Source organism: Phyllobacterium sp. 01N428, assembly GCF_056399405.1.
The window spans coordinates 340,835-398,505 of the sequence record NZ_JBFTRH010000002.1 but is presented as its reverse complement, the minus strand read 5'-3'; the positions used below and the strand labels follow the sequence as shown (position 1 = coordinate 398,505).

The 57,671-nt window shown below is 56.3% G+C and carries 55 protein-coding genes and 1 pseudogene (2 of these 56 running past the window's edge); 19 read left to right on the top strand and 37 right to left on the bottom strand.

The features are described 5' to 3' along the window. The 5 genes from AC1DNI_RS09955 to AC1DNI_RS09935 form a co-directional block, all read right to left on the bottom strand. Positions 1-1,069: the beginning of a Z1 domain-containing protein gene (locus AC1DNI_RS09955; protein ID WP_477691767.1), read on the bottom strand. Its footprint begins 1,607 nt before the window's first position; 1,069 of the gene's 2,676 nt are visible here — the first part of the coding sequence; its start codon is at positions 1,067-1,069; its stop codon lies beyond the left edge, outside the window. After that, entirely contained in the window at positions 1,066-2,541 is a 1,476-nt protein-coding gene (locus AC1DNI_RS09950) for an ATP-binding protein (RefSeq protein WP_477691766.1), read from the bottom strand. Before AC1DNI_RS09950 ends, AC1DNI_RS09955 begins: the two co-directional genes overlap by 4 nt. Beyond that, positions 2,541-2,960, bottom strand: coding sequence for a very short patch repair endonuclease (locus tag AC1DNI_RS09945; protein WP_477691765.1), 420 nt, complete (start codon positions 2,958-2,960; stop codon positions 2,541-2,543). The genes AC1DNI_RS09950 and AC1DNI_RS09945 overlap by 1 nt, the downstream gene beginning before the upstream one ends. Beyond that, positions 2,960-4,438 (bottom strand): DNA cytosine methyltransferase, encoded by a 1,479-nt coding sequence (locus AC1DNI_RS09940; protein ID WP_477691764.1) that lies wholly within the window; start codon positions 4,436-4,438, stop codon positions 2,960-2,962. Before AC1DNI_RS09940 ends, AC1DNI_RS09945 begins: the two co-directional genes overlap by 1 nt. Before the next feature lie 242 nt (positions 4,439-4,680). Then, complete coding sequence (locus tag AC1DNI_RS09935) at positions 4,681-4,809, bottom strand: type II toxin-antitoxin system prevent-host-death family antitoxin (RefSeq protein WP_477691763.1); 129 nt, start codon at positions 4,807-4,809, stop codon at positions 4,681-4,683. A gap of 469 nt (positions 4,810-5,278) precedes the next feature. Here AC1DNI_RS09935 and AC1DNI_RS09930 point away from each other — a divergent pair, with 469 nt between their 5' ends. Beyond that, positions 5,279-5,626, top strand: a complete 348-nt coding sequence (locus AC1DNI_RS09930) for a hypothetical protein (RefSeq protein ID WP_477691762.1) — start codon at positions 5,279-5,281, stop codon at positions 5,624-5,626. Continuing rightward, a complete protein-coding gene (locus tag AC1DNI_RS09925) occupies positions 5,623-5,922 on the top strand; it encodes a DUF6804 family protein (protein ID WP_477691761.1) in 300 nt (99 codons plus the stop codon). Before AC1DNI_RS09930 ends, AC1DNI_RS09925 begins: the two co-directional genes overlap by 4 nt. A 423-nt stretch (positions 5,923-6,345) precedes the next feature. Here the strand turns inward: AC1DNI_RS09925 and AC1DNI_RS09920 are convergent, their stop codons facing one another. After that, complete coding sequence (locus tag AC1DNI_RS09920) at positions 6,346-6,840, bottom strand: hypothetical protein (protein WP_477691760.1); 495 nt, start codon at positions 6,838-6,840, stop codon at positions 6,346-6,348. Positions 6,841-7,068: 228 nt separating this feature from the next. On the opposite strand from AC1DNI_RS09920, the gene AC1DNI_RS09915 reads away from it, so the two are divergent. Then, complete coding sequence (locus AC1DNI_RS09915; protein ID WP_477691759.1) at positions 7,069-7,488, top strand: hypothetical protein; 420 nt, start codon at positions 7,069-7,071, stop codon at positions 7,486-7,488. Positions 7,489-8,194: 706 nt separating this feature from the next. Here the strand turns inward: AC1DNI_RS09915 and AC1DNI_RS09910 are convergent. Both AC1DNI_RS09910 and AC1DNI_RS09905 read right to left on the bottom strand, forming a co-directional pair. Continuing rightward, entirely contained in the window at positions 8,195-8,899 is a 705-nt protein-coding gene (locus AC1DNI_RS09910) for a hypothetical protein (protein WP_477691758.1), read from the bottom strand. Between the two features lie 115 nt (positions 8,900-9,014). Continuing rightward, positions 9,015-9,827: a hypothetical protein gene (locus AC1DNI_RS09905; protein ID WP_477691757.1), complete on the bottom strand. Its 813-nt coding sequence runs from the start codon at positions 9,825-9,827 to the stop codon at positions 9,015-9,017. Positions 9,828-10,652: 825 nt separating this feature from the next. On the opposite strand from AC1DNI_RS09905, the gene AC1DNI_RS09900 reads away from it, so the two are divergent. Then, positions 10,653-11,228, top strand: a complete 576-nt coding sequence (locus AC1DNI_RS09900) for a recombinase family protein (RefSeq protein WP_477691756.1) — start codon at positions 10,653-10,655, stop codon at positions 11,226-11,228. 114 nt (positions 11,229-11,342) lie between these two features. Here the strand turns inward: AC1DNI_RS09900 and AC1DNI_RS09895 are convergent, their stop codons facing one another. Further along, positions 11,343-12,308 carry a COG3904 family protein gene (locus tag AC1DNI_RS09895; RefSeq protein ID WP_477691755.1) on the bottom strand — a complete coding sequence of 322 codons (966 nt, stop codon included), beginning with the start codon at positions 12,306-12,308 and terminating at the stop codon, positions 11,343-11,345. A 297-nt stretch (positions 12,309-12,605) separates the two neighbouring features. On the opposite strand from AC1DNI_RS09895, the gene AC1DNI_RS09890 reads away from it, so the two are divergent. The 4 genes from AC1DNI_RS09890 (at position 12,606) to AC1DNI_RS09875 (ending at position 19,853) form a co-directional block, all read left to right on the top strand. After that, positions 12,606-14,093, top strand: a complete 1,488-nt coding sequence (locus AC1DNI_RS09890; RefSeq protein ID WP_477691754.1) for a DUF1254 domain-containing protein — start codon at positions 12,606-12,608, stop codon at positions 14,091-14,093. Between the two features lie 94 nt (positions 14,094-14,187). Then, a complete protein-coding gene (locus tag AC1DNI_RS09885) occupies positions 14,188-14,982 on the top strand; it encodes an acid phosphatase (RefSeq protein WP_477691753.1) in 795 nt (264 codons plus the stop codon). A gap of 205 nt (positions 14,983-15,187) precedes the next feature. Next, positions 15,188-19,237: an autotransporter outer membrane beta-barrel domain-containing protein gene (locus AC1DNI_RS09880; protein ID WP_477691752.1), complete on the top strand. Its 4,050-nt coding sequence runs from the start codon at positions 15,188-15,190 to the stop codon at positions 19,235-19,237. A 1-nt stretch (position 19,238) separates the two neighbouring features. Beyond that, entirely contained in the window at positions 19,239-19,853 is a 615-nt protein-coding gene (locus AC1DNI_RS09875; protein WP_477691751.1) for a L,D-transpeptidase, read from the top strand. A 174-nt stretch (positions 19,854-20,027) separates the two neighbouring features. Here AC1DNI_RS09875 and AC1DNI_RS09870 read toward each other — a convergent pair whose 3' ends face one another. The 4 genes from AC1DNI_RS09870 to AC1DNI_RS09855 form a co-directional block, all read right to left on the bottom strand. Next, positions 20,028-20,489: a YbjQ family protein gene (locus tag AC1DNI_RS09870; RefSeq protein WP_477691750.1), complete on the bottom strand. Its 462-nt coding sequence runs from the start codon at positions 20,487-20,489 to the stop codon at positions 20,028-20,030. Positions 20,490-20,652: 163 nt separating this feature from the next. Then, a complete protein-coding gene (locus AC1DNI_RS09865; RefSeq protein WP_477691749.1) occupies positions 20,653-21,138 on the bottom strand; it encodes a hypothetical protein in 486 nt (161 codons plus the stop codon). Between the two features lie 356 nt (positions 21,139-21,494). Then, entirely contained in the window at positions 21,495-22,547 is a 1,053-nt protein-coding gene (locus tag AC1DNI_RS09860) for an AraC family transcriptional regulator (RefSeq protein ID WP_477691748.1), read from the bottom strand. A gap of 223 nt (positions 22,548-22,770) precedes the next feature. Continuing rightward, positions 22,771-23,427, bottom strand: coding sequence for a thermonuclease family protein (locus AC1DNI_RS09855; protein WP_477691747.1), 657 nt, complete (start codon positions 23,425-23,427; stop codon positions 22,771-22,773). 536 nt (positions 23,428-23,963) lie between these two features. On the opposite strand from AC1DNI_RS09855, the gene AC1DNI_RS09850 reads away from it, so the two are divergent. The 3 genes from AC1DNI_RS09850 to AC1DNI_RS09840 all read left to right on the top strand — a co-directional run bounded on the left by AC1DNI_RS09850 (position 23,964) and on the right by AC1DNI_RS09840 (position 25,656). Continuing rightward, positions 23,964-24,599 carry an MIP/aquaporin family protein gene (locus AC1DNI_RS09850; protein WP_477691746.1) on the top strand — a complete coding sequence of 212 codons (636 nt, stop codon included), beginning with the start codon at positions 23,964-23,966 and terminating at the stop codon, positions 24,597-24,599. Positions 24,600-24,902: 303 nt separating this feature from the next. Further along, positions 24,903-25,103 carry a hypothetical protein gene (locus tag AC1DNI_RS09845; RefSeq protein ID WP_477691745.1) on the top strand — a complete coding sequence of 67 codons (201 nt, stop codon included), beginning with the start codon at positions 24,903-24,905 and terminating at the stop codon, positions 25,101-25,103. A gap of 412 nt (positions 25,104-25,515) precedes the next feature. Then, positions 25,516-25,656 (top strand): hypothetical protein, encoded by a 141-nt coding sequence (locus AC1DNI_RS09840; RefSeq protein ID WP_477691744.1) that lies wholly within the window; start codon positions 25,516-25,518, stop codon positions 25,654-25,656. Positions 25,657-26,163: 507 nt separating this feature from the next. Here AC1DNI_RS09840 and AC1DNI_RS09835 read toward each other — a convergent pair. From AC1DNI_RS09835 to AC1DNI_RS09815, 5 genes and pseudogenes are all read right to left on the bottom strand, one after another. Further along, a complete protein-coding gene (locus AC1DNI_RS09835; RefSeq protein ID WP_477691743.1) occupies positions 26,164-26,433 on the bottom strand; it encodes a GIY-YIG nuclease family protein in 270 nt (89 codons plus the stop codon). A gap of 329 nt (positions 26,434-26,762) precedes the next feature. After that, positions 26,763-26,909, bottom strand: a pseudogene (locus AC1DNI_RS09830) (hypothetical protein); the annotation flags it as partial. 130 nt (positions 26,910-27,039) lie between these two features. Further along, the gene (locus tag AC1DNI_RS09825) at positions 27,040-27,279 is read right to left on the bottom strand and encodes a hypothetical protein (RefSeq protein WP_477691742.1); all 240 of its coding nucleotides are present in this window, start codon (positions 27,277-27,279) and stop codon (positions 27,040-27,042) included. A 502-nt stretch (positions 27,280-27,781) separates the two neighbouring features. Next, the gene (locus tag AC1DNI_RS09820) at positions 27,782-27,913 is read right to left on the bottom strand and encodes a hypothetical protein (protein ID WP_477691741.1); all 132 of its coding nucleotides are present in this window, start codon (positions 27,911-27,913) and stop codon (positions 27,782-27,784) included. Positions 27,914-27,972: 59 nt separating this feature from the next. Then, complete coding sequence (locus AC1DNI_RS09815; protein WP_477691740.1) at positions 27,973-29,589, bottom strand: arylsulfatase; 1,617 nt, start codon at positions 29,587-29,589, stop codon at positions 27,973-27,975. A gap of 115 nt (positions 29,590-29,704) precedes the next feature. On the opposite strand from AC1DNI_RS09815, the gene AC1DNI_RS09810 reads away from it, so the two are divergent. Further along, positions 29,705-30,100, top strand: coding sequence for a hypothetical protein (locus AC1DNI_RS09810; protein WP_477691739.1), 396 nt, complete (start codon positions 29,705-29,707; stop codon positions 30,098-30,100). Between the two features lie 39 nt (positions 30,101-30,139). Here AC1DNI_RS09810 and AC1DNI_RS09805 read toward each other — a convergent pair whose 3' ends face one another. Further along, positions 30,140-30,505, bottom strand: coding sequence for a DUF982 domain-containing protein (locus AC1DNI_RS09805; RefSeq protein ID WP_477691738.1), 366 nt, complete (start codon positions 30,503-30,505; stop codon positions 30,140-30,142). Positions 30,506-30,616: 111 nt separating this feature from the next. On the opposite strand from AC1DNI_RS09805, the gene AC1DNI_RS09800 reads away from it, so the two are divergent. Further along, positions 30,617-31,522, top strand: coding sequence for a porin family protein (locus tag AC1DNI_RS09800; protein WP_477691737.1), 906 nt, complete (start codon positions 30,617-30,619; stop codon positions 31,520-31,522). 562 nt (positions 31,523-32,084) lie between these two features. Here AC1DNI_RS09800 and AC1DNI_RS09795 read toward each other — a convergent pair. The 3 genes from AC1DNI_RS09795 to AC1DNI_RS09785 form a co-directional block, all read right to left on the bottom strand. Beyond that, positions 32,085-32,903, bottom strand: a complete 819-nt coding sequence (locus tag AC1DNI_RS09795; protein WP_477691736.1) for a hypothetical protein — start codon at positions 32,901-32,903, stop codon at positions 32,085-32,087. 74 nt (positions 32,904-32,977) lie between these two features. Then, positions 32,978-33,994: an HAD family hydrolase gene (locus AC1DNI_RS09790; RefSeq protein WP_477691735.1), complete on the bottom strand. Its 1,017-nt coding sequence runs from the start codon at positions 33,992-33,994 to the stop codon at positions 32,978-32,980. 65 nt (positions 33,995-34,059) lie between these two features. After that, positions 34,060-35,784 (bottom strand): arylsulfatase, encoded by a 1,725-nt coding sequence (locus AC1DNI_RS09785; protein WP_477691734.1) that lies wholly within the window; start codon positions 35,782-35,784, stop codon positions 34,060-34,062. Positions 35,785-36,332: 548 nt separating this feature from the next. Between AC1DNI_RS09785 and AC1DNI_RS09780 the strand changes: the two genes are divergently transcribed. Together AC1DNI_RS09780 and AC1DNI_RS09775 are read left to right on the top strand one after the other, a co-directional pair. After that, positions 36,333-37,367: a hypothetical protein gene (locus AC1DNI_RS09780; RefSeq protein WP_477691733.1), complete on the top strand. Its 1,035-nt coding sequence runs from the start codon at positions 36,333-36,335 to the stop codon at positions 37,365-37,367. A 583-nt stretch (positions 37,368-37,950) separates the two neighbouring features. After that, on the top strand, positions 37,951-38,208 hold the full coding sequence (locus tag AC1DNI_RS09775; protein WP_477691732.1) for a hypothetical protein: 258 nt from the start codon (positions 37,951-37,953) through the stop codon (positions 38,206-38,208). A 350-nt stretch (positions 38,209-38,558) separates the two neighbouring features. Here AC1DNI_RS09775 and AC1DNI_RS09770 read toward each other — a convergent pair whose 3' ends face one another. The 4 genes from AC1DNI_RS09770 to AC1DNI_RS09755 form a co-directional block, all read right to left on the bottom strand. After that, positions 38,559-39,410: a universal stress protein gene (locus AC1DNI_RS09770; protein WP_477691731.1), complete on the bottom strand. Its 852-nt coding sequence runs from the start codon at positions 39,408-39,410 to the stop codon at positions 38,559-38,561. Between the two features lie 233 nt (positions 39,411-39,643). Further along, positions 39,644-40,132: a hypothetical protein gene (locus AC1DNI_RS09765; RefSeq protein WP_477691730.1), complete on the bottom strand. Its 489-nt coding sequence runs from the start codon at positions 40,130-40,132 to the stop codon at positions 39,644-39,646. 60 nt (positions 40,133-40,192) lie between these two features. Then, positions 40,193-40,489, bottom strand: coding sequence for a helix-turn-helix domain-containing protein (locus AC1DNI_RS09760; protein ID WP_477691729.1), 297 nt, complete (start codon positions 40,487-40,489; stop codon positions 40,193-40,195). A 38-nt stretch (positions 40,490-40,527) separates the two neighbouring features. After that, positions 40,528-40,872, bottom strand: a complete 345-nt coding sequence (locus AC1DNI_RS09755) for a hypothetical protein (RefSeq protein ID WP_477691728.1) — start codon at positions 40,870-40,872, stop codon at positions 40,528-40,530. A 1,546-nt stretch (positions 40,873-42,418) separates the two neighbouring features. On the opposite strand from AC1DNI_RS09755, the gene AC1DNI_RS09750 reads away from it, so the two are divergent. Further along, positions 42,419-44,179 carry a retron Ec67 family RNA-directed DNA polymerase/endonuclease gene (locus AC1DNI_RS09750; RefSeq protein ID WP_477691727.1) on the top strand — a complete coding sequence of 587 codons (1,761 nt, stop codon included), beginning with the start codon at positions 42,419-42,421 and terminating at the stop codon, positions 44,177-44,179. A gap of 376 nt (positions 44,180-44,555) precedes the next feature. Here the strand turns inward: AC1DNI_RS09750 and AC1DNI_RS09745 are convergent, their stop codons facing one another. After that, complete coding sequence (locus AC1DNI_RS09745; protein WP_027231989.1) at positions 44,556-44,903, bottom strand: DUF1344 domain-containing protein; 348 nt, start codon at positions 44,901-44,903, stop codon at positions 44,556-44,558. Between the two features lie 402 nt (positions 44,904-45,305). Between AC1DNI_RS09745 and AC1DNI_RS09740 the strand changes: the two genes are divergently transcribed. The 3 genes from AC1DNI_RS09740 (at position 45,306) to AC1DNI_RS09730 (ending at position 49,445) form a co-directional block, all read left to right on the top strand. Beyond that, positions 45,306-46,757: a DUF1254 domain-containing protein gene (locus AC1DNI_RS09740; protein WP_477691726.1), complete on the top strand. Its 1,452-nt coding sequence runs from the start codon at positions 45,306-45,308 to the stop codon at positions 46,755-46,757. A 118-nt stretch (positions 46,758-46,875) separates the two neighbouring features. Continuing rightward, positions 46,876-48,333: a DUF1254 domain-containing protein gene (locus AC1DNI_RS09735; RefSeq protein WP_477691794.1), complete on the top strand. Its 1,458-nt coding sequence runs from the start codon at positions 46,876-46,878 to the stop codon at positions 48,331-48,333. A 149-nt stretch (positions 48,334-48,482) separates the two neighbouring features. After that, a complete protein-coding gene (locus AC1DNI_RS09730) occupies positions 48,483-49,445 on the top strand; it encodes a S1C family serine protease (RefSeq protein ID WP_477691725.1) in 963 nt (320 codons plus the stop codon). Between the two features lie 4 nt (positions 49,446-49,449). On the opposite strand, the gene AC1DNI_RS09725 is transcribed toward AC1DNI_RS09730, so the two are convergent. From AC1DNI_RS09725 to AC1DNI_RS09680, 10 genes are all read right to left on the bottom strand, one after another. Continuing rightward, positions 49,450-49,857 (bottom strand): DUF2147 domain-containing protein, encoded by a 408-nt coding sequence (locus AC1DNI_RS09725; protein ID WP_246272641.1) that lies wholly within the window; start codon positions 49,855-49,857, stop codon positions 49,450-49,452. A 184-nt stretch (positions 49,858-50,041) separates the two neighbouring features. Then, positions 50,042-50,899, bottom strand: coding sequence for an SDR family NAD(P)-dependent oxidoreductase (locus AC1DNI_RS09720; protein ID WP_477691724.1), 858 nt, complete (start codon positions 50,897-50,899; stop codon positions 50,042-50,044). Positions 50,900-50,990: 91 nt separating this feature from the next. Next, positions 50,991-51,773: a lipoamide acyltransferase component of branched-chain alpha-keto acid dehydrogenase complex gene (locus AC1DNI_RS09715; protein ID WP_113282379.1), complete on the bottom strand. Its 783-nt coding sequence runs from the start codon at positions 51,771-51,773 to the stop codon at positions 50,991-50,993. A gap of 10 nt (positions 51,774-51,783) precedes the next feature. Then, positions 51,784-52,371: a protein-S-isoprenylcysteine O-methyltransferase gene (locus AC1DNI_RS09710; RefSeq protein ID WP_477691723.1), complete on the bottom strand. Its 588-nt coding sequence runs from the start codon at positions 52,369-52,371 to the stop codon at positions 51,784-51,786. 119 nt (positions 52,372-52,490) lie between these two features. Beyond that, entirely contained in the window at positions 52,491-53,141 is a 651-nt protein-coding gene (locus AC1DNI_RS09705) for a hypothetical protein (RefSeq protein ID WP_091944875.1), read from the bottom strand. A 159-nt stretch (positions 53,142-53,300) separates the two neighbouring features. Continuing rightward, positions 53,301-53,423: an ABC transporter gene (locus AC1DNI_RS09700; RefSeq protein ID WP_113282376.1), complete on the bottom strand. Its 123-nt coding sequence runs from the start codon at positions 53,421-53,423 to the stop codon at positions 53,301-53,303. Positions 53,424-53,640: 217 nt separating this feature from the next. Next, positions 53,641-54,225, bottom strand: a complete 585-nt coding sequence (locus AC1DNI_RS09695) for a L,D-transpeptidase (RefSeq protein ID WP_091924000.1) — start codon at positions 54,223-54,225, stop codon at positions 53,641-53,643. A gap of 124 nt (positions 54,226-54,349) precedes the next feature. Further along, positions 54,350-55,699 carry a sensor histidine kinase gene (locus AC1DNI_RS09690; RefSeq protein WP_477691722.1) on the bottom strand — a complete coding sequence of 450 codons (1,350 nt, stop codon included), beginning with the start codon at positions 55,697-55,699 and terminating at the stop codon, positions 54,350-54,352. After that, complete coding sequence (locus AC1DNI_RS09685) at positions 55,696-56,358, bottom strand: response regulator (RefSeq protein WP_477691793.1); 663 nt, start codon at positions 56,356-56,358, stop codon at positions 55,696-55,698. Before AC1DNI_RS09685 ends, AC1DNI_RS09690 begins: the two co-directional genes overlap by 4 nt. A gap of 91 nt (positions 56,359-56,449) precedes the next feature. Then, positions 56,450-57,671: the 3' portion of a phosphoethanolamine transferase gene (locus tag AC1DNI_RS09680; RefSeq protein ID WP_477691721.1), read on the bottom strand. 419 nt of this gene lie beyond the right edge of the window; 1,222 of the gene's 1,641 nt are visible here — the last part of the coding sequence; its start codon lies off the right edge, out of view; the stop codon is at positions 56,450-56,452.

Here is a 57,671-nt window from a genome sequence, read left to right as displayed (position 1 = left end):
CAAAATAGGTATTGGGTGCATCGAGCGAATAGATGAAATCTCTGGGGAACAGCTCATCCCGAGCCTTATCATCGTACGCATCGGGGTTGATGAAGATGTTCGCAAATGGTGTGGCCGTGTAGCCCACGTAGCAGGATTTCGCGAACAGGCTCAAAATCTGTCTTATCCATGCGTTGGTCTGTGTTGGATTAAGGTCCGGCTTGTTCGTGTTGATTGAGGCGTTGTCTGCCTCGTCGTCAATCATCAGCATCGGGACATCTGCGATCAGGCCGTTCTGAGAATTTAGGTCGCTGAGCCACTTATGCAGCTCTTTCAGCGTGGAAACGTTCTTCTTGATCACGAGTATGATGGGCTTGCTGAAATCGTTCAGCTTCCAGCCGCTCCTGGCGGCTGTGATCTTGTTGAAGTCCTCGTTGACGTTTGTAAGAGTTGCAGGGTGTGGGTATTGCTGCGTGAAGGTCCCAACGCCTATGCTGACGCGGTTATCCGGGTCGCTGGAACGTCCGATGAAGCCCTCGTCAATGCGCTCCTGGGTCTGCTTTCGCAGATTGTTGTGAATGCCTGCGATGACGATGATGAATTTGTAGCCGGCGTCAGCGGCCTTTGCAACGACGCCCATGTAGTTCGCGGTCTTGCCTGATTGGACATGCCCAATCACTAGGCCGCGCCGGTCCCAGGAACCCTCGCTCAAGGGGTCCTGCAGGTGTCCGAGTATTCGGCCGCCGGTATCACTGAGAGACTGTACGACAGGAGCCGCCCATCCCTCCTGCTTGAGGAAAGCTTCGTATGCGTCGGTATAGGTCCACTTGATCTCCCGCCGGTACAGCCACTGATCGTCGTGCGGCGCTTCGTGGTTTACGATCGATACTCCGCGACCCATGCGGGTATCGATTGCGATGGAGGTCTGCAGAATGGCATTGCCCAGGTCACCGGTGAACGGGATCATGGGCGCAAGGGTCTTCGCCGTGAGCTCAACTTCTGCCTTGGTAGGCGGCGGATCGCGACTGGCCAGAACCGATATGAGCGCGCTGACAAGTCGCTTTTCGCTGTCAGGCCCTGCGTCCGTCATGCAAATTCCTCCCCGATGAACTGTTGCACCAGCTCTAATTTGTCTTCGAACATTCGCGTAGAGCGAATGATATTCATAAATTCCCCGGGCTGGGGAATACTTTCTCCGAACAGTATTAATCTAAGCTCACGAAGGCGGGCGATGACCTCCTCATTTCCGACCGGCGCATTGCGAACGTCCTTGGGCTGGGTCGAATAATCGGAGTAGATCATTTCCACCGGCAGAGCGTGCCCGATGGAATCCACCATAAGTCTCAGCGCTCTGGAACCAGCCTCATCAAGCCGGCCGGATACTGCGCGCACGAGAGCGTGGTTGAGATTGATGCTGTAACGGATGCCTGACTGATCAGCGTAACGCTCCCACACGGGGGCCCGGACATCCTCAAACAGTTTCTGGCCGCGCCCTCTGTGAACCGTAGTGCTGCGCCCGGTTATGCGCGGGATGATCTGGCGCAGACGCTCGCGGACCGCGCGGGGCGGTCGAGCGCGGGACTTCTTGATATCGATGGTCCACATCTCATCCAGCTTGCTTGGAAAATCAATCTGCACCCGCGCCAGCTTCGTTGCCTCCCCTTTGGGGATAAGGCGGAACCAGTCCCCCCAGGTCATAAGTCGTCCGTTGCGGTAAATGTAAGCGCCCTGGTTTGAGATAAAATCGCTGCGGCTCTGATAGTAGTCGTAGTCCTTGGCTGACAGGCGGCTGTGATGCGGCAGAATGAATGGTTGCATATGCACCGAATCGGACCCGATCCGGACAATTTCCTCCGGCAGTATTTCAGCTCCACTCTTGCGGCAGAACGGATCGAAAGGTTCGACCGGATGGCCATTGACGCCGATCGCGATCTTCTTGCGACCTTTCAGTTCTCCCGAAAGGAAGCGATGGAATACAAGCGACAGATGCTTTTCAAGGATATCGAGCTTTTCGTTGACGATCTCATCGCGTTTCTGGCTCGTCTCGTCTTCAAACAGCCGGTCGAGCTGGCGCCATATGACGATAGTCCCGTTTGAGCCCAGCTGTTCGATGAATGGTAGAACCTCAATATCCTCGTCATCTAGGATCGACAGAATCCAATCGTCCTCCTTGTCGATGAGGTCGAGGTCCCACTCCGCTCCGCACCTTTTTCCATTCTGCGAGCTGACAACGGTCAGGCGTCGGCACTGTGAAAACGAGGCGGTTTTCAAACCAAGACCAAAACGTCCGAGATCGCGCGGGGATCGCGCAAGCTGCGGGTTCGCAGCGCCGTGCCGCATGGCCGTGATGATGGTTTCGCTGTCCATGCCACGGCCGTTATCAATGATGACCAGCGTTGGTGCCCGGAGGCTCAAATTGCAGAAAACAGCAATCTCGGTAGCTTCTGCCGAGATGCTATTGTCGACGATATCTGCTACCGCTGTTTCAAGAGAATAGCCCAGGTCGCGCATGGAAGCGGAGAGCGATGACGCGCTCGGGGGAAGCGGATGCGGTCTTGCCATCACCGCGTTCCTTTCAACTGTTCGATAACATGATCAAGGGTGCCCTGGGGGTCTTTCGAAAGTTCGCATTCCCAGACAGTGATAACCCGCCAGCCGGCAGCTGCCAGTTCGTCCGCCTTGCGGGCATCGCGTGCAACCGTTGCTGCAAACTTGCCATTCCAGAAATCCGGGCGGGTAGAGGGCGTGGTCGCATAGCGGCAACCGGCATGGCGATGCCAGAAGCATCCATGGACGAAAACCACCGCCCGATAGCGGGGAAGAACAATATCCGGTCGTCCGGGAAGATGCCGTTCATAAAGGCGGAAGCGAAATCCTGCTCTGTGGAGCAGTGAGCGCAGCTGACGTTCCGGTGCGGTGTCGACCCCCTTAATACGCGACATATTCCAGCTTCGTCTTTCAGCCGTGATTGTATCCGCCATCACGACTCTCCCTTCATCGAGTCCAGCACTTCCGCCACAAGTTGAGCGATCTGGCGCGCGAGATAGGGCGGAACCGCATTGCCCACCTGGTGATACTGCGCGGTGCGCGGTCCCTCGAAACTGTAGTTGTCCGGAAAGGTCTGCAGGCGAGCCGCTTCTCTGACTGTCAGGCTCCGGCATTGAGCAGGGTCATAGTGAATGAAGTAATGACCATCCTTAGAGATATGAGACGTGATGGTGGTCGATACGTCATCCGCTAACTGAACGCGGAAGCGATCAGAGAACATCTTGCCGGTACGCCCCAGCTCGACGTTCTGATGTGCGGGCAGAAGTGAGCGCGGAAAATCTGAAAGCTTCGGGCTTCGCCCCGTCACGTGGGCGAAAACTGCCGCGTACATATATCGGCGAAGATCGGATGCCATGTGGCCGCGTGACTCATGGCCTGTCAGCACCTTAAGACGGGGGTCATGAAGGCCGCCCAGTGAACGGTGCGTGCCAGCGATCCGTCCGGGATATGCCTTTGATGAGCGTTCTTCCGGCGGATTGTCGCCTGACCCGAGGCGAAGTTTGATGTTGCCCGTAATCGCACGGCTGTAGGACGCACCATTCAGCTGCCCGGCGATATCAATAGCAGAAAGACTTTCAACCTCTTTGTACCAGCGCGCGGCCGAGTCCTCGCCTTTTGAAAGTCCACTGCGTATGGCCGGCAGGTTGCCGATCGTTTCTCTGACCGTCGGACCCATATGCGTCCGCAGAAGTCCTGGTCGGACTTTCAGGTCGCTCCTGATGCCGACTATAAACATCCGGTGACGGGCCTGAGGCACTCCGAAATCCTCGGCTCTAACGAGGAACAGCCGAGGGTCCACCCCGGCACCGGGCACCTCCGGTTCGGATAAAGAGTACAGCCTGTAGTGTAAACCATTGCCGCCCCCTTGGAGCACCGCGCGCGGATGCGCGAGGTCTGTCAGAATCCGGTCGATGACGGGTACACCATTCACGGTTGCCGACAGCAGACCTTTGACATTCTCCATTACGAAGACTGGCGGTTCATGGTCGGCGATTATCTTCAGGTATTCCTTATAGAGAAAATGCCGCTCGTCCTGCTCGAAACCAGGCTGGCCCATCATTCGGGAACGCCCTACAAGAGAGTAAGCCTGGCAGGGCGGTCCGCCGACAAGCACCCACCTTTTCCTGTCGGAGAGCCGCTTGTTGATTATCCGGCGCACCCCTTTATGGGAGTCTGGGCCAAGGGATATACGGAGCGCGCTTCTTCCTGCCTCCGCGAACTCGGATTTGTGTGCGCGATAGAGATCGTCGATCGCGAGATCACCCTTCAGATAACTGTAGTACTCGTCAGGGAACTCTCCATCCGGGAAGCATCTTAGGAAGTGGCGCAGAAAGAGCGTCCGATGCGAGAACTCATCGCGCTCTATCGCCACAGTACCGTTGAAAACGGCCTCATCGCGCTCCCCCAGCAATGATGCGAATCCCTCCCCGAGACCACCAGGGCCGGCGAAAACATCGACAACGGGATATGGTTGACGGCGACGCGGCAATTCAGACCCCTGCCGACCGGGCAACGGTGAGGCGGCCAGCTGACAGTGACCATCGCTCGCTTAATATCGCCGGTCCGTCCTCAGTCTCATGAATCATGGTTCCCCTGCCTGGCCATTTATGCCACCGCCAATCTTGCCGCCGGATGTCCGCAGGCCACGCCACTTCATCCGTTCAATTCCTCAACGCTCAGGACGACAACAACCGGCCGACCGTGCTTTTCGACTTTCACGGGTTCAGCGCGAGCCGTATCTAGGAGGAGACCGAAGGCGTTTTTCGCATCTCTCGCTGACATGGTTTTCACAGGCATCATCCCCGCTCATACTGTGTCCATAATGTCCACTTTGGTGATTCTAGGCAACGCCAACTTCAGCTGCCATCTACCCTTTTAAATCAATTGCTTGGAAGCAAGCTCGTTGCCCAACCTAATTGGCTCACCGGCTGTCTTGACCGGCAAGACAACAAAACTGGTACATAGTTCTGGTACACAAAATCAAACTTATGGCTAATAAGATCATTGATTTTATTGGTATTTTAGATTGCAGATTAGTCCCCGCTTGGCTCCACCAAATTTACATAATGACTTCAATGTGTTAGTGAAAATGATAGTTTGTTCATGGGGCACCCCCGGGGCACTCCGAGGCTCTATCTTAGGCTTTGTGACGTTGTGGAGGCAGCGAAAAAATCTTTGCGAATAAGACCGAGCACCCCTTGATAACGTCCTGAACTTACGCGAGCTTCTTACGGGGCTTAGGGGGACAATCATGAAAAATCTCGTCACTTCCATTTTGGGCGTTGTTGGGGTGCTCGGCGTAATTGTCATCGCTATCGCCGCGTTGGGGTTTTACGCAGCCGCCTTTAAGGTGGGTGCCTATGAGTGGTTTGGGTGGCGGGGCTGGTGGGTATCGGCACTGTTTTTTGCTGCTGCGCTAGTCTTTCGATCCGGCTTTTTAATTTCTGCAGGCATGATCGTCGGCGGCTATGGTGCTTATTATGCTTGGGATTGGCCACTCTGGGCCGTGGTTCCGGTGTTCTTCCCGTTATTGGCGTTCATAATCGCAGGACTGCTGGTTACGGCTGCGAGTGCAACAATCGAGAAGGTGCGAGGATGATGCGTATCGTAGCCACATGCGCCGCTGTGGGACTTGCTGCAGCTGTCCTGCCCTGGCCATATGCATATTACCAAGCTTTGCGTCTGGGGGTATTTGCAGCAGGCGTGTATTGTGGGGTCCAGTCAAAGGCGCGATGCGATGAAAAGTTGACCTACGGTCTATTTTTTATCGCACTAGTCTTCAACCCATTCCTGCCGGTTTACCTGTCGCGAGAGATTTGGTTTCCATTAGATTTGGTGGCATCCGCGCTCTTTGCTTATCGCGCCTACGCCCGAACAAGCATTTCGACGCATTAGGGCATGGCATCCAGCCATCTTCCTTGCTGCCTGCCTCCCCCGTTCTCGACCTACCCCTAGGAATTCAATCAATTCCGCTTTTGATTGTCTGCTTTTCCGACTTTTGCCACTGCACGATAGAGATGGCGATTTCTCCAGCGCTCCCAGAGCCGTTCAAACAATCCAAGCTTTCGTTGGTCTTCCTCGTCTATTCGAGGCAGATTGTCGGCTATAAACAGCAATTTGCCGTCTTTTGGATCACGGATTGTGGTCAAATTTATCTCTCGCTTTCAGTCTCACCGGCCCAATGCCTGTAAGCAGGCCGTAAAATTATCGACGGCTTCGTTTGATCTCTGACGCTCGCCGGTGTCGGACATGCTTTTAACATTCACTCAATTGGAATTTGAATGTCAGTGTCACCACCAGCGCGATTGAAGGCAATAGTCAATTTGCCCTTCGCACGTGCATCACAACCATTTCCATCGTTGGCCAAAGGTGGAAAATAGAGAACAGGGCTCCTGGAGTATCGGAAGGTGCTCTGGAAACCATACTGGCGAGTTTGGTCTGATATTCATCATCGACAGTATATGCACTGCTAGGAGGAGACGGACTAGTAGATAAGTTTGTTGGATCGATATCCAGTACCACCACCTTAAGATTGCTGCCAAACGCGTCTTTGATCTTTACGATGACGACATTCCCGGCAATTCGCATGAATGTGCCTTGCCCATAGGTAAAGTCTTGCGCGATTGCGTTATACACCAGTTGGCATCCGCTCAATTTACCCCCGCTCATAAGAGGCTCCATATGAACGTCGAGGGTGCCGACCAATGCACCGAGAGCTTGCTCGACGCTGCCTTGGGTTTGAGAATAGGCCGTTGAAGTCATGAGTGTAACAACAGCGCTCAAAAAGGTTATTGATTTTAGATTGATCTTCAACGCTACCCCCAATGCAACACCTTCCAAAAAATGGTAGCACCATTTCGACCCTGTGAGAGGGTTACCCGCCTCATCAGTTGGGACAAGGTGACCCGCTTGAATAGATCAAGCGGGCGTGCCACCTGCGGGACGGCGGCTAAGTAGCTGGTGATTAGCCGAATTGCTGAATTTCATACGAGTGCTAGTCGTGCGATGAATGCTTTCGGGAGTTTAGTTTCGGGGGCAAGAATGCATAACAATAACGTTATTGAATCAAAAGACCGGACGGCTTTCGCGATACCGTTTGCGATTGTGATGGTATTGGTAGGGACAATTCCCGCAGGGATCGTTGTTGTTATTTATAAGTACTTCTTAGCATCCTACACCGGAGGTTCCTGGGTCCCGTTTTTCGATAGTTTTGTGAACCTTTGGTTCCCGGAATTGTTGCGTGGAATTGTGTGCGGAGCCGTCGCGATTGCAGCAACACAGTATCTTTTTAAGACGTGCAAGCTTGATACCGTGCGCTACGCAACTCTCACATTCTGGTGCGGCATTTTGCTGGCCATCGGCCTTTTCTCGATCGCAATTCGCGGCCTTACGTTTGACCTCATCGGCTTGGCGGCTGTTGCAATGGGATTGGGAACGTCTCTTTTGAGTACGGATTTATAGGTTTACGTCCTCGTCTCACTCGGGCGTCTGCTGCGTCAAGACCCCGTCGAAAAACGCCCTAAGCCGGATCAACACCCTATGTATTTTTTCACATACCGCTTGGTATGAGGGCTCAAGCACAGGCCAGCAACGACACGGTCTAGCACAGCAGCGCTCACATCCTCTTTGGGGATGAACTCGCCAATTTTTACACCGTTGTCGAGATCAGCTGCCTCTTCGATATGCGCCTTTCGGTACATGACCCAAGATTGAAGCTTTACGAATGGGGGATCAAGAACGTCTAGGATGCAAGTCGCTTCGCAAAGATTATTGGTCTATGTAGTTATCGAAACTACCACCTGTTTACCCTGATCGCACGGATCAGTGCACACAACGTGAAGGTGTTTTTGCCCCGCATTCGGCCTGATAAAATGACAAGTGTACCGGCTTTGGCCACCAATTAGTGCACGCCGCGTGCACGTTCAAAAGACTTGTCGATAGCGCGCGCTGCCTTCGCCATCTCATCGAAATATTCCTCGTTTTACAGCCGCGTCATAGGCAGACGTGACGTTGACAAGCTGGCCTGGCTTGCGACCGAATACCTGGACGTTCTTGAATGGGTGATAATCCTCATACATGGCCGCAATGTAAGGGAGCTGTCTCTAAATTTCGAAGCAATCAAATTCGTTACTGTAAGTGTCCGACTTGTTGAGGCGGCGGGCGCGGTTTATTTCGATTTTTTGGGGGCCTTCATACGTGCTTCAATCTGTTTAACGACATCGTCCGCGTTACAATTTTGCAGCATCACTTTGAAAGAGTCCCACGGTTTATCGTAGCCCTTTTGCGCCAACGCCGCCTTGGCGTTCTCTGTGGTGATCCTACAACTATCGAGGCGCAACTGCTCCGCCTGCTTGTCCGCTTCCAACTTCTCAACATTGAGGCGTTCGATGCGTGCATCAACTTTGGTAAGGGCGTCCGGGCCGAGAATGTCAACGCAGGCGGCGACACGTGGGCGGATGTCGTGAATGACGACTACATTGGCGACTGCGGCGTCGTTTTCTGCCATGCGGCATGCTCTCAACCGGTCTGCGCGGGCTTCGTCGGCTTTCTTCTTTTCCTCGTTCGCTACTTGGTTGTCCGCCTTTGCGGTGATAAATCCCCGCAGTTCTTCCGCGCCACCTGCCTTCAATTTCGCTTCTACACGGCCGACAAAGGCGATGGCTGGCGCACAAGCGGCATAGTCACCAGAAACTTGCGCGGTCGCCCTTGTTATCGCCGCCGTAACAGCGGCAATTGGATCGTCCTTCGAAGCAGGGTCTAGTTTTGCCTGCATTCCCGCAGCCCAACCCACGTCTGTCGGCTTCAACGGCTTATCTTGAAAGCAATATTCATTGATTGCCGTCATGTACGCGAACGCCTTGATATAAGGCATTTCGGCGATCTCTTCGGGAGTCGCAAGCCTAGCCGGCTCTTGAGCAAGAACAGCAGTGCTTGCAGCTACACTCGCAAGGACGGCACAGGCTCTCGTAGCGTATTTCATGACAGCCTCATTTGGAGGACGCCTTATTCTTAGCTGGTGGGGTGCAGTGCCAGTCTTTTGCGAAAATCCAAATCTTGTCGTACATCCGCCCATTCTTATACGCTGGGCCCGCGAAGAAAGTGCCCTGCTTGGTCTTCTTTGTTTCGTCAAGTCGCACGGAAGCCATACCCGGTGCACCATTCGCCCAATCGGAATTGATGTCTTTCGTATTAGGCGAATTGAGGAAATAAGCGTTCTCAATACCAGGCGAGCACCAAGTCGCGTTATCCATCTTGGCCTCTTCTTCCTTTGAGAGCTTCTCGACCGGATTCACATCGCAGGGAAATTGCGGCGGGTCTTCCTGATAGCAGGTATCCTTACCGGTTTTTTTGTCGGTAACAGAGAGATTATCGACCAAATAGTATGAGTGTCCTTCGTCTTCCCAGGACCAGGAGTCAGCCGCCATGTTCAGGTCAACCTTTGGCCCGTCGCCAACCTGAATGCGTCCGCCATAAGCACCTCCTTCGTTGTATACTTTAACGGGTGGAAAACCGATGAAACGCTTAATGCTATCCGGTTCTTCACTTGTAGTTGTTGCGATGCACTGACGATTTTCGACATCATTGCTGGGCACGATCTGTCGGGCACCGTCCGCGCGTTTTAGTTCCACGATAGGCAGGGCGAGCATCTTCGCACATTCGTCAAATGATAGGTTATCTATAAAAAACTCTTTACCTTGATACTTCCCTTTTAATGCGAACGAAGTGTCCTTCGCCCAGGTGGGCATGGCCCATATGGTGCTGACAGCAACGGCGATAGCTACGACAGGAAAGCGTTTCATTTGCAATGCCTCGTTGCGAACGTGTCAACAAATTGGCTGGGGATTCCCATTCTACATCGAATGGATGTTGTCGGGCAAAGATTCAATAGCGACGATAAGCCTCGATATCCTTGATCATATCGAACGGGTTATTGGACTTCGTGGACGCCAACGGCTCCTCTTCCTGTCCTCGGGAGTGAGCCATTCCGCGCACCAGGCCGCCTGAAACACCTCAGCATTCTCGCGGCTCGAAAAACAATAGACGCTGTAGTGCGCGGTTTCTTCATCGAAATAGAAGTGATGGCCGAGGGCAGATGCGCCGAGCTGTGCGGCTTGGCTGCTAAGGGCTCCTGCGCGGCCGACAGCCCTGGCTTCCGCTTCAGCTCTTTAGCTTCTTCGTCAAAGTGGATGGCGATGTTGACCAGCAATGCCGGGTAGCGACTCGTCGTTCACCACCTCCGACTGACCTTTGATGGCGCCGTATGCCAGCCCATCCTACGCACGCTGGACGGTGTCGAACCGCTCGGTCGCATCAACGGTTGGTAGTAGCGTCAGCCATTGGGTTGCGCTCTTTAGAAAAAAATTGGCCTACGACTTTAGGTAGGATAATGGGAGTTGCGGCTGGGGCATGGAAGGGCCTGCTGGCGCGAGAACTGAAAGGCGCGAGGGTCCCATTTAGTACAGAAAAGGTTTTCGAAGCCTGATCTGCTCAGCTAAATGCGCCGGACATTTAAGCACGATTAACACGTACACTAAAGTACACTTTTTAGCACATAACCCCTTGCGTGTACTCTTTGCGTACACTAATCATATGTTCAGTCATCTTTTAGAGGGAAGTGTACAACAATGCAGATCATCGGTTATGCGCGCGTGTCCAGCGTCGGGCAGGATCATGGGGGACAGGTGGACCGGCTGAAAGCGGCCGGTGCGACCAAAATTTTCCAGGAGAAGCGCTCGGGCGTCGATCGCGAGCGGGACGAGCTGAAAAAATGCCTGGACTATGTGCGGGAGGGTGACACGCTTTTGGTAACGAAGCTTGATCGCCTGGCGCGCTCGGCCATTGATCTCCTCAACATCGTTCGGGAAATGCGGGACAAGGGCGTCGCCTTCAAGGCTTTGGACCAAAGCCTCGACATGACGACGCCGGCCGGCAAACTGCAGCTTCAGGTGCTCGCGGCTGTTGCTGAGTTTGAGACGGCCATCCGGCGCGAGCGACAGATGGAAGGCATTGCACGGGCCAAGGCCGAAGGGCGAACCGGCGGTCGACCCAAGGCGGTTACGGAAACGATTGCCAGCGACATCCAAGCGCGCCGGTCTGCCGGCGAAACCTTTCGCTCGATCGCGAAGAGCGTCGGTTTCAGCGTGGCGACGGTTCAGAACGTGCTGAAAAGCGCGGTTTCCGCCGTCGATAACGCGGGCTAGGCCGAGAGCACGGTCGCGGCTAGGACCCGCACGGTCATTTGGGCGGTAACCCCCAAACGCCGGATCACCCTCCCACGAGACAGAGGAAGCTGGTTATGCCGAGCAGGCCATGCGTCAGCGACACCAGTCCTTGACCCGCTCGCCCTTGTTGTTGACGAAGGCGACGTAGGGCTGCGGACTGGTCGAATGGAACACGGCGACGAAGTGGCCATAGCGCGTCTTGCCCTTGGCCAGATACGAGCCAGCACCGTTCTTCGCCCAATTGCCGTCATAGCTGTAGGTGTTGGGGCCAACGACGATTTTGCCGTTGTTGAACAACGATACTTCGTAGGTCTTGCCAGAGGTGACAGACTGGCAGGTCATCGTCCAGTCGCTGCGATCAGGCGCGTAGGAGGGCTTAGGCAGTACAGGTACAATGGCTGCTGTGGTAGTCGGCGGGCGCATTGCCTCCTCTTTCCGCGTATCGCTGATGAACTCGGAGAAACCTGCCACTTCATCGCTGTTAAGCCACGCCATCTGATCGCCGGGAGTAGTGACCATCTTGGCAATGACGCTGTCAGGCATGCCATAGAGTTTGGCAAGCCGCGCCATTTCAAGTGTTGTTGCCTTGGCGGATTCACCCTCGTAGGCCATGACTCCACTGCCGTCCGAGGCTGCACCGTAGCTGGAGGCCGAGTGTACGCCGATACGCGCCCCTGCCATATGGTAGCGCTTCGCTCCTGCGGCCCACACCAGCGGGCACATTGAGTTGCAGCGATCACCACTCGTTACGGCAGTTTTAAGACCGAGCAGATGCACTGCATAGGCCAGCTTGACCCCAGCGCCGACATTGCCACCAGGCGAGTTGAGCGGCAGCGACTGAATGGCGTTGCCCGCCTCATTGGCAGCGGTAACAGCTGCAATCAGTCGCACGTTATCGCCTTCGACGATCTCGCCATCCATGAGCAGTATTTCATCTGAAATAGAAGTGAAGGTTGCAGCATGGCTGGTGCTGGCCAATGCTGCGGCGGCGAAGGCCGCTACAATGCGTTTCATTTTTTTGGCGCCCCTTTTATTTTTCTTTTTCTTGGCAGATGCCATTATTTCCGTGACGTCGCGGTGACTGACGACGACGCTGTCCGAAACAGGGTCAACCAGCAATAGGCGCTTCGTCAACCGCAAGCAAAACGAGCGTCCGAATATGGATTTCGGTCGACTAAATAAACTGGTAATGACCATAGACGACGGCTGACGTAGCTTCAGTTGCGGCGGCACATGGGTTGACCGCTCTTTGCCAAAGGAGACACTCGAAACGTCGATGAATGTAACCGTAACGTACTGTCGTCCTATCTGCATTTGCAGTCACATGGTGCTGCAAGGACATGGAGGGGTTTGGTGATGCGATTGTATCCACTCGGTGCGGCTGTTGTCATTGCGGGCACGATTTGCTTAAGCCTGCCCACGCAGGCACAGGAACAAAACCCTTACGGTTGGCTCGGGGCCGAGACGTTGAAGACACGTTCCGGCGATTTCGAGTTCAAGGGTGGTTACCCGGTCGGCGACGCCGCCCAGCGTCTGCTCGATCTTCGCAAGCTCAATCAGGCGATAGAGGTCTATCTTACTCAGTTAATGCCAGTCAGCGAGATCGGACTTCGTGAGGGTCTGCGTGCGTTCGGAGCCAGAAAACCGACGCAGGTTGTGGTCTGGGAAAATTTGATGGACGCCAAGACGGTGCTTCTGACAGCAAATACTGAAACGGTTTACGCGTTGTCCCACCTCGATTTGAAGGCGGATGGGCCGACGGTCGTCGAAGCTCCGGCCAAGATGCTCGGTTTCCTTCAGGACGGGCTCCAGCGTTATGTCGCGGATGTCGGCCCGCTTGGGGACGACAAGGGCAAAGGCGGCAAGTTTCTTGTGCTGCCGCCCGGTTTCAAAGGCAAGGTCCCGAAGGGGTATTTCGTCAAACGATCTCCGACATATTCGGTGACGTTGGGACTGCGCGGCTTTCAGGTCGATGGCAAGACCGATCAGGCTGTCGGACTAATGAAAAAGATCAAAGTCTATCCGCTCGCCAAGGCATCCTCGCCGCCGAAAATGGAGTTCCTCAACGGGTCAAACAAGGACATCAACACGGTATTTCCCGACAACTTGCATTTCTTCGAACTTCTGGCACAGCTTGTCGAGGAGGAACCTGCCGAAAATTTCGGCCCGCTGGAGCGGTCGATGATGATGGCCATCGGCATCGAGAAGGGCAAACCGTTCAATCCCGATGAAAAGATGAAGGCGCTTCTCAGTGAAGCAGCGCGTCTTGGTGGAGCCATGGCCCGGGCCAACACCTACGCGTCTTCTTCCCCCGGCGTGTTCTATTACCCCGACCGCAAGTGGCAGGGGATACAGGAGGGCATGACCTACACGTTCAGCAAGGACGGCGCGCCGCAAATCGATGCGCGTAACAATGTCTACTACATGGCCGCCGGCAACTCACCGGCGATGATGGCCAAGAACGTCGGTCAGGGTTCGCAATACCTGTGGACCTACCGCGATGCCGAAGGCAACTTCCTCGACGGCGCAAAGAGCTACAAGCTGCACATCCTTTCCAAGATACCAGCGAACAATTTCTGGTCGGTCGTTGTCTACGATGCACTCAGCCGTTCGGAGTTGCAGAACGGCCAGCCGTTTCCATCCGTCAGCAGTTACGTAAAACCACAAATCAATTCGGATGGGTCCGTCGACATAGCCTTTGGACCTGATGAGCCAAAGGAAAAAGGCAACTGGATTAAAACCGTTCCCGGCAAGGGCTGGTTCCCTATCTTCCGGTTCTATGGTCCCAGTGAGCCATACTTCGACAAGACATGGAAACTGGAGGACATCAAGGCAGTAGAGTAATCGGGCGGAATAGGGACCACTACGGTGGGAGGAGCGGCTAATGTGGTGGCGTCATTCATGCCTTATGGCAGGGGCACTGTTGGCGGCTGGCGCAGTGATACCTTCTGAGCTGGCTGCGCAGTCCGCAGATCAGTCTGGTGCCGCTGCTGTCGGCAGTCTGGAGTTCCCGCCCGGTACTCCGCGAGGATACCTCGACCCGACGGGACTACCAGACAGTCTTGCTCTCCTGCCTCCACCGCCAGCGCCTGGCTCGCCTGCCTTCGCGGGTGACGAGGCCGCAGGTGACGCTGCCGCCAAGCTTCGCGATACGCCGCGCTGGTCGCGGGCGGTCAGCGATGCCGATCTCCACTTTCCGCATGCTGCGGAAACGTCCACCTGTGCGGCAAACCTGCCGATATCGAAAGAGCGTACGCCGCACCTATACGGGCTGCTCGACAAGGCCTTCGTTGATGTCGGTCTTTCGACCTATCGGGCAAAGACCCACTATGAGCGCGTCAGGCCATTTGCCATGCACAACGGCTCCGCCTGTACCCCAGACGATGAGGCGATGTTGCGCAAAGACGGCTCTTATCCATCCGGGCACAGCGCGGTAGGTTGGGGATGGGCACTAATCTTGACCGAGGTCCTTCCTGATCGCGCCGACGCCATCCTGCAACGAGGATGGGCTTTTGGCGAAAGCAGGGTCATTTGCAACGTTCACTGGCAAAGCGATGTCGACGCGGGACGCGTAATGGCTGGCGCAACAATTGCAAGGCTCCACGCCGTTCCGGCGTTTGAAACCGATTTGGAAGCCGCCAAGGCTGAAGTTGCGATCGTACGCGCCGAAGGCGCAATGCCCATCCCTGAGGTGTGCGTCGCCGAAGCGGCCTCATTGCGACTAGGTCCATGAGATGGTTGGCCGATCCAAAATGAAGCTCGTCCAATCCGTATCAGCCGGGTGTATGCGTTGGCACCTCGGGGTTGAAGCCCTCGGGGCAGGCAAACTTCCGATGTAAATCAAAAGGACTGTAACCGTAACAATTTTGACTGATCCTAAAAAAGAGAGCATTTTACTCTAAGTGGATTCGTGCATTGGCATCTCTTGGGGGGAAGCAATGAACTCACTCCAACGGCAGATCGTGAACGCCTTCCTGAAGGCAGTACAAGCGAGTTCGCGGAAAAGCCTCTTCCTTTTTGCCTTGACGATCCTCGCAGCAGCATCCTTTACGTCGACTTCGCTCGCGCAAACATGCCCCAGTCCGGCAGTCGCGGCCGACAGCGCTTGCACCGTCCCTTCCGGAACAACCATTACGGTCACGACGGCAAACACCAATGGAGAAAACGCGTCCGGCCCCTTAGGGATGATCACCAGCAATGGCGTCACTATCAACCTTGGGGCTGCCGGGACAACCGGGGCGCTGGCCCAGAGCGGAAGCGCCATCAATTTCAACGGGAGCACGCTGCAGACGACCGCCACGACGACGGCGACCACGGCGACCCAGATAGGTTTACGCGCAGTTGGTGTCGCGAGTGCAATCAACGCAACTGGATCGTCTGTTACAATGGGTCCGCCATCAGGGACCGTTACCGCCAACGACATGATCGGTGCAATTGCCCAAGGTGGTGGAACGTTATCCCTCACCAATACGCCGATTACCATGCTGAGCGGGGGCAACGGCAATCGGAACCACGGCCTCGTTGCAACTGGGGCGGGAAGCGTCGCCAACTTCTCCGGAGCGTCGATTACAACCCAGTCACGAGGCTCGTACGGTGTTCTTGCACAGGACAGCGGCCGCGTCGCACTCGGCACCGGGACTAGCGTCACTACGACAGGCGCGCAGATCGTTGCGCCCGGACTTGGAAGTCATGCTCTGCTGGCGATCGGAAGTGGAAGCTTCATCGAAGGCGACGACATCTTCTTGAGCACTTCAGGTCTGCTGGCAAGTGGTGCGCGTGCAGAAGACGGCGGTCACATTTCCCTTGTCGGCAGCACGATCAGCACGAGCAGTACAGCAAGTAGCGATTTCGATCCATCTTCGGCCGCAAGAGCGCTCTCAGGTGGATTGTTGGAGGTGTCCGGAAGCTCGATTACGGCAACCGGGCAGCGCGGTCACGGATTGTCGGCCGAGGGCATCGGATCACGAGCGACAGTATCCGACACAACGATATCCGCCAGCGGGACCCGCGCTAATGGGGTATTCGTTTCGGGCCGGGGCCAAGCTGACATTTCGGACAGTACAATCACTTCGCTCAGTTCCGCAGTTTCAGTACAGGACACAGGTTCATCGATCAATTTGACGGACACGGCAATCAGGGCGACCGGAGCAATTGGCTATGGACTGCGCGTTGTAGCCGGTGCGGCGACCATGACGGGCGGATCGTCCACGACGGAAGGCCGGGACGCTCCGGGCATGTACGCGGCCAGTGGTTCCATTGTCGCCAACAATGTCGTCATTTCGACTTCTGGGCCAGACAACGCCATGGGGGTGCTCGCCGATTTTAACGGCCAGATCACGCTCAACGGTGGCTCGGTCACGACGTCCGGGGACGCGGTCAGGCAGGCTTCTTTTCCGCATGCACTCGGCGCACGCAATCCGGGCGGCCTTCTCACTTCGACGGGCACCACGATCCTGACCACCGGCATTACCTCGATGGGCGCGGTCGCTGACGACGGAGGCTCAGTGTTTCTGACGGGAATTTCTATCACGACGCTAGGGGTCCGCAGCATTGGCCTGTACTCGATTACTGAACAGGTTGGCGCGCAGTTTCCGGCCAACCTGACCGCGAGTGACGTGACCGTGGATACGTCCGGCGAATTCGCACATGGCGCAGCAGCGCAGGCGCGCAACGATGTGCCCGTGGAAAAGGCGACGCTCACTGTCAACGGCAGCGCGATTACGACCCATGGTGCCGGAGCCGTCGGTTTGCGGGCAACACTCGGGGACTATGGTACTCGCCCGATCTCTGGCCGCGGCGAAGCCGCCGTGATCGCCAATCGAAGCACCGTCTCGACCGAGGGCATAGGCGCACATGGGGCGTTGTCCCGCGACAATCCGACTTCGGTCACCATGAACGATACCGCGGTTCTCGCCACGGGTGCAGCCGCGCACGGATCGGTGGCGCAAGCCGGCGGACTGATCGTCGGCAACAATGCAAGCGTTACCGCGACCGGGGCCAACGCTTCAGCCCTTTTCCTGGTCGGTGAAGGAGGCCCCGTGTCCACCGCGATCTTTACGGACAGCCTACTGCGCAACGCCAGTGCGCCCACCGTCGGCGTAGCCGGCGCGGGAAACGCCACCCTCACTGGTTCGGTTGCCGGCGGCAGTGGAGAATGGCTGCGCGTCGGCACCATTGACGATTTCCCCCTGCTCGGCGCGGCTCAGCCACCGATACGCGGGATACCGGACCCACTTGATCCTGACGCGCCCTTGCCATCGCCACCAGCGGCTTTTCCTGTTCCCGCAGCTCCTGCCGCCACCCCGGGTCTTGCCAACATCCTCCTCGACGGTTCGACGGTGACGGGCTCGGCATCCACGGCACCGGGCAGCGTTTCCAACGTCATCATGCGAAACAACAGCGTCTGGAACCTGACCGGCAACTCCAATCTCACTTATCTCCTGAATGATCCGAGCCTCATCGACTTTTCGCCGCCTGTCGGCGACCCGACACTTTTGTCGAGCTACAAGACGCTGACAGTGGTCAACTATGTCGGCGAGGACGGGCAGATCGCCTTCAACACCTACCTCGGCGCTGATGGCTCTCCATCGGACAGATTGATCATCGACGGCGGCACCGCGACAGGCAGCACCGGAGTGATCGTCAGGAACACCACGGGACCGGGAGCGCTCACGGTTGCCGACGGCATCCTCGTCGTTGACACCATCAACGGCGCAACCTCGGACCCGGCCGCTTTCAACCTTCTTGGCGACTATGTCACCAGACAAGGCCAGCAGGCCGTCGTGGGCGGTGCCTTTGCCTACACCCTCAATTACGGCGGTGTCGGGGCGAACGCCACCGACAACAACTGGTATCTACGTTCCGTGCTTGAACCAACGCCTCCGGGTCCGACGCCTCCCGGACCCGATCCTGACCCTCCCGTTCCGCTCTATCAGGCGGGCGTGCCGCTCTACGAGGTCTATGCGCAGAATCTCCTCGCGCTCGGCGGCGTGCCGACGATGCAGCAGCGCGTCGGCAACCGCTACTGGCAACAGCCGGCTCCGGTGGAGGAGATATTCTGCAAGGATCCGGCGCAGAACTTTAAATGCCGGGTGTCCAGCGAGCAGGCCAGTTACTACGCCGACGGCAGCCAGGTGGTCTTTGACGACAACGGGATATGGACCCGCATCGAGGGTTCTCACTTCAACATCGAACCGGTCGAGTCGACCAGCGGTACCGACTACGACACCGACCTGTGGAAACTGCAGGCCGGATTTGACGGCCTCCTTTACGAGGCCCAGGACGGCGGCCGTTTGATCGGCGGCATCACGGTCCATTACGGACAGGCCAACAGCGACGTCACCTCGATCTATGGTGAGGGCACTATCGACACTGACGGCTATGGTTTTGGCGGCACTTTGACTTGGCTTGCCCAGAACGGTTTCTACGTCGACGGACAAGCCTCGCTGACGTGGTTCAGCAGCGATCTGGATTCCGATACTGCAAACCGCAGCCTCACCGACGGCAACGACGGCTTCGGTTATGCGCTGTCGGTCGAGACAGGCAAGAAGATCGACGTGAGCGAAAGCTGGACGGTCACCCCGCAGGCGCAGCTCGTCTACGCCAATGTCGACTTCGACGACTTTACCGATGTATTCGGCGCGGACGTCTCGCTTGGCCAAGGAGAGAGCCTTAGAGGCCGTATCGGCATCTCGGCGGACCGCGATCAGACCTGGCAGGACGAATCGGGAAAGACGAAACGCAGCCATGTCTACGGCATCGCCAATCTCTATTACGAGTTCCTCGGCGAAACAGATGTCGATGTCTCGGACACGAGGTTCGAGACCAGACCAGAAAGGTTCTGGGGCGGCGTCGGCGTCGGCGGCAGCTACAACTGGAACGACGACAAGTATTCCGTCTATGGCGAGCTTTCGGCCAACACCAGTCTCGAAGGTTTTGGCGACAGCTACGCCCTCAACGGCACGGCGGGGTTCCGGGTTAAATGGTAAGATGAAATTCGCCGTTCACCTTGCCCTGACAGTGATCATCCTGCCCGCTCTAATCGCGTGCACATCGGGTAGTCCGGGAGCGTCGAACGTCGAGTTGCACAGCCAGACTTATGCCAACGAACCCTATCCCGTAAGAATAGTCGACAGGCGGAAGTTTGCGCAGCAGTTCAGGCCCGCGACAGTAGCGGCACCTGCCGGCTATTCTGCGGGTACTGTCTTGATCGACACCAAAGCAAAGCTTCTCTTTCTGATAAGCGCTGACGGCAAGGCGCGCCGGTACGGAATCGCAGTTGGTGACAGCGGCCACGCCTGGTCAGGGAAAGCAACCATCGGCCGCAAATCCGAATGGCCAGCTTGGTATCCGACGGACGACATGCACAGCCAAACCCCGCAGTTGCCCGGTCGCATCGAACCCGGACCGCAAAACCCGCTCGGAGCACGGGCACTTTATTTGTATCAAAATGGCATCGACACGCTCTTCCGCATCCATGGTACATCGGAACCCTGGACGATCGGAACGGAAGCGTCGTCAGGGTGCATTCGGATGCTCAACGAGGACGTCATCGACCTCTACAATGAGGTGCGGCTCGGCACTCCCGTTGTCGTGCTGCAATAGTGAGAAGTTCAAATGCTGAGCTTCGCCCCGAGCTGATCAGCAAAACGTTCGATAATACTCAGGTGGAGGAAGCTGCTACTGATCTTGCAGGCGAAACCAAGCGCACTAGGTGTCGCAAAACCTCGACCCGTTAGGGCCGGATAGTGGATTCGTGCAATGCTTTCGCGGATTGCTCTAGTCGCCGTCGGCTACTGTTCTTGTTTGTAGTTTTGTCCCTACGACGGCCTCCTGGCGTTCGACCACTGCTTTTCGGCATCCGCCCAGAGCAGCTTCAGGATCTCGTTTGCAATTTGGGTGTTCTTTGTCAGCAAACCGAACACCGGTACCTGTTGCAGCGAGGATCACCATGCCGGTTCCATTCGTAGTGTTGATCTGGGTGATCTGAAATGCCAGACCAACAATTGCATCGGCATCCATGGCGCGCGCCTGTTCTTCCATTTCGGCCACAGCGGTCTTGCGACTGTCCGCCATGACACCCTGCAGGCTCTGCGCTCTTCCGCCGAAGGTGTCCCACCACGCCGTGGCGACATCCTTCAGCAAATTCATGCCGTAAGCGACCTCTGAATGAACCAGTCCGCAAACCTCGCCGATTTCCTGTGCAGGAACGCCGAACATGATCCAGAGTATTGCTATCATTTTGCGGTGCCTTGTGTGGTGGAAGGATCGGCACCAGGCTGCTCCCGTTGTCCTATTTTAGTTGTTGAGCAGGAAGTCGTAGTTCACGCCGAACTGTGATCCGCGCGGTCTCTGTTTACCCAGCTTGTCGGGGTTCGGATTGGTGTTGCCCAGCGACGAGTAGTTATCCAGCGTCGGCGAATTCGTCGTAGCGTTCCTTAACGCCTGTCCAAAAACCATTGACGAATTCCAACGGGATATTGCGCAGGATTTCCGCGCGCTCTTCGTCTTCATAACCATCAATGCCGAGCATGCAGATGAACTCTCCCAGTTCATCCGTTTGCGGTTCATGGGAGGAGCTGTCGTGGGCAATACGAAACAGCGCAACAAGTGCATCGAAGCCGGATCCAGCGGCAGGAAACGGTGCCGCCGCCAGCCGCCTAATGGGCCTGCGGTAACGCTCTTCAGCATGGGCCGCGTCAAAGTCGTCCGCGATCTCCCACTGTTTCTTCACCCACTGCATCCCGACCTCTTCGCCGCGCAGTGTCGGTGTGATGGAATGCTCCAGTGACAGATAGCGGCCAAGCGGCCCAACCTGCATGAAGCGCCACTCCGCTGCCCTGTCAGCGGCGTGGATCATTTGCATTATCTCGTCCAATTTATTTGTCATCGACTTGCTTTCTTAGCCCTGTTCCTGAACGGATTACGTGTAATTGACGTCGCGAACGAAATTGCGAGATGCTTCCGTCTTCGCGTGGGAGGCAGCTGCGGTGCAAGCAGCGCATAGCCGCGAGTTGTGGCCACTGCTTATCAAACACTGTGATGCTGGTTTCGTGCTCGCATTGCGTGTTCGAAATGAAGCAAAGCTCAGGATTGTCCCGTTCCTCAACTCGAACGGAAAGATTGTGGCCACAGTCAAATCTGCAAGTGGGTTGGCGTCAAAGCGCAAAGCATTGGCTTAAAGAGACAAACTTTGGCTGCCTCTATCCGGCAAAAGACCAATTTGCATCGCCGCAAGGTCGTAGTTCAGGCGACCAATCTTTGCTTGTAGGCGCGCCGATGTTCCGATGGGCATTTGCCTGTCCAGCGACGGCAGGCATGGCTGAACGAACTCAATTGATGAAAGCCGAGCAGCCAAGCGATCTGAGAGGCCTGAAGCCCATCTTGCAGATAGCTGAGCGCCATTTCATGGCGCAGGCCGTCGAGGATCTCACCGAAGGAAACCCCGTCCGCGGCCAGACGTCGGGCAAACGTCCGTTCGCTTAAGCCTAGCCGCCTTGCCACAATGGCCGCATTCGCCTCGGCGTGAGGAAGAAGCGGGGCGATGGTATTCTCGACGAGGGTGCGGAACGGACTGACGTTGGATGCCCGGGCAGCGAGCGTATCCTCGCAGAGCTTGACCATTATTTCGTTGAGATGCGGGTCGTCTCCAACGATCGGTCTCTTCAGCAAGGCTCCATCGAAGCTCAGTTGGTCGGCATAGGCATCGAACGCGACATCACAACCAAATCTCTGCCGGATCGCACCAAGATTGCCGATACGGTGATGGACGAAAGTCGCGGACACCGGAACAATATGCTGGCCGAGAAGCTGGCGACACAGCCGCAGGAGCACCATTGCCAGAAACTCCGTCTGATGGCGATCCCTGTGGCGGGCAACACCTGAATAGGAAAGCGTTATCCGGCAGATTGCTCCCTGGTCCATCTGGAGCACGAGTGCCTCATTGCCCAACCGCACATATCGTATCAGGCGGCGGAGTGCGTCTTCCAAAATATGCGACGACGATGCCACGTAGTAGATCATCCCCATCTCGCGCAAATCAACCTGATCGGCCAGATCCAGCCCCAACCACTCATTGCCGATGGCACCGCCAACTTCGTTCAGAAACGCGATCTGCGAGGCCAGGTTGATGCGCTTGCGTTCATCGAGTGAAGCGCGTTTCAATCCGCACCGATTAAGTAGCGGGTCTGGATCGATGTGTTTTCGTTCGAGATGGTCCAAAGCCAACCGAGCGGGCACTCCCATACCCGTTGGACCTAAGGCAAGTGTCTGAACAGTATTACCGTAATTGTGCTTCATGGGAGCGCTCACAGATAGCAGCATTTACTAATAAGCCCGCTGGCAGCTCTAAGCAAATTTGGTTTTGTTCAGTTTGAACATCCAATCGTGTCAACTGCGTTTGAAATTACTGACTCAAATGCACTTCCATCTGTCGCGGTCCACAATTTCCGGTCTAAGCGAGGAACCTGTCGGTTTACAGCCCAAAACTCAAAGCGACGGTCGGACGCGATTGGACTAAACCTCAACTGCCGTTGCGCCATTGCCATGGCGGTATGGGGTTTTGGGTGCGCCATAGACCAACCTTCTTTGATCTGGCCCAGTTCTCTAAGCGATTTAACTTACCTTGCCTGTCTTTTGGCAAATGATCGTAGAACATGCGCATTACCCATGCGTGGCCAAGAGTAACCATCCGCTCATTGACGTTTATCCACTCCTCGCCATTCGCGGATTTAACATAGATTGTAGCCAATGTTCTCCCGTAGCAGTCTATCCCATGCGCTTCCAGATGCACGTTTCGTCCACCGACCAGCTTTCTGAGACCGTATGTAGCGGTATCCCCCCAATGCTGGCCGTCCTCCGGGCAATCGATCGAATCCAGCCGGATTTTTATTTTGTCCCATCCCTTCGTGACGATGACTGTATCGCCATCGATGACGTACACAACTTTAGCCTTTGGATAGCTTTCTATAAGCGCTCTTGCCGCATAGCCGTTTAGCGCTTTCTTTTTATCTGTGTTCCCCACGACTTTGACTGGAGTCGAATGGCGGGGCGATTGCTCGTCTAGCGCCGTCTCTGTGCTTCCGTAGCCGACAAATTTGACAGGAGGCGAATGGCGGAAAGGCTGCCCGTTCAGGCCTCTAAAAAAGGCCCTGAAGATTAAATTAATCATATGGCGCATTGCGAACTCAGGCTTATCACTTCGAGCGTGCGAAACTGAAAAATCAAAGGTGCGACCGCTCAAAGGTGGGCAGCACCGCAGTATAAGGTACTGCCGCCGGTCATACAGATTTGCGAGGCGTTAGGCTTACGCTGCTCAGACAAATAGTTGCGCGCAGCTGCCACTAGATGTCGGCGACGAAACCGCATGTCCGTTACCCGAGCCGTTACCCGAGCGCTAAATCGCTGGCCTCTTGAGAGTGAAAACAGACGCTAAGTCTTTGAAATTGATTGGTGCCGCATAGCTGACTCGAACACCTGACCCCATCATTACGAAAGATGTGTCCTGCCGAATCCTTAGAGCATAAAGGATGATCGCACTACATATATGTTCGCGTTGTTCGCCTTACGATTGGTCAGTCGAAAACTCGCCTTCTGCGCTTGTTCCCTTAACGCAAGCGTTGTATTTTAAATACACCTTTGAAATCGTCTGCCGCGCCACGACAACCCTTGTCATTCTTTGAAGTTGGCTCGACAATCAGGACGAAAGGACGCGCCATGCGCCGGTACGCCGTAGAATTCATCGGGACGTTCTTTCTTGTTTTGACAATCGGCTGCACCGGGATGGCGGCAGCTGAGGGCGTAATTGCTCCGTTGGCCATAGGCAGCGTGCTGATGGTGATGATCTATGCGGGGGCCCATATTTCGGGTGCCCACTACAACCCGGCAGTCACGCTAGGCGTGTTCCTGCGGGGGCGGTGTCCTGCCTCGGACGTACTGCCATACTGGGGCGCGCAGTTGCTAGGCGCGGCCGTTGCGGCGTGGATCGTCGGCTTCGCCCTTAAGGGCGCGGCGGTTAGTCCATTCGTTGCTCCCGTACTTGGGGCGTTTCTGGCCGAGTTTCTTTTCACATTTGCGCTGGTGTACGTCGTGTTGAACGTGGCTACGGTTGACGCAACAAAAGGGAATTCCTACTTCGGCCTCGCTATCGGCTTCACCGTCCTGGCTGGCGCATTCGCCGTCGGCCAAGTATCCGGAGCGGCGTTCAATCCGGCGGTCGCGATCGGCGCCTCGATCCGAGGCATGCTGCCGTGGTCTAACCTTTGGCTTTACATCGTTGCGGAACTGCTCGGAGGGGCGGCAGCGGCGCTCGTCTTTAAAGCGATCGACCCAACCAGCCCGCCGCCCTCATAGCATCGGCAATCTCGGCTTACCACTCGCTCGCAATATCCCCCGGGTCCGAGCTGGACAAATGTCCTACCTAGGCCCTCCCGATCTGCCCGCTTCAACAACGACGGCTCAGGTCCTGGCAGAGCGGGCGGCGCACCACTTCACGCCTTGGCAGTTAACAGCAAGGGATTGGCACGTAGCACCAAGCGCGGCGTCCGTCACGCCACTATCTAAGCAAAAGAAAATCTAGTCTTGGCGCAGATTCAGCGGGTGCTGTCTCTTTGCGCCAACTTGCGCAACATTCACAGCCAAACGAAAGGCAAAAAAGTGAAGACTCTCATCACGTCCGTCGCAGTCGCATTCCTCCTCTCAGGTCAGGCTTTCGCCTATACCTGCACGCATGACGTCGGACCGGACAACGGCAATATCGTCACCTGCGAGCAGGCGCAATCCGATCTCAAAAACGGCATGTCAAAGCTTGACCGGGACAATGATGGTTACGCGTGCGATCGTCAGTGCGGTGATTGATTCTCAGCACCTGAGATCCACACACCCGTGGTAAAAGCCCACTCAGGGCTCCTGCCGAATCGCAGGTCAGTATCCGCCACCCCACAGGACCGAGACGCGTCTGATCGCAAGTAATTGGCAGCTTGACATTCATCGATCCGGCCAATACCGGCATCGCCGATTAAAACCGGCCAGCGTCCTCAACGGCGCTCCGACCCGTGGCGGCGACAGGCGATTGGACTGCGGAGCTCGCCGCGCTGCTCGGCGTGGTTACCTGGTTCCCCCGTCGGTTTGCTCCGTCTCTGGGTCAACACAAAACGTCCAGTATCATTCCGAGAACTATTACGAGCCTTGGAATCCATATCCGATATGCCGGACCCTTCACCTTGCGCTCCACAAACGATTTTCTCGACCAGAGGACTGGCAAGCAATCGTGCAGAAGTACGCTTTCACCGGTGACGAGTGGTTCGCAAAGCTTGCGGCGGAGCGGATTGATTTGGCGGCAGACCTTCGTTCGCTGCATGGCGATGCGATAGGGAATGTCTTCGATCGGGTGCCGGGAATCGGGGCGTAGACCCAAATTTTTGAAACCGGTTGCAAATTCTCTCGCCGGAACCAGTCTCAAAGATAGTGTCCTGCGATATGATCAGCGGCCTTTTTCCAACTTGTCTCGTTTAAACTGCAGGCTGAAGGAATCGTGGAGTTTCCCGACTGTGCCATCCTTTCGGAATCGCGTGCCGCTAACAACGAAGGTGACATGATCGTCAGTGCTATAAAAGGTGACATCGGCTACGAGCAGACGCAAAAGTTTCCTGCGGCTGACTGTACACCTCCAAGAACATATCGCTGCTCTCGCCCGTTTCGTTCGTGACCAGCGACTGCAACATGTGGTGATGCCACTTGTGGAAACGGATCATGCCGGAGAGCGCCTACTTAAGCGTGGCCATAATTTTGAAACCGGTTGCAAATATCGCCTGTATCGGGGTTCCTTGTGACTAAACTAACTAAGCGCGACGGAGGCTAATTGATATAGCTTCAGAGCCCTCATGGCGGAGTGTGCTTCAATCTCGCCTCAACAGGATTACTCATAATGGGTAATTGATACGTTCTTCACCTTCTCCACCACCTCGTCGATGATGTGCAGTGGCACCAAATACCATTCCCTCGGCTTCACCGGGTTGCCGAAACGGTCAGGAATGATCAAGTCGAGGCGGGCAGGAGAAAGCACGCGATGCAATACGTTTTCCAGCCGGCTGCGATTGATATTGAACAGCTTATAAGTCGCAACAACGGTGACGCCCGCAAGAAGATAGGTAGGGTCAAGTGCCGCCTGAGCGATTCTAGCCTCCACCGTCCACCAGTGACGCCAAGCTTGTGAATCAGGTTGCGGTGGGCCGCAACTTCGGGATGATTTGAGTTGCTCCGAAGGACATAAATAGTGCCGCTTTGGAGGTCTTCGTCCTCTGCGGCTCCGCCGAAGAGTGGTCCGGCGCTTGGGTCTGTAATTCGGCGCCCGGCGTCGTCCTTATAGAGCGCGCGCTGGAAGGATCGAAGCAATAGGTCGCTTTCGGTGCCGTTGTCGAAGACAACTCGCAGACGCCGATCGGGTCTGCCGTAGTCCGTTCGGAACTCATCTCCCAAAGCGGCGACAAACGCCATCTGACCTCCGAGGATGAAGAACTCGCCTGTTTTGTCTGCCCAGTGCCGCTCCAGCTCCATCGTGGCCTGTTGGATCAAACGATCATCTACGTCGGGATCGTTATCGTCTAAATGCTTATCATCTATGACGTGCATGACGGTCAGCTTGGCATCATGCGCCAATTGCATTGCTCTTTCAAAGGCACGATCCGCCCCGCTGACATCCATTGCTACGAGAATATGTTTCATGATGACGCGCCCCAACAGCCCGCATTATCAGATATGGATAGTATATTGGTTTTGGCCCGATTTCTTCATATCATCTGCCTCGCTTCAGCGTTTTTTGCAAAAGTGTCTCGACCAACAGTAATTGCTCGCGATGCATCGCAAGTTGGGTGGTATCGGCAACCCCAACGATGGCAGCAAAGACTTCATCTTCGGCCCAACCGGCCGCAACCGCTTCACCGAAGAGTTCAAGTAATCTATCTTCGATCGCTCTCTGGCAGTCGCTCAATCGATCCTTGTGGCCGGAGGGCTTGCGTGGTCTTTCGATCGCCATGTGAAGCACTCCTATCATCCGGCACGGTACGGCGTTTTTTCGCACGATCCTGGGCCAATATCCGCTCGCGATTTTTAGCATACCAGGCGTTTTGCTGCTCCCTATATTTCTCTCGGTTTGCTTTCCGCCATTGTCTTGATCGCTCGGCTTCCTTCGCTCTCTGCTCGGGGGAGAGTGGGTTCTTTGCACGCCACCGCCTCATCCTCTCGGCATTTTTCGCTTTGCGTAGGGCAGCTTTTTCTTCGGCACTCTTGCTCATCTCTTCCTTCCGATGCGCTCGACCCTGCCACTGCGAAGATCCCCGACAAGTCTAGCGTATTCCTTCGGACGGTTGTGTCGGACAAACCAAAGATGTGCCGATGATCTAGCGGCCATTCTGTGGATCAGTTCTGCCCCTCTCGGTCGCCAAGAAGCGGGCCAGGCGATGCTCAACCATCTGTATAGCCTCCAGGCGGCTCGAGCAGGTATCGGCGGCGGCATTCCCGATCTGTATGTCCACCGATCACACCGCCTCACCCTCGCTCAACTTCGTCCGGAAGATGCGGGCGAGGGTGATGTTGCCATGGACGTAGGCGCAAAAGTCGTGATGCAGCTCATCGCCGCCGATGACAGTGCGTTTCCAGGTGATGTGCATTGCAACGATGATAAAAGCGCCGCGGTACCCTTGGCAACCGGCACCTTCGTGACAGTCGGCTATTTTGTCATCGGCGACGACAACTGTTCCACCACCTTATCCAGATTGAAGCTTGCCGGTTTCTGTCGCGGCGGAAATTCCTTAAATGTGTTCAGCCAATTTGCAGCGAGTGTCTGCAAGGGGACCTGAACGAAAGCGTGCTCTGCAAGCCATCTGTCGTAGAGGATCGACTCATCACCCCGCTCGAACGGATCGGATCGAAGATTGAACAGCTTCGGAATACGCAAATTGGTGAACTCGCCCATCCAGACGCCGATGCCCTGGTTGTTCTGGGCACGAAAAACCGCTTTCCATTTGTCGTAACGAATGGCAACCAGCTCGCCGTCATCGTTCCAATAAATGAATTCGTTGCGCGGTGACTGTTTTACCTCGCCCTTGAAGAAAGGCATGAGATTGTAGCCGTCGAGGTGAACCTTGAAGGTCTTGGTGCCGAACGCACTGCCTTTCAGGCACTTCTCGACGACATCGGGATCACCAGCCGCCGCTGCGAAGGTTGGAATGAGGTCGTAGTGCGAGAAGGCCTGGTTATAGACGGTCGCCGGCTTGATCGTGCCCGGCCAGCGGATCAGCATCGGCACTCGGTAGCCGCCTTCCCAGTTCGTCGCCTTTTCCCCACGAAAGGGTGTGTTGCCGCCATCGGGCCATGACATAACCTCGGCACCGTTGTCGGTCGTGAAGACAACAATGGTATTATCGGTAACTCCAAGATCCTCGAGTTTTTGCAGCAACTGCCCGACATAGCCATCCAGCTCGACCATTCCGTCCGGATAGATACCCAAGCCCGTCTTGCCCTTGGATTCTGGCTTCAAGTGGGTAAACACGTGCATCCGCGTTGGGTTAAAGTAGCAAAACCATGGCTGGTCGGCCTTTTGCTGCCGGTCAATGAAATCGAGCGCAGCGCCTAAAAACTCCTGATCCACCGTCTCCATTCTCTTGGTGGTAAGCGGTCCTGTATCTTCGATCCGGCCGTCAGCCGAAGCTTTAATGACCCCGCGTGGACCGAAGCGCTTAGCGAATTCAGGGTTCTTTGGATAATCGGGGTTCTCCGGCTCTTCTTCCGCGTTCAAGTGATAGAGGTTGCCAAAGAACTCGTCGAAACCGTGGGCCGTAGGAAGGAACTCGTCCTTGTCTCCGAGATGGTTCTTACCGAACTGCCCCGTTGCATACCCGAGTGGCTTGAGGAATTCGGCGACGCTCGGGTCCTCGGCCCGCAGCCCAATATCTGCGCCGGGAAGTCCAACCTTCGTGAGCCCCGTCCGAATGGGAGATTGACCAGTAATGAATGCTGCGCGACCAGCAGTGCAGCTTTGTTCGCCATACCAGTCGGTGAACATTGCGCCTTCGGTTCCTATGCGGTCGATGTTCGGCGTGCGGTAGCCCATCATGCCGTGATTGTAGATGCTTGCGTTGAACCAGCCGATGTCGTCCGCCATGATCATTAGAATGTTCGGCTTGCGCTCTGTAGGTCCTGACGAAGCGGCCTGCTGCGCAACCGCAGGGCCTGGCGTCGATACTGACACTGCAGTTGCCGCAAGAGCAGTACCGGCCACCAGCAGAGCGCGTCGGCTTAAACCTTGCGGAGTTTCAAAAGATGCGGTCTTCTTTTCATCTACCATTCGCGTATCTCCTCCGGGAAAGGCAAGCGGAAACGATGCCGACAGGCTATAGGTGAAATAGGATGAGGGAAATACGTTACGTTAATCAGCATCCTAGGACAATTGGAGAGGCCCCATGCGCGCACTACTAATAGCAACCTTCCTGAGCTCGTCTCTTTTACCCGCAGCAGCAGCAGACTTCGAACTCATAGTGCATCAGGCCGGTGGCGGCTCTGGCGAGTACCAGTCGCAAGCCTACTTTTTGAATCACAAGACGAAGAAGGTCTACAACTGTTCAGCCCTGTGGCAGCAGGCCTCGGCAAATTTGCAAGTGGGGTGCGATAGATACGCGCTGTTCGACACCAAAATCCCTGATGGATCAAACATAGCGACCTATACCGCTGGATTTTATTTCCCCTCTGGCGCTGGTGCGATATGGCAAGTGGACCAGGTTACCGGCGAGGTACAGTATTGCCGGATGTTCGCGCTCCAGGGGGAGTTAGTATGCAAAAAAGCCGACTTTAAAGATTGACGCGATGCCACCTCATAGACGGTACGCTCCCGATCTTTATTAGGCGCGCCGCAACGCCTTCCTTTTGCCCCACTTCGGGTCGGGCTTGCCCGTATAAGCGGTCCGTAGTGGCTCGGCTTCCATATAAATGCCGGCTTCTCTCGCTGCCTCGATAAAGGCGACACGCGCCACGGCAGCCGAGCAATTGCCTTCAAGGCACTTCAACAATATCTCCCGAGCCATGAGGTGTTTCGGGCCAGCCTGATCTGGCCACTGTTCGAGCAGGAACCGTGCAGCATCATAGGCGGACGTCACGCTGACCAACTGGCCCGGCGGCCGCCCGAACACCTGCACTCGCCGGAATGTCTTGTAATCCTCGTAAACCATGGCCGGAATATAGGGACAGAATTGCGGATTCCGATTCAATAAAATTATCTATTATGCGGTCGGGCTCGATCGCACCTTCCCATTTGGCCCACGTGGCATATGCCGCACGAGGTGAAGGGATACTAGCTCTTCCCGGTGGGAGTGGTGGCCGTGTGGCAACAGTCCGTGAAAAACGCCCCGGAACTTGCACGTTCATTAGCGAAGTTTCACGGACGGGTGTACACATCAAAGCAGGATTTCGAGGGACTCGATTCGAGGGACTTGATGATGATAATCCGAGTGATGTTGCCAGCCTGGGCAGGACTGGCAGCAATGCTGGTGGCGACCCCGACGATTGCGGCGGATGCTCAGACGCCGCCGCCTACAGAAACCGCGCCCGGGTGGAGCTTCACGGTAGAGCCCTTTTTCTGGGCAGCGGGCCTCGACGGCAGGGTCGGCGTCCGCGGCCTTGGTCCCGCGAATGTCAATCTCAATTTTGATCAGATATTCGACCACATCGATTGGTCACCGCCGCCCGTCATGATTAACGCCGAGGCGCGCAATGGCCGTTATGGCCTTTTCACCGAATTCATCTACCTGGGACTCGAGGCCGAAGGAACAGCGCCCGGCCCGTTTCACATTTCGGCAAAAGAAGATTTGGACCTCGTGCTGTGGACCTTCGGCGGCTCCTATAGGCTACTCGATAATGGCACCTCGAACTTCGACATTCTGGCCGGCGGACGGCTCTGGTATTTGAACTCGGACCTGACCCTTACGGGCCCTCGCGAGGTAAGGGAGGCGAGTGGCAGCAAAACCTGGGTCGATCCGTTGATCGGCGTGAGCGGCACCGTTGGTCTCCGCAGGGGATTCGGGCTTCACGGCGAGGCCGATGTCGGTGGCTTCGGCGCCGGCGCCGACATCGATTGGCAGGTGCAGGCCACGCTTCAATACCAGTTCAACAACTCGTTCACGCTGGAGGCGGGTTACCGCTATCTTGATGTAGACTACGATGATGATGGATTTGTGTGGGACGTATCCATGCAAGGTCCAATCATTGGCGCCAAGTTTAAGTTCTGATTATTACCCCCGGCGTCGCTTTCACAACATCGCTGGCACAGCCCACGGCGCAAATTTCGTTATAGAGCGATCAAAAGACGCAGACCATTATGTTCCCGCCGCATTCGTTGGTTAGCTGAAAAAATTGTTGCGCTGCAAACGCGCGACGGTAAGTCCCGATGCTGGTCGTGTCCGTGCGGTGGGATCGCTATCAACTTCAGACTCTTTTAGAAGCATTAAGCGGGAATTTGCGATGTAATCTCAATCTCGGCAACCAGATCTTGAACGGCTACATATCCGCCGTCCGCGCCAGAAACGCTGAGTAGCTACCACTCCACGTAATCAGTCTGCGTCGTTTCCTTGGCTGTTCTAATAGCGTCTGCGAGTGCCTCATCAAGACTACCCAGTTGTGATTTCCCTTTAAACTTTTCCATATGACACTCCCAGTCTTAGATGGACCAGATAATAACTAGGGTTATGCAATTCTAACAGCGATGGCTCGATTTAGCCCGAACCGCGCACCGATGCCGTGCGCGGCTCAATGCGAACCTTGGTCGGCGCCGCGCCCACCCCGGGTCCCGAACTAGTCGCAAGGCGGGTGGGGGTAATATCCGCATGGGCCATAGCCGTTATAATAGGGGGCACCGTAGCCGTAGTCATACCCGTAGCGGTATGGCCGTGTCGCAGCGACGCCAAGTGCGACCCCAGTCGCGCCGGCATACCATGCGCCATGATAGTCGGGTGCGTGCCAATAGTTGGCATGAACGTCGTTGATATGGACATCGTCCATGCGATCGCCTCCGGCGAACCCTCCGTGGTACCCACCGCCGCCTCCACCAAAGCCGCCGCCTCCACCGAAGCCACCACCTCCGCCGAAGCCACCACCACGACCGCCACCGCCACCGCCACGATCGATGAATAGAGCCGCAGGCCCACTCGAGCCGCTAAGACTTCCTTCGAGTACCGAAACGTCGAATGTCAGGTTGCCGGCTTCAATCTTCGGCGCCCTTAACGTCACCACGGCGTCCTCGACCTTTGAACCATCGCCACCCAGAACGGAAATGGTGCCGTTGGGCGGGTCCTTGATAAAATTGTCAGCGCCCTCAGACCATTGCATGACGAACTGCTCGGTAGTGACGTGGCCTGCGGCCCGCACTGGACGATCGGCAAAGACGATGGAGCTCATGGCCACGCCGGTCATGGTCAGCTTACCGCCTTCCAGTTTGGCCCCGGCCGAGTTGACGACAAAGAGGGAGGGGACCGGCCCCGTCGCCGTGACCACTCCAATGGTTTTCTGCAGCGGAACATGCGGTTTGACATCCGCATCCTGCGCCAATGCACCACCCCCAACCGGGCATACACCACCAATCAGGGCAAGAACTGCGAGTTTCTTGGTGAACATGTTAAAAACCTCCAGCGTCAGTAGTTGTTAAGCGGTGCGTTGGTTACCGGTTTGCAAATACCAGCCAGCAACCACTATTCCGCAAAAATTCGCTTCCAGTCCTTCTTCATGCTGATGATGATCCAGCCATCCTTGATGGCTTGGTCGTACAGTTCCTGTGTGAATGCGCCGACCTTGGTGTCCGGCAAGCCCGTAGCCGGACCATAGGCGTATTCCCTCTTGGCATCGTCGTGCAGCAACAGCATCGCGAACCGCGGACCGTCGCCAGCCTCGGTGTATTCCAGCATCTGCTGGTCACCCGTGGAATTGCCCGCCGCAAACACCGGCCGGCGGCCAATCATAAGATGGATACCTTCCGGTTTGCCGGCATCGTTGTCGTTGAGGAGAAGCTTGGGCTCTTTGGTCAGGATCGGCTTTCCGGCGTTGCTGTAGCTGTAGGCAGTGCCTCCAGCGGTTCCGACGACCTGTTCCGGCGGAATGCCATACGTTGCCTCGGAATAGACCCTAACAAAGTCCTGACCGCCGCCGGTCACAATATAGGTCTTGTAGCCATTGTCGCGCAAATAGCCGAGCACTTCCTTCATTGGCTGATAGGTCAGTTCGGTATAGGGACGCTTCCAGCGCGGGTCCTTCGCCGATGCGAGCCACTTTTGAACCTCTCCTTGGAACTGGTCGATAGTCATGCCTGTCAGCGTGGCAGCGAGCAGCTTTTCAAGCTCGCTCATCGGCAGCTTCGCGACCGCCTCGCGGTCGCCACTCAGAACCGTCTTGAACGGCTCGACTTCTTTTAGTTCGGGCTTCTCCGCGACCAGCGCGGGAACCCGATCAAGGCAGTAGATGACCTGGCCGTACATTGGATGCTCGACCCAGAGCGTTCCGTCCTGGTCGAAGGTTGCGATCCGCTCGGCTGGCGGCACAAAGGTCGGGCCGCCTTCCTTGGTCGTTGACTGCACGAACGCAATGATTGCCTGCTTGGTCACCGTGCCGTTCCATGACGGCAGGGGATCGGTTTGGGCCCCCGCCGTCGCGACTGCAAGCAAAAGGAGCCCACCTGCAATGATGTGTTTGAGGAGAACGATTGGCGATAGCATGAGAGCTTCTCCTTTAAGACTGTGATGATGAAACGGGCGCCCGAGGGCGCCCGCCGCAAGCCTCGTTACTCGCCGGCTCGGCGCTCCGATCGCATTTGCTTAACCTGTTGGACGACCTGTTCCAGATTGTAGCTGGCTGGATCCTGCATCGGGGGAAAGTCCACATAGCTCTGCAGTTCCTTGAGCCAAAGCACTTGGCCGATTGGCAGCATGTTCCAGTCGTAGATATAGGCTGTTGACGGAGAGCCAATCGTTCCGCCTTGGCCCATGAGCGTCTTGATCTGCGATCCGACCGAAGTTTCGAACGGGTCGCGCTTGATGTTGACAACCTGCGTCCAGTGATACGGCACCACTCCATTGAGAAAGCCTTCCGGAGAATCGGACACCATCGCGAAGTACATCTTCCAGTTCTTGTAGCGCACGGCCGATGGGTCCTTGCCCGAATAGTAGAAGAACGTATCGCGCGCGGATTTCTCCGATTTTCCTTCAAGATAGTCGCGCTGATTGACACCATCGAGGGTGGTCTTGACGATCCCCGGATAGGAACCTTTCTCGATTTCCGCCTTCAGTTCGTTACCCTTGGGGCCGCCGGCTATGTCGACCAGCGTCGGCAGCCAATCGAGCGAAGCGAAAATGTCGTTCTTCACGGTTCCGGGTTGGATATGACCGGGCCAACGCACGACGAGCGGGGCGCGCATGCCACCTTCCCAGGTGGTCAGCTTGCCTCCCTTGAACGGGGTGGTGCCGCCGTCGGGGAAGGTGATGGTTTCAGCACCGTTGTCCGTCGTAAAGGCAATGATGGTATTGTCGAGTTGACCCATCTCATCGAGCTTCTTCAGCACGTAGCCGATGTTGTCGTCCATTTGCTTCATGCCAGCTTCGTTGAGACCCCAGTCCTTGCCACCCGGTTCGCCAATCATGTTCAAGTACTTGTCCGGCAAGACGGTCGTGATGTGCATGCGTGCCGGATTGTACCAGACGAAGAACGGCTTGTTGGTCTTCTTCGGGTCATTGCGGTCGAGGAAATCGATGACGTGGCTGGAGATTTCCTCATCCACCGTCTTCGAACGCTCAAGTGTAAGCGGTCCCTCGTCCTTGCAGGTTTGGTTGGCGGCTGTCCCATCAGAGGATTTGCAGAAGAGCACCGGACGCGGTGGCGTCAAGCAGGTGGTCTTGGCTGGATCAACAGCTGCTGGATCCTCGGCAAGCCCGGGGATCGGCGTATTCTTGCACGGTGGGGCGACGGTCTGTTCTGTCGGTGTCTTGTTGATGTCGGGGAAGCTTACGCCCTGCATAGCATCGAGATGATAGAGATACCCCCAGAACTCGTGAAAACCGTGAGCGGTCGGCAGTGCGTCCGTATGGTCGCCAAGGTGGTTCTTGCCGAACTCGCCAGTGTTATAGCCGAGATCGCGCAGGAACCACGCCAGCGAGGGTGTACCGGGCTTGAGATAAGATGGGCTGCCCGGCAGTTGTGGTGGGATCATGCCGGTTCGAAGGGGATGCATTCCAGTAAAGAATGCGTTCCTCCCTGCTGTGCAACTCTGCTCGGCATAGTAGGTAGTAAACATCGCACCTTCGTTGCCGATACGGTCAATGTTGGGCGTTTCCCCCACCATCAATCCACGATGGTAAATGCCCGGCTGCATCCAGCCGATATCGTCGCCCATGATAAACAGAATATTGGGTTTGGATTGCGCGTCCTGCGCTTGGGCGGGCGCAAGTGCGCCGCATAGAATCGTCCCAGCGACCAACGCGCGAAGACCAAACTTTAGGGTTTTTCCTGTCATTTTCGGCTCCTCCGTTAAGCACTTATACGTTGTCAAACAACCACCGCGTCGGTGGCTCATCTGTCCCTCACGGGCTCGAAAAAAACGATGATGAAAGCAATGCTGATTGAGTGTGCGATGGTATACGCAAATCGCGGCCGCGAGGCGCTGTCCATTTATGCGCCGACTGAAGTATTCGCTTCGCGGGTATGCCTGCGATCTCAAATTTATTATTAGATTGGCTTCCAGTACAGTACGTAACAGTTACAAAAAGGCAAATCGCCGCCAAACACTTAAAGTTTTAATTGTTGAACGGGTTCAGTTTTAATATGATTAAGTCTCGCGGCCGCTTCCGGTTGGCGGTTTTTTATTGTCACGCTGAACACAATCGCCGGTACCGCACTCGGCGTCAGGATCCCCAATTCGTTGGAATGGGTCTCGCGGCTGTTCCACAGATAGCCAAGCATCCCAGTTCGTATGTGGCGCCGACGGGCGAATAATTCTACGTTAGCACAAGATACTGTGATATAAGGCCGGTGAACGGGCTATTACTTGTTGGAGGACAAGAGATGAGCGTTGCCATGATCCGTTTGCCGGTGAATGAGGAGGCAACCCGTCCCAACGAAGCTGAGATTCTCGCACAACTTGAACGCATTCAATCCAGTCCGGAGTTTCATGCGCCCGAGCGAGCGCGCAGATTCCTGAACTATGTCGTTAAAGAGGTTATCGCGGGACGCGCCAAACGGATCAAGGCCTATTCGATCGCTGTAGAGGTGTTTGGTCGCGACTCATCGTTTGAAGCGCACTTGGACCCCGTGGTCCGCATCCAGGCAAGTCTCATCAGGCGTGGCCTTGAATATTATTACCTGGTGGCGGGTCAGTATGATCCAATTATCATCACCATGCCGAAGGGCGGTTACGTGCCCATCTTCTCGCAAAGATGTATAATAACATCTGCCGTCGAAGTCCGCCCGTTAGCGGGCCTATCCAAAGAGCTTCTTTTGACGCACGAACCGCCTCGCAAGTTGGGAAATCTTGCTGCCATCGCTTTCATCGGTGTAGCACTGTCCGCCAGCGGCTACCTGATCCGCTCTCATGCCAGCTTTTCCGGCAGGACCGCTGTCGCGATCAGGGGATCAGGACCTCATATTCCTCGATTACTCGTTAAACCGTTCAGTGACCTTTCGGGGACACTGCGCTCGGCAAATATGGCGAAGGGATTAACTGAGGAAGTCATCACTCAACTCACAAAATTCAAGAAAATTGTCGTCGTAGATGGTGCCGCATCGAATGCGATCGTCGATCCGTACCCAACTGTTGTGTTGGAAGCAGCTGTCCGCATCGAGGACGAGAGGCTCCGGCTAAGCACGCGTCTCGTCAACCGTGCCGATGGTTTCATTTTTTGGACGAAAAGCTACGAAAACGATATCCGACCCCATGGCTTGTTTCAGCTTCAGGAGGACATCGCTCGTTCGCTGGCTACGGCGTTGGGGCAACCCTACGGTGTTATTTTTCAAAGCGACCAGGGCGGCCTCGCACCGTGGCCTCCGGATGATATCCAAGCCTATACCTGCTCTTTGGCCTATTGTGGTTACACCAAGTGATTTATCGGATAATGAAATTCGCCGGCCGCTCGTTAGCTTGACTCTTTCATCCTTTCCACGGTCCACTTTCGCGCTTGCCATCACTGAGACCGAAACTGAGCTGAAAGCTACCCGATTGCTGTGTGGCTCGATCCGTTGGTGAAGTCAGCCAGTGGTAATAGAGAAAGTGCGCGTGATGAAGCGACGGCCTCTGCAGAGTTCTGATCATGAGATACCATTCCTGACACGCAAGAAGTTCCGTGGGACAACCGCCGCCTCCCAGGGGTAATTATGCGCCACTTACTTCTCTGGATAAGTCAAAAGCTTGCACCAATGCTTGTTATCACTTGGTGATCCGAAAGACAGGGCGTAGTATGGTGGATAGAAAAGGCGTCCGATCCTTTTCTATATTGCCCAAAGCAAGCCCGCTGGTGCAGACCTCGCGGCAGCGGGCTTCTGGAAAAACAAATCTTTTTGCCGAGCGTATGACGTCTGTCGTGGTGATCACGACTGATGTCCAGCTGGCATGAACCGACAGCCACACTAGGGCTGGGCATTTCGATCGTTACTTCGCTCCCGAACCCTTTTGGGAAAGGATATTAAAATGCTTAGATTGAAACCACTTTTTACCGCATCGATGATTGCGATCTCTCTCGTGAGTTCGTCAGGATTGTCGTGGGCGACCGAGCAATCGCAGCAACGCCAGCAAGCCCGCGACACCAAACAGCAAGCCCGTCCGGCTGCACGGCAAGCCAAACAGGATTGTCGCGCCGCCGACCAGAAAAGCAATGCGGCCTGCCGCCAGGACAAGCGCTCCACTAAGCAGGACGCACGGCAGACGGGTCGAGCCATCAAATATTGAGTCGAAAAAACCCCGCCGCTGGGGTTTCAGCACAACGACGGGTAGGGGTTTACCAATCGGGACGGGTATGGACACGATTGGCACCTTATCATGAGGCAAAAAGTGGCTCCCAGCAATTAGGGTTTTCCCTAGATTGTCTGGTGAAGGTATGGTCAGGGGGCCGGCCGTCAACCCGCATTTCGGGATTCCAAATCAATAGATTTCTTAGTCATCGCAAATACCAGCCGATCCCCATGATTATCACAATGCCCAAGACCATCCCCACCCCCAGCATCACGTAGGATGGTTCGTTCGGGGGCGGGTAATCGCCATGCTCATTCAAATCGTTTGGCATAGTGCTTTCGCAGAGGCTATCGCGTTACCAAGATGTCGCAAGGCGGGGCATTAAGAAATCCGATTGCATAGCTTCCAATCATCCTGCCAACGATGCCGCTGTGACTGTGGGTGCCCATGACCAGTAAATCGGCGTCCTGTTCACCCACAACCTTGTCAATGCCTGGGATAATTTCACCGCGCTCGAGCCTTGGCGTGATCGACCCTGTGAAGGTTCCGTTTCTTTTCGCAAATGCAGCGGTGGCCGCATTGGATTCGCGCTCGGATTGACTAATCAAACGTTGCTCATATGCCGCCAGCTCTTCCGCATTAACCTTAATACGGCTCGAGAACGGTGTTTCAAAAACATGCAGCAGACAAACAGCCGCTTGAGGTGCAAGTTCAAGTCCTGCGCTCAGCGCATGCTCTGAAGAAGGAGAGAAGTCCGAGGCGGCAACGACATTGCGGTAAGGGCCAGCGGGTTTGTCCTTCACAACCAGGACCGGCACGTGGCTATTACGGACAATATTTCCGGCCTTGGTCCCTATGAAGCGATCCTTTACGGTCGCGTGGTGCATGCCGAGGACGATAAGATCAACTTTTCCGGTTTCAACCTCGGCCAGAATATCCCGCCAGACTGAGCCGGTCGTGACGATAACGCTAATTCGCTCTGCCGTTGGCGTAGAAAGGTCTGCCCAGTGCCGCTCCAGCTCCATCGTGGCCTGTTGGATCAAACGATCATCTATGTCGGGATCGTTATCGTCTAAATGCTTATCTTCTATGACGTGCATGACGGTCAGCTTGGCATCATGCGACTGCGCCAATTGCATTGCTCTTTCAAAGGCACGATCCGCCCCGCTGACATCCATTGCTACGAGAATATGTTTCATGATGACGCGCCCCAACAGCCCGCATTATCAGATATGGATAGTATATTGGTTTTGGCCCGATTTCTTCATATCATGTGCCTCGCTTTATCGCTTTTTGCAAAAGTGTCTCGACCGAACGTAATTGCTCGCGATGCATCGCTAGTTGGGTGGTGTCAGCAACTGCGACGATTGCGGCAAAGACCTCATCTTCGGCCCATCCGGCAGCCACGGCCTCTCCGAAGAGTTCAAGCAACCTATCCTGGATCGCTCTCTGGCAGTCGCTCAATCGATCCTTGTGGCCGGAGGGCTTGCGTGGTCTTTCGATCGCCATTTGAAGTGCTCCCATCAGGTACGGTAGAGCGTTTCTTACGCCTTTTCATATTTACCGCCTGGCGATTTTTAGCATACCACGCGTTTTGCTGTTCCCTGTATTTCTCTGGATTAGTTTTGCGCCATTGTTTTGCTCGCTCGGTGGCCCTAGCGCGTTGCTCGGGCGAGAGCGGATTTTTCTCCCGCCATTTTCGGGCTTTAATTATATCCTTGGCTTTGCGCTCCGGGGATTTGATCTTTTCCTTAGCGGAGAGTGCATTCTTGGCGCGCCACCTGCGCATGTATTCGGCTTTCTGGGCCCGACGTGCTGCGGATGCGTTCTTTGTCCACCACTGCCTCATCCTCTCGGCATTTTTGGCTTTGCGTGGATCGTGTCCGGCGACGCTGCTACTCATCTCTTTCTCATCCGTCAAACGACTTTCCCCCGACCTGCTATCATCAGCTAAGAGCTTATCGCTACCGATAGTTGCAGCTCATTTTCTGAGCGTGGGCCCATTAAAAGGCGATTCCCCCTGTCGCTCTGGCCCTTCGATTGTATGGGCATTATCGTCGAAATACTGCCCCAACAGTGCCATCGGGTCGCGCTTGAGCGCGTGGCAAAGCGTTATCAGGGTCGAAACGCTTATGCGGTTTGCGCCCCGCTCGTACTTTTGAATTTGCGTAGCTGAAACGCCGATGGCATCGCCAAGGCGCTGTTGGCTCATACCACCGGCCAAGCGCAGAGCTTTTAACTTCTGCCCAAGTTCTTGATCGATGAGGTCGTGATGCATGCTGGCTCGTCTGCCGATTTGCGCTGTAAGCGCTGCTTTTACTGTCGCTTGAATATTACGCCAGTTTCTTTCCAGCTTCCATGCTGGATGCTCTCATGATTTTCCTCGCGCCATTTGCGGTCCTCGGGCGTGAGCCATTCCGCGCACCAGGCAGCCTGAAATACCTCGGCATTCTCGCAGTTCGAAAAACAATAGACGCTGTAGTGGGCGGTTTCTTCATCGAAATGAAAATGATGGCCGAGGGGGGATGCGCCCAGCTGGGAGGCTTGGCCACTAATGGCCCAGAGATGCTTTCGCATCTTCGCATCGTTCTTCAGCATGACCTGGTGCGGATAGTAGCGATCGACCATTGTCTTGGTCAGCGCGCCACGACTTCGGCTCATTGAGGCGTCCTTTCACATGCCCGTGCTCGCCCATTCCGAACAGGGATTTAAGAGTTCAGATTGTGTTGGAACGGTCGTCGCTGCCGAACGTGTTCTATGAATGTTCTGTTCGGAGAAATGAGTCAAGCGGGTTTGAAATGGCGAAAAGTCTGAGTTCATCGGAAGGCGAGGAACCGCAATTCGTCCGCAGCGTTGAATGAGATCGATCCGTCAACTGATTGTCAAACCCATGGCCATTGCAGCTGACATGTTTTCAGGTAACTGGATTTTGTATGGCTTCGCGGTCATGGCATTGATCGTCGTCATCTGGTTATTCTTTATATTGCGACAACGAATGCGTTGAGGAGCATAGCTGAGTCTGCTTAAAGGGCCCGAAATTCTAATAAGCCGGCGCGTCCCACCCTTACTGATACTAATCCCTTGAGTCAGATTGCGCTTCAATCCGATCCGTCGGATGCTTCCACGCAACACGAGGGTATGATGTGACGCCTCAACGCTTTCAAAATTGTCTGGTCCTCTTGCGATGGTCCCAGTTTGATCTTGCTGCCACTCTCAAGTGCGATGTGTACCTTGTGAATGCTTGGGCGATGGGCAAAGCCCCGGTACCCGGCGACATTTCAGATTGGCTCGATAGGCTTGCCAAAGCGCATCAACGCGCGCGCATTCCTACTGCTTACGAAGGCAAGCAATTCGAGTTGCGGATCGACCGCAATCACTCGATCAGCCAATAGTTGCTACAGAGCCTGAAGTGCATTGTCCGAGGATTGTCTCCGCCGTCATCGCGTATCTGGTTGGGAACCAGAGCTCTGCATCAAGCTTTCGTGATGCTACCGCAGACGGGTCCGCAGAGGTGAGGCTTTTTTGAGGAAAGTCCCTGGGGACATATGAAACTCTCAATGCGCGGGCGAAAACACTCCAGACTGAAGCCCGCTTTGCGCCAGGAGCGGTAATCGGCAGATTTTTTGAAACCGGTTGCAAAGGCGCTCCCAAGGCGCGGGCCTTGGGTTCCAACATTCGTTCCAATGCCGGCTCTGTATGTTGTTGTTCTTATTATATAATTATCGGTGCGGTGGGTTTCCCTCCGGGCCCACCATTTCTTCCTAGGTGTAGCCGGCCGCGCAGGGAGATTGCAGCAGGAACACGGCAGCGTCGTACGCGGAAGTGACGCTGACGAGTTGCCCCGGCTGTCGGCCGAGCACGCGCACCATCTTGAATGTTCGATAATCCTCACACACGCCCTCAATGTAGGGGACTTGCCCGGATATCGAATCAATCAAACTCGTTGCGTCCGCCACCTCACCACTAGGCGAACACGAAGGGTGCAATTCGTCGCGGGAATGTATTAGTGGAAAGCTGTACATGGCCCCTTGCGAAATGGCAGTTCCTCTGCTCTTTAGAATGCGGCTTGCGGATAGATTTTTCTGTGGGGGTTCCTCACAGGTGAAACCAATACGGCTTTGATGCTTCCCGAAGAGAACCTGCAGGAGCATGACATTGAGCGATATTCCGCGAAGTCGCTAAAGAGTATCCGCAAGCCGCCTCCACCATGACAGCCGCCGCATTAAAGCTGAACCAGTATCGCAAAGCTGAAAATATCACTGACTTGGGCGCGATCCTTGGTCTGGCGCCCGCACACATCTCGTACGCGCTGTACAAGATGCCGAACGCCGACAAATATAAGGTATTTACGGTCCCGAAGAAGGCTGGTGGCGTCCGGACGATCAAGGCGCCACACAAAACACTGAAGGCGATCCAGAAGCGTCTCGCTCAAGACCTGATGGGTATTGAGGCACACCTAGAGGCCAAGCGCGTGAAGAGGCGCGACTGTATTCTGGCGCATGGCTTCAAGAAGAAACTATCCATCATGACCAACGGAGAGAACCATCGGCACCGCCGCTACGTTTTCAACGTGGATCTGAAGGACTTCTTTCCGTCGATCAACTTCGGACGAGTCTACGGTTTCTTTCAAAGAAACCAGTCATTCAACCTAAAGCCCAAGGTGGCTGCCGCCATTGCCCAATTGGCCTGCTTTGAGAACCAGCTGCCACAAGGCAGCCCATGTTCTCCGGTCATTTCCAACCTCATTGCAGGCGTTCTCGACATGCGGCTCAACGAGTTGGCCCAGCAATACAATTGTAGCTACACCCGTTACGCCGACGACATCACCTTTTCCACGAGTGAACAAAACTTCCCGAGTGCAATAGGGCGACGAATTCCCGGCAGTATCAAACTATGGGAAGCGGGTCCCAAGCTCCTGAAAATCATCAAGCGAGCCGGGTTCGAGCTGAACGCCACTAAAACGCGTATGTTGCTTAGTTACTCCAGACAGGATGTGACCGGAGTCGTAGTCAACCAAAAGGTCAATATCCCCGTCGACTACTACGAGACTGTAGCCGCTATGTGCCATCACCTTTTCATGGACGGCGCGTGCTTTACCAAGGTTGGCGGCATGAAACAGCCTTTTTTGTTGAAAAGGCTGAGGGGACGTCTCGCCTACATCTATCAGGTTCGCGGTAAAGGACCAAAGCCAAAGAAGGTCGATGAGGATGGCGGGCCCAAGGGCGGCGCGAAGCTCTGGGCCAGCACCCACCTGTTCGAACGCTTTCTGAACTACGCAGACCTTTATGGCGCTGAGCGCCCTGTGCTTCTCTGTGAGGGGGTCACCGACAACATCTATATCAGGTCGGCTCTCCACGCATTGGCAGGCAAATACCCAACGATGATAACCCCGGCTAACGAGCTAAAGGTCAAATTTTTCAAGTACACGAAAACGTCAGCAACAATCCAACAACTCGGCGGCGGTAGTGGTGAGCTGGTTAAACTACTGCGAGAATATGGAAAGAGAACGGCGAAATTCAAGAGCGGTGCGAAGCACCCCTTGATCCTGGTCGCCGACTCTGACGAAGGCTCCAAGGAGCTTTTCAAAGAGGTGACGAAAAGGACCGGCCACCAAGTCGATGGCAAGCGTGCATGGTACCACATTATGACCAATCTCTATGTCGTGCCCATTCCTATGGTTGGCGCCGCCGACACCCCGATTGAACGGCTTTTCGAGCAAGTGGTGCTGAATACGATCTATGACGGCAAGAAGTTCGATATGACAAACTCCGAAACAGACGGGAGCAAGTTCTACGGAAAGAAGGCCTTTGCGACAAAGGTGATCGCAGCAAACAAAGGTACGATCAGGTTTGATGGTTTCGAGCCGTTGCTGACGGCTATCTCTGAGGTTATAGAGGACTATAAGAGTAAGGTGACTCCCGTTCCGGCACTCGCCCCGGTTACCCCCGCCCGCATGGCCCGCACTTAACATTGAGCGGTAACCTAGGCTGTCGTCTTATCAATCGTTGTTCAACGGGGAGCGAACACGATGCCTTCGTTGGGCCATCTGGCGTTCGACCAAATCAATTGCTACCCGCCGGGTCAAGCAAATGTCGGCACTTGTTGCTGATTGCATATTGATTGACCAGCATCACGGTTGTCCGCGTCCTTTTTGCGGTAGATGCGCGCAACATTGATGTTGCCGTCGACGCAGGTGCAAGGTTAGCCAAACAAAACGCCAGCAAATACAGGGTTCATCACAAGTCCCTCCGGGCTCACCATTCTCCTCCCCGCTAAAACTCCCAGATCGACCGGTGGCCGTTGGCCTCTTGGCCTCCGACCACCGCTCAACCCTTGTCCATTGATCAGTGAACCACCACCATCTTCGCGGCGTGGAATTCATCGGATTCGCCGTTGCCGAAGGACGTATTGTAGGGGTCCTGGCCCTTCCAGGTGATGCGCACCTTCTCGCCGGCGGCGATGCCGCGGAAATCGGCATTTGCCGGCAACTGGTACTTCGTACCCGTCGTCAGCTGCACCGTCCTTGATTGCGGACTGACCCATTCGATCGTCCCTGTCGTGCTGAACATATCGGGGCTGTGCATGGCCCTAACCGATTTCACCGTGGAGGTGTAGGTGCGTTGTCCCTGGGCTGAGGCTAGGCCTGTCGTCAATGCCAGCGCAGAGATTACCAGAAGCAATTTCTTCATCATTTATCTCCTCCTGATCTATGCCGGACGAGACCGAGAAGAGCCTTTGCCAATTGTTCAAGACAAGGACCCGTTTCGTCCCGTCCCCATACCGGCACCCACCGTGCCGGTAAAAGGACGTTACGCCCTAAAACGTCATGAAAACAATGAATTACGTGTAATGTTGTTCAACTTCTCTTGAGCAGAATATGACCGAAGTTCACGGTCCGATGAGGCTGTCTGCCGGAGCGTGCATGCGGGGCGCAAATGCGCTTGTGCAGCATTTTGTTACTGTTACGTACTTTGGTTATCGTCGCGGATCGTTAGGTTCGGCATGTTATCTGCGCCGGTTTCGGCGCGGACAGGAAACGTTGGAAAAAGGGTAGCAAGATGCAGGTTTCAACCAGGTCTATTTCATTACGCACTTTGATTTTAGCTTCATCGATTGCAGTCTTTCCGGTCTCCTCCTTCGCCCAGTCGCCGGCTGTTCCGGAGATCAGCAAGGAAATCCCCAAGGGCCCGATATCCGGCACGACCCTTCCGAAAGCCTATGTGCGAGACATGGCGCGCATCGCTTATCTATGGGGCTGGCCGATGGTCAACATGCACAATCGCCAGATGGTATTTTCCAAGGTGCCGGAGAATGGCCTGGGCGATGGCATCCTGCCTGTCGGACCGATCGGCCGCGTGACCATGCTGACCGATTACATCAAGCCCGAGGAACGCGGCGTCGCCACGCCCAACCAGGACGTCGTCTACGGCTTCGGTATCTTTGCGCTTGAAAAGGAACCGATCGTCTTTCAGGTGCCGGATTTCGGCGACCGCTTCTGGGTCTACCAGCTCGGAAACCAACGCACTGACACGATCGGCGGCATGGGCAAGCTCTATGGCAGCAAGCCCGGCTTCTACATGATCGTTGGGCCGGAATGGAAAGGCGACGTGCCTTCAGGAATTTCCGGCGTCTTCCGCTCGCCGACGAATCTCGCCTACATCATTCCGCGCGCGTTTCTCGACGACACCAAGGAAGATCGTGCCGCGATCCAGCCCCTCATCAGCCAGATCATGACCTATCCGCTGAGCGAATTCGACGGCAAGATGAAGACCAAGGACTGGAGCAAGATACCGGTGCTTGCCGATCCTGCCGGCGGCAAGGCGGGAGCCGGCGGCGAGACGCAGTGGGTCAAGCCCGAGCTCTTCTTCGAGGAATTGCCGCTGATCCTCAAGGAAGTGCCCCCGCAGCCCGGCGAAGAGGCGCTTTACGCCTGGTTCGGTTCGCTACTCGAGGCCGCGTCGAAGAATCCGGAGGTGGCAGCCACGCTGAAGGAAACCGCGATCGAGACCGAAAAGGAATTGATGAAGCAGATCCACAGCTATTCCTATGCCGGCGTGCCGGTTGGCAATGACTGGGTCGCGCCGATGAACGGAGCCGAGTTCGGCACCGACTATTTCAGCCGCGCTGCGGCCGCCAAGGCCAATATCTTCGTTAATCCCCGGCGAGAATCCGCCTATTTCGGTCAGGAATACGATTCGCAGAAGAAGCGTCTCAACGGCGAGCATGCCTACGCCGTGACCTTCCCCAAGGGTCAGCTCCCGCCCGTTGACGGGTTCTGGTCACTGACGCTGTACGATGCCGAGCACTTCTTCGCACCCAACGAGATCAACCGTTTCTCGCTCGGCACCAAGAACAAGGATCTCGTCTATGGCGAAGACGGTTCGCTGACGATCTATGTCCAGCATGGCAAGCCCGCAGGCGACAAGGCTGCCAATTGGTTGCCGGCGCCGAAGGGCGATTTCGAACTCTTTATCCGCGCCTATTCGCCGAAGGCCGAAATCATGGACAATAGCTGGTCGCCGCCACCGGTGCTCAAGGCAAAATGAATTTGAAGACAGGACTATGATTACAACATCGCCGGACAAGAACTTATTGAACGGCATAATTTGAGGTACGACCATGGTTTCAAAACAGGGCCTACATTGGATATCCCGCCGCAACCTCATGCTCGGCGGCGGCGCGCTCGCGGCGCTGCAGGCGCTGCCGCAATCGGCAGAAGCAGAGGTTGTTTCCCCCCTCGTCGAACAGCTGGATCACGGCGCCTGGCCGAGTGACGCAACGGTCAAGAAGCTCTACGAGGATCTGCTCACGCAGCGCGCCATCCAGTCCTACATGCTCACTTTGCCGACACTCAATGTCATCGGCATGCGCGATGGTTCGGAGGCGACCTTCGGCAAGGGTTATAACGTGCTGCCGATCTGGAAGGATCGCATGAACGCCAAGACGCTGGTGCCGACGCCGAACTGCGATGTCGTCTATTCGATGAGCTATCTCAACCTGAAGGAGACGGGTCCGCTCGTCGTCTATGCGCCACCGAACGTCATCGGCATGTTCACGGATTTCTTCCAGCGCACTCTGACCGATGTCGGTGCGGCGGGACCGGACAAGGCCGGGGGCGGCCTCTATCTGCTCCTGCCGCCAGATTACAATGACCAGGTTCCGGGAGGCTATTTCGCCTTCCGCTCGCGCACGTACAATGTGTTCCTGTTCTTCCGCACGGTGCTTGCGCCTGGCCCTGATGGTCCGGACACGACCGTCGCGGTGGCGACGGCCGAGAGAACCCGGGTCTACCCGCTCTACAGTCTCGAGCGCAACCGTCCGCGCATGGAGTTTCCGAATGCGTCGCCGGTACGCGTCAACATGATGTATCCGACCGATTTCGCCTATTGGGAAAAACTGAAGGCCTTTATCGATTACGAGCCGGCCGAAAGCCTCGATCCGGTCACGCGCGGTATGCTCGCAAGCATCGGCATCATCAAGGGCCAGCCCTTCGCGCCGGATGCAAGGCGCAAGGAAATATTGACCAATGCGGTCGAGACCGCCGCCCGCACGATTTTCGCGCTGCGCATCACGCCTGAAGGGCTCCCCAATGCGCCCTACTACTCGGACCGGCATTATGTGAATGGCTGGGGCGGCGTCGATGACGCCTTCTTCGGCTCAAGCTATCAATCGCTCGATAGCCGCGCCGCCTATTTCCAGGCGGCCTATTCCTCGGCGCCGGCCATGGTGGCGGATATTGTCGGGCTCGGCTCGAAATATCCGATCGCGTTCCGCGACGAGAAGGGCGAGCTTTTGGAGGGTAGCCGCAGTTATCGCCTGCGGCTGCCACCGAAGATCCCGGCGCATCTCTATTGGGCGGTGACAGTCTATAACCCGCACGATGGTACCATGCCAGAAACGAGCCAGGCCTTTCCGTCGCGCAACCAGTTCGACAAGGTGGAGACCAATCCCGATGGGTCGGTCGAACTCTATCTTGGACCGACGAAACCGGCGCAGGCGCCGGAACGCAACTGGATCCAGACCCTGGAAAAGCGTGCGTTTCTTGTCGCCGTGCGGCTCTACGGGACGGACCAGACGTTCTACGACCAGACGTGGAAGCCTGACGATCTGGTTCCGTTGTAAGGCGGGCGAGCCGCGCGGATATCCAAACCTTGAACGTTCCGTGCGGCCTCTCCATTTATTGGATTACAACGATGCCTTGACGGGTCCATCCGATGCGATGGATCCGCTGGCGGCAGGGGCGATGGTCGCCGCTGCGCGAGGATCCAATAATGGGTTACATAGACAAGGACATTGCGCCCGTCGATGACGGCGCGCTGACGGATGCATATTCACAATCGATAGCGCGGGCGGTCGATATTGTCGGGCCTGCGGTCAATCGCATCGAGCGTATCGGCGGCCGCGCCGGCCATGGTTCGGGCTTTGCCATTTCGCCTGACGGGCTGATCATCACCAATAATCACGTCGTCGGCGATAGCGGGCACGTGCGTATCACGCGGCCGGACGGGTTCGTCACCGAGGGCACCGTGCTCGGCAGCGACGTCGACACGGATATCGCGCTGATTCGGGCCAATACGAGCGGCGAAGCCTGGGCGCGCCTTGGCAATTCGAAGCTGCTGCGCCGGGGCCATATTGCGATTGCCATCGGCAATCCGCTCGGCTTTGAATGGACGGTGACGGCCGGCATTGTATCGGCGCTGGGCCGGTCGATGCGAGCTGCAAGCGGAAGGCTGATGGATGACGTCATCCAGACGGATGCTGCGCTCAATCCCGGCAATTCCGGTGGGCCGCTGGTTTCGTCACAGGGTGAGGTAATCGGGGTGAATACGGCGGTTATTCAGGGCGCACAGAGCATTGCCTTTGCCGTCGCCTCGAATACCGCAAACTTCGTGGTGTCGGAGATACTTCGCTATGGACGCGTCAGGCGCGCCTATATCGGCATAGCCGGCGATACGATCGAACTGCCGCGAAGGATTGCGCTTGAGGCGGGGACGAGCCTCGCAACGTCGGTGCGCATCCGGCGCATCGAGCCCGCAGGGCCCGCCGAACTCGGCGGGCTCAAGGAAGGCGATTTCGTTCTCGCGATCGACGGCAAGCCTGTCGGCGGCGTCGATGACATCGTCCGCCTGATGCATGGCGAGACGATCGGCAGAGAGACCGAGGTGCTGATCTTTACCGTCGCTGGCCGCCTGGAAAAGCGCACTCTGGTGCCGGTTGCCCGTAACGGCGGCTGAAGTGCTAGTCGCGACGCCAGGTAGCTGACTTGCAGATGAGGCCACCCAGAACGCAGCCGGAAAGTTCCACAGCGTTGCCGGCAACCCTTGCCTTGCCTGAATAGGTCTTGCCGGTTTCCGGATCGTAGAGCGTTCCGGCATAGGTTCCGGGGCCGGTGGCTTTCATCGACACGGCCTGCAGGCCGACAACCGGGCGGTCACGCTTGGACGCGTCAGGGTTATTGATGTCGTTGACCGGCTGGTTCATCCACACGATCGTCCCGCAAACGCCGCTGTTGCAGTCGCTGATCTTCACTTTCGTGCGGCCGGTTTCATTCACATAGGTCCCTGCGATCTCCTGTGCTTCGGCCATCGCTGCAGTCGTCAGCGCACCGGCCAGGAGAAGGGTGCAAAGGGCTTGTCTTGCGTTCAACAAGGGTCTCTCCAGTCCAAAAATTGTCATGTGAAGCGCGTTGAATGACGCGCACTCTGTTTTCGTGTTGAGTCAGCCGTTACACTAGAATTTCGGCAAGAATGGGCACGGCAACGCGAAAATCTATTCGCGGGCTAACTTTATTGTCGCAGGGAAATGCAGCCTTGGTCGCGCGTTTCGGCCGCTATTTATGGCGTGCGCCGTGGCATTTCTTGTATTTCTTGCCAGACCCGCAGGGGCAGGGATCATTGCCGCTGCGCTGCAGGCGGGCAATCAGCGGCAAGAGCAAGCTTGCAGGCAATAGCCTCGCCGCATAGACGGCAAGCTTGGCCGACAGCCCTGGAATGACGATCCGACGACCCGACCTGAAGCCGCGCCACGCCTGTTCGGCGACGTATTGGGCGTCGAGCATGGGCAGGAGCGTGAAGATCGAGGCATGTCTCGCCCCTGCCGTTGCGTAAAACTCCGTCGATACCGGTCCGGGCGCAAGGCACATGACGGTAACGCCGGATCGGCGCACTTCCTGATGCACCGCCTGAGAAAACGATCGCACGAAACCCTTGCTGGCATAATACAGCGCCATGTAGGGCCCGGCCGTGAAGCTTGCCACAGAACTCAGATTGATCACGCCGCCACGCTTGCGGGCCACCATCTGCGGCAGGAAGTACAGGGTAAGCTCGGTAAGGGCACGAATGTTCAGGTCGACGATACCGAGTTGATCGTCCATGGGAAGACCAATCGCTGCGCCGCGCAGGCCATAACCGGCGCTGTTGACGAGCACATCGCAATAAAGCCCGTTGCTCACCAGGAATTCCGCAACCTGCGTGGTCGAGTCGATGGCGAGAACGTCCAACGCCAGCGTGAACGGTTCGCCGCCCGCAGCGCGCACCTCTGCCGCGGCGGCGTTCAATCCCTCGATCGAACGCGCAGTGAGGACAACCGGTCCGCCATCGCGGGCAGCCACGCGCGCTATGGCGCGACCTATGCCGCCAGACGCCCCGATGACGACAACGCCGGGTCTAAAATCTGCCTGTGAATTCATCTCATTGCCCGCGAAACCACCCTTGGGGCAGCTTCGGCACCTTCCCAACTCATTCTTTTCATCGCTTCATCGAGAAGCCAGTGCGTCGATGTCACTGGCTTCGGTCCTCCCGCAGTACTTTAACGACGCCACCCTGCGCAAGCTGCTTTACCTCGTCAGCCACAGCCCCGTTGAGGATGGCTTCGAACCGCTCCAGCGCGCGGGCGACGTTGGCTCCGTCCATGACACGGTGGTCGTAATGAATACGCACGGTCACCGATCCATCCTCGCCGATCAGGCCGTAGTTGAAGATCGTCGTCAGGGGGGTCAGCGGATTGAGCGATTCTGCGCCGAGGCCGGAATATACGGAGAGTTGAAACGTGCCAAAGTAATTCGGCCGCTGCCGGCCGATATTGAGGCCGAGCCACATCATCGGCCAGCGGATGAGGCCCGGCAGACGTGCAATCTTCAAGGCACGCCGAAACTCCTTGACTTCAAGTACCGGCCGCGAGCGCACGTCCCTGATCGAGGCGTCGAGCTCGGGGATCGAGCGGTGCTCCGGGTCCTTGATCCGGCTGAGCAGGACCGCCTGTTCGCCATTATAGTCGCGCTCATGCGCAATGGATGCGACGCTGACTGGATATTCATAAAGTTGCGGCCATGGCAATTTGACATAGGCACGGCGCAGATCCGGCGTTTCCTGCGACAGAAGCGCATAACCTTTCAGGAAAAGAACGGTCCAGGAAGGCTTGACGCTTTGCGACATCCTTGCCCGCAGCAGCGGACCAAGGTTCATCTGTCGCTGTACGGTCACCCTTGGTACAGCGATCGAGAACCGCATGAGGTCGTTGACCAGGCGCCGGGGCGCTGAAAGCTTGAGGGCTCGGCCTCGCATATTGTGACCTCTAATAGAGATAAGGGATAAGTCGCTTCGTCCTTTCCATATAGTCGCGGTATTCTGGGCCGAAATTCTCCAGCATCATACGCTCTTCCTTGGTTACCCTCAGAAAAAACAGGATCGAAAAGCCAACGAGGCCGGCAAGGCCCGCAACCCAGTTTGCCAGCAGGAACGCCTGACCAAGCGCTATCAGAAGGAACGACGTGTACATGGGGTGGCGGACGAAAGCATAGGGCCCCGATGAGACGAGCTTGTGCTTTTCGCGTATCTCCAGCGTGATCGACCAGTTGCGGCCGAGTTCCTTGTGCGACCTGCGGAACACCCACAATGCAAGCAGCATTGTGATCGCTCCAATGACGATCGAGAAGGCGTAGGGGATATAATCGGCGGATTTGGGAATGCCGGTCGCTACGTAGAAGCCGGGGACGATGGCAAGGCCAAAAAATGCGATGCCAAGCCCCATCCTGTCGGTGAGTGTGCGCGCATTGCGCGTGACTTGAACCCGCCGCGCACGGCGCTCGAACGGATAGCGAATCACGTACCAGGCAACGATGCCGAGCACCCATGTGATCTCGCCGATTGAGGCAATGGACATGTTCACGCTAGGTCACTGGCGCCTTTTCTGCGATCCCGGCCAACATAAGCCGCACGAATGGCAACAGCCACGACTTTTGTTGGCCGCGAGACCCTGGAACAATGCGCTCCTCTCAAAATCTAACCTGCTGGTCCTGTATATCCGACGGCATTCGGTCCGCCGTTCATCTCGCGCAGCCGCGTCACGAACTGTTGGGGGCGTAGCCAGATGCCGGGCGTCTTGTAACCCATTGACCGGGCGATTTCACCAACGAATGCGTTGCAGTTATACACTGTCGCTTGCCAGTAATGGGAGCGCTTCTGAAGGTCGTGAATAAACGCAACCACCTTGGTGTATTCGGCCTCGCTCAGCGTGACACGCCAGCTTGCGGACCTATATCTGTCGTCAAGGTCGCCATCGCTCGCCCCGGTTTCCGCCGGCACGGGAATATAGTGGCCAAGCACGTAGGGAACAGCACTGTTGGAGGCCGGATGAAGGCCCGCAACCTCGCGATCAAGCACGCGTCCCGACTTGTCGAGCCGCCCGAAGATAACGTAGGTGTGACCGTAGCTAAGTGCGTAACGAGAACGGAACTCGATGTAATAAGGCCCTTGGGCCTGCGGTAACGTTCGTGTTGTAGTGCCCTGGGCCGACGTGGAAGGCGGAGCACCCACGGAACCCGTATTATTATAGGACACGACATTCGGCTTAATTGCAGCATCCGGCGCACATCCTGCTACTGCGATAGCAAACAGAACCGCAACCGACAGACGACCACTGTACAGCGTCATATCTTTCCTGAACTCCGAAGAGCGTAGGCATGAAGGCAAAACATGCCTGCTATAATTCTATGTATGACCGCCTGGTACCGTGAGACGCGTTCAGCCCGAATCACGTGCCGATGGGGAAAGAATCGCGTGAAACTTCCCCCATGCGGACGAGCGAATCAATTACTTGGTAATTACAGCCGGAGCTGGCTCAGGCGGCGGGGCTTTGCCCTTACCGATTGACCCGCAGGCACTCAAACTGGCGACCGTCATCACGGCAACTGCAGTGATCAGAATTCTCTTCATGTGACAATCCTTTCTCCTCAAAGGCGAGTAGGCCAACAATGTCATGCTACCATAAATAGTAATGAACGCTAGGGTAAGGTGCCGGAATCACTGGCATAGTGTCCGATTTGCCACATCAGGGTTAATTTGCCGATTGTCGACATTCCGCAGCATTTGGGACCGCAAAGCATGCAGTCCCAAACATATGCTGTCCATGTCAAAACCCTGGTGGAAGCCGCTAGATGATCAGTACCGGCGTACCAACGGGCGTGGCGTCGTAGAGATACTCAACGTCCTCGTTGGTCAACCTTATGCAGCCGTTCGAAACGGCCTGTCCGATCAACCACGGCTCGTTGGTCCCGTGCACGCGGAAGAGCGTGTCCTTGCCGTTCTGGTAGAGATAGAGGGCGCGCGAGCCAAGCGGGTTTTCGGGGCCGCCGGGAACACCGCCAGCATATTGGGCGAGGCGCGGCTTGCGCTGGATCATGCTGGCCGTCGGCGTCCATGAAGGCCACTCCTGCTTGCGGCCCACCTCTGCCCGTCCCTTGAGGGTGAGCCCTTCCTGGCCGACGGCAATGCCGTAGCGCATTGCAGACCCGTCGCCCTCGACAGCATAGAGGTAGCGCTCATCCGTATTGATGACCAGCGAACCTGGCGCTTCGCCTCCCGTATAAGCAACGCGCTGGCGCCGGAGACGGGGCTCGAGATAGTAGGAGCCGCCTCCGCCGACCGGGTAGGCAAAGGAAATGGGTGTGCAACCCGCAGCCATCAGTGCCAGGCCGGACATTAACAGTCCCCGGCGAGCAATCTTCACATCGTTCATGTCCACCTGCTTCGAAAGGAGTCGACGCCACTTCTGCAACCTAGCATTCCAGAAACGGGCGGCAAAGTCACCTTGGTTGTGGCTGATAAGAATAGCCGGCTCCTGATGCCGAGAATCAACAGGTCTAGCCAACTTCCGCCCTGTCGCCGTTGAAGGTCAGAACCGCTTCAAACCCGTCGCTGCGCCCCGTTGCCGGCGACAACAGGTTCAAGGTCGCGTTCATCTGTGCTGCGAGAGCGATAACGATAGCGAGGCCAAGCCCTGAACCGCGGGAGGTTTCGCCGCGACTGAAGCGCTTCTGGATTCGCACAATCTCTTCCTTGCCCAATATGGGGCTGCCATTGGCAATGCGAATCTTGCCGCCCCTTTCGAGATGCACAAGCACAGGCTCGTTCTGGCTTCCATGATGAAGCGCGTTTTCGATCAAGTTGCGCAGCGCGATGGCAAAGATATCCTCGTTTATCCGGTGCTTGAGCTCGGCGCCCGCGTCGCGCACATAGTTGATGCGATCTGGCGCTATGCTTGCGCGCTGGAAATCACCGACCACCACGTCAAGGACCTTTGCGAGATCGACGACCTCGTCCGCGGAGCCAAGCCCGGCCTCGGCCCGGGCGAGCTGCATGAGCCTTTCGACAAGTCCGCTCAATTTCTGGAGCGACTGTTCGATGTGCACCGTGCGTGATTTGGCTTCTTCGCCGCGCACATGTTTCTTCAAGAGCTGCGTCTGCGCGAGGGCGCCGGCGAGGGGGGTTCGCAGTTCATGCGCGCTATTGGCGGTAAATTCTCGTTCGGCCGCGAGTGTCGAACGCAATCGCGCCAGCAGCCGGTTAACGGAATGGATGATCGGTTGCAGTTCGCGGGGAAGGGCGATCGGGGCAATCGGAGCAAGATTGCCGCCATCCTTGCTGGCAATTGCCTGGCGCAACTCGTTGACTGGCCGCAACGACAGGCGAACGACGAACCAGACGACGAATATGCCGACCGGAATAAGCACGAGGAGGGGAAGCAACAGGGCAAGCCCGCCCTCGAGCGCTGCTTCCTCGCGATGCGCGTTGTCATCCGCGACTTGAACGAAAATCGTATCGTTGACTGCCGGTACCGTATAGAAGCGGGCCGCGTCATTTTCCCAGAATCCCCGCTTGAGCGGGGCGGCAAATGGCGTGGGTGGAATGTCTTCCGAGTGCAGAATGACGCCCCCCTTCGCGTCCCTGACCTGGTAGGTAAGATAGCTCGATTCTGGAGATGCCGTCAGATTCTGCAAACGCCTCGGCACCGCGGTAGTATCGCTCTGCAGGATATCGTCGACGACGAGCGGCGTCAGTCTTTCCGCGGTTTCCTTCAAGGAACTGTCGAATATTTCACCGAATTCATCCTGCATGACGAGGACGCCGGCCGTTACCGCAATGAGCCAGAACGCGATGAGCGTAGCCGTAAGGGACAAGATCAGGCGGCGCGTCATGCCATAGGGTTTCATGTACGACCTTCAATCCGGTAGCCGACGCCCCGCACCGTTGCCACATATTGCCGCCCAAGCTTCTTGCGCAGGCGGCTGATATAGACTTCGACGGTATTGCTTTCGATTTCCCAGCCGAACGCATAGAGCGTTTCTTCGATCTGTGCTTTCGAAACGATGGCGCCAATGCGGGCAAGCAGCCGTTCGAGCACCGCCCATTCCCGCCCTGAAAGCGTAATCTCCTGGTTGGCCGAGGTCACCCTGCGGTCGGCGATGTGAATGTGCAGCGAGCCGAGCCGTATGACCTCGTCGGGGCGTCCGGAATGGCGCCGCGCCACGGCATGCATGCGCGCCGTCAATTCATCGAGATCGAAGGGTTTGACGAGATAGTCGTCTGCCCCGGCGTTGAGTCCGCGGATACGCTCGGAAATCTGGTCGTGCGCCGTAAGGATTATCACCGGCGTCGCGTCGCCGCTGGCCCTGAGCTCTGTCAGGAAATCGACCCCGTTCCCGTCCGGTAGTCTGATGTCCAGGAGCACGAGATCATAGTTCGTCACGCGCATCGACACCTTTGCATCTTCCAGATGCTGCATCCAGTCGACGGCGTGAGTGCCGTGCATCACGTGGTCGCGCACGGCCGCCCCGAGAGTCGCGTCGTCTTCAACAAGAAGGACCCGCAAATGCCTCATTCCCTTCTGCGATTTTTCCTGGTCACAGGATCGACCGCGCGGGAGACCTTTTCAAGTCAAGTTTTGGGCTGCTGTCCTCGGGTCAACTCGTTCCGCTGCGACAGGGGGAGAGCGTATCGAGGTTGTTGTCATGGACCGACGTCTCGACATGCATCATCCCGAGCACCGTGTGGAAGAGGTTGTCGTGCGATTGCTTCTTCATTGCCTCGCTCTGCAAGCAGGTCCCGTCGATCTGCGCCTCCTCGTCCTTGCCAAGCCACAATACGTAGGGAACATGGGTCTGCTGTGATGGCGCGACGATATAGGGTGCGCCGTGCAAATAGAGGCCGAACTCGCCGGTCGATTCGCCATGGTCGGACATGTAGATCATGGACGGCGACATTTGTGTCTCCCGCGCCTTGAGCCGGTCGATCACTGTGGACAGCAAATGATCGGTGTAGAGGATGGAGTTGTCATAGGCATTGATGATTTCTTCGCGCGAGCATTTGGCAAATTCGGCGGTCCTGCAGTCCGGCGTGAAGCGCCGGAACTCATCGGGATAGCGGAGATAGTAGGCGGGGCCGTGGCTGCCCAACTGGTGCATGACAAGCACCGAGTCGGTCTTGACGCTGTCGAGCCATGCATCGAGGCGGTCGAGGAAGATCGCGTCGAGGCATTCGCCGCCCTTGCAGAATTTCGGATCATCCGACTTGAACAATTGTTGGGATTTGATGCGGGCCGCCACGCCCTTGTCGCCCGTATTATTGTCCCACCATTCGACATTGATGCCCGCATGCGTCAGTACGTCGACAAGGTTCTCGTTCTCGAGGCCCTTCTGATGCGTATATTCCTTGCGAGTAAATTGCGAGAACATGCAGGGCAGCGAAACCGACGTGATCGTGCCGCAACTCGACGTATCGCTGAAATAAGTGATGTCCTGTCTGGCGAGTTCCGGATTGGTATCGTGACCATAGCCGCCAAGCGAAAAGCTCTCGGCACGCGCGGTTTCGCCGGCAATGACAATGGTGACGCGCGGCTTGCGCGTGCCGGCGGCCGGCCCAACCACATGCGCGTCCTGGCCCAGCGGCTTGACGATGATGTTGTTGTCCTTGGTTTCCCGGATCGCAAGCTTCACGGTGTTCACGATCGGGGCGAGCGGATTGAGCGTTCCGAACCAATCCCGGTGTTCACGGATCAGCGACATGTAGGTGCTGGCATTGATCAGGGCTGCGAGGCCCAGAACAAGCAGCGCAGGCACGATGACCGCAAGGTTCCACTTCAATTTCTGCAGGTAGGGTCGATGCACAATACGCGGCCATGCGATG

Coding starts and splice junctions, on each gene's coding strand:
- AC1DNI_RS09950 (WP_477691766.1), bottom strand. CDS start 2,541: ATGGCAAGACCGCATCCGCTTCCCCCGAGCGCGTCATCGCTCTCCGCT.
- AC1DNI_RS09945 (WP_477691765.1), bottom strand. CDS start 2,960: ATGGCGGATACAATCACGGCTGAAAGACGAAGCTGGAATATGTCGCGT.
- AC1DNI_RS09935 (WP_477691763.1), bottom strand. CDS start 4,809: ATGTCAGCGAGAGATGCGAAAAACGCCTTCGGTCTCCTCCTAGATACG.
- AC1DNI_RS09930 (WP_477691762.1), top strand. CDS start 5,279: ATGAAAAATCTCGTCACTTCCATTTTGGGCGTTGTTGGGGTGCTCGGC.
- AC1DNI_RS09925 (WP_477691761.1), top strand. CDS start 5,623: ATGATGCGTATCGTAGCCACATGCGCCGCTGTGGGACTTGCTGCAGCT.
- AC1DNI_RS09915 (WP_477691759.1), top strand. CDS start 7,069: ATGCATAACAATAACGTTATTGAATCAAAAGACCGGACGGCTTTCGCG.
- AC1DNI_RS09910 (WP_477691758.1), bottom strand. CDS start 8,899: ATGCCTTATATCAAGGCGTTCGCGTACATGACGGCAATCAATGAATAT.
- AC1DNI_RS09905 (WP_477691757.1), bottom strand. CDS start 9,827: ATGAAACGCTTTCCTGTCGTAGCTATCGCCGTTGCTGTCAGCACCATA.
- AC1DNI_RS09900 (WP_477691756.1), top strand. CDS start 10,653: ATGCAGATCATCGGTTATGCGCGCGTGTCCAGCGTCGGGCAGGATCAT.
- AC1DNI_RS09895 (WP_477691755.1), bottom strand. CDS start 12,308: ATGGCATCTGCCAAGAAAAAGAAAAATAAAAGGGGCGCCAAAAAAATG.
- AC1DNI_RS09890 (WP_477691754.1), top strand. CDS start 12,606: ATGCGATTGTATCCACTCGGTGCGGCTGTTGTCATTGCGGGCACGATT.
- AC1DNI_RS09880 (WP_477691752.1), top strand. CDS start 15,188: ATGAACTCACTCCAACGGCAGATCGTGAACGCCTTCCTGAAGGCAGTA.
- AC1DNI_RS09875 (WP_477691751.1), top strand. CDS start 19,239: ATGAAATTCGCCGTTCACCTTGCCCTGACAGTGATCATCCTGCCCGCT.
- AC1DNI_RS09870 (WP_477691750.1), bottom strand. CDS start 20,489: ATGATAGCAATACTCTGGATCATGTTCGGCGTTCCTGCACAGGAAATC.
- AC1DNI_RS09865 (WP_477691749.1), bottom strand. CDS start 21,138: ATGACAAATAAATTGGACGAGATAATGCAAATGATCCACGCCGCTGAC.
- AC1DNI_RS09860 (WP_477691748.1), bottom strand. CDS start 22,547: ATGAAGCACAATTACGGTAATACTGTTCAGACACTTGCCTTAGGTCCA.
- AC1DNI_RS09855 (WP_477691747.1), bottom strand. CDS start 23,427: ATGCGCCATATGATTAATTTAATCTTCAGGGCCTTTTTTAGAGGCCTG.
- AC1DNI_RS09850 (WP_477691746.1), top strand. CDS start 23,964: ATGCGCCGGTACGCCGTAGAATTCATCGGGACGTTCTTTCTTGTTTTG.
- AC1DNI_RS09825 (WP_477691742.1), bottom strand. CDS start 27,279: ATGGCGATCGAAAGACCACGCAAGCCCTCCGGCCACAAGGATCGATTG.
- AC1DNI_RS09820 (WP_477691741.1), bottom strand. CDS start 27,913: ATGCACATCACCTGGAAACGCACTGTCATCGGCGGCGATGAGCTGCAT.
- AC1DNI_RS09815 (WP_477691740.1), bottom strand. CDS start 29,589: ATGGTAGATGAAAAGAAGACCGCATCTTTTGAAACTCCGCAAGGTTTA.
- AC1DNI_RS09810 (WP_477691739.1), top strand. CDS start 29,705: ATGCGCGCACTACTAATAGCAACCTTCCTGAGCTCGTCTCTTTTACCC.
- AC1DNI_RS09795 (WP_477691736.1), bottom strand. CDS start 32,903: ATGTTCACCAAGAAACTCGCAGTTCTTGCCCTGATTGGTGGTGTATGC.
- AC1DNI_RS09790 (WP_477691735.1), bottom strand. CDS start 33,994: ATGCTATCGCCAATCGTTCTCCTCAAACACATCATTGCAGGTGGGCTC.
- AC1DNI_RS09785 (WP_477691734.1), bottom strand. CDS start 35,784: ATGACAGGAAAAACCCTAAAGTTTGGTCTTCGCGCGTTGGTCGCTGGG.
- AC1DNI_RS09780 (WP_477691733.1), top strand. CDS start 36,333: ATGAGCGTTGCCATGATCCGTTTGCCGGTGAATGAGGAGGCAACCCGT.
- AC1DNI_RS09775 (WP_477691732.1), top strand. CDS start 37,951: ATGCTTAGATTGAAACCACTTTTTACCGCATCGATGATTGCGATCTCT.
- AC1DNI_RS09770 (WP_477691731.1), bottom strand. CDS start 39,410: ATGAAACATATTCTCGTAGCAATGGATGTCAGCGGGGCGGATCGTGCC.
- AC1DNI_RS09760 (WP_477691729.1), bottom strand. CDS start 40,489: ATGCATCACGACCTCATCGATCAAGAACTTGGGCAGAAGTTAAAAGCT.
- AC1DNI_RS09755 (WP_477691728.1), bottom strand. CDS start 40,872: ATGAGCCGAAGTCGTGGCGCGCTGACCAAGACAATGGTCGATCGCTAC.
- AC1DNI_RS09750 (WP_477691727.1), top strand. CDS start 42,419: ATGACAGCCGCCGCATTAAAGCTGAACCAGTATCGCAAAGCTGAAAAT.
- AC1DNI_RS09745 (WP_027231989.1), bottom strand. CDS start 44,903: ATGATGAAGAAATTGCTTCTGGTAATCTCTGCGCTGGCATTGACGACA.
- AC1DNI_RS09735 (WP_477691794.1), top strand. CDS start 46,876: ATGCTCGGCGGCGGCGCGCTCGCGGCGCTGCAGGCGCTGCCGCAATCG.
- AC1DNI_RS09730 (WP_477691725.1), top strand. CDS start 48,483: ATGGGTTACATAGACAAGGACATTGCGCCCGTCGATGACGGCGCGCTG.
- AC1DNI_RS09720 (WP_477691724.1), bottom strand. CDS start 50,899: ATGAATTCACAGGCAGATTTTAGACCCGGCGTTGTCGTCATCGGGGCG.
- AC1DNI_RS09715 (WP_113282379.1), bottom strand. CDS start 51,773: ATGCGAGGCCGAGCCCTCAAGCTTTCAGCGCCCCGGCGCCTGGTCAAC.
- AC1DNI_RS09710 (WP_477691723.1), bottom strand. CDS start 52,371: ATGTCCATTGCCTCAATCGGCGAGATCACATGGGTGCTCGGCATCGTT.
- AC1DNI_RS09705 (WP_091944875.1), bottom strand. CDS start 53,141: ATGACGCTGTACAGTGGTCGTCTGTCGGTTGCGGTTCTGTTTGCTATC.
- AC1DNI_RS09700 (WP_113282376.1), bottom strand. CDS start 53,423: ATGAAGAGAATTCTGATCACTGCAGTTGCCGTGATGACGGTCGCCAGT.
- AC1DNI_RS09695 (WP_091924000.1), bottom strand. CDS start 54,225: ATGAACGATGTGAAGATTGCTCGCCGGGGACTGTTAATGTCCGGCCTG.
- AC1DNI_RS09690 (WP_477691722.1), bottom strand. CDS start 55,699: ATGAAACCCTATGGCATGACGCGCCGCCTGATCTTGTCCCTTACGGCT.